Origin of the sequence: Acidovorax sp. K2F (genome assembly GCF_025246485.1) — a bacterium.
GTDB classification, from domain to species: Bacteria; Pseudomonadota; Gammaproteobacteria; order Burkholderiales; family Burkholderiaceae_C; genus Acidovorax; species Acidovorax delafieldii.
In genome coordinates this window covers 230,687-286,081 of the sequence record NZ_JAOBSQ010000026.1, presented here as the reverse complement: position 1 = coordinate 286,081, position 55,395 = coordinate 230,687, and the positions used below count along the sequence as shown (strand labels likewise).

Here is a 55,395-nt window from a genome sequence, read left to right as displayed (position 1 = left end):
TGCTCGGACGATGCGGCGGTGATCTCGCCGATCATGTCGGTCACGCGCTGCACCGACTGCACGATGTCGGTCATGGTGCTGCCCGCATCGGACACAAGGCGCGAGCCGGTCTCCACCTTCTCGACCGACGCGCTGATGAGCTGCTTGATCTCCTTGGCTGCCTCGGCACTGCGCTGGGCCAGGCTGCGCACCTCGCTGGCCACCACTGCAAAGCCCCGGCCTTGCTCGCCGGCACGCGCGGCCTCCACCGCCGCATTGAGCGCCAGGATGTTGGTCTGGAACGCAATGCCGTCGATCACGCCAATGATGTCTGCGATCTTCTTGCTGCTGTGGTTGATGTCCTCCATGGTGGCCACCACCTGGGTCACCACCTCGCCGCCCCGGCGCGCCACGCCGGTGGCACCCGCTGCCAGGCTGCTGGCCTGCTGGGCGCTGCCCGCGCTTTGCTGGATGGTGCTGGTGAACTCTTCCATCGCGGCGGCCGTCTCCTGCAGGTTGCTGGAGGTCTGCTCGGTGCGGGCCGACAGGTCCTGGTTGCCGGTCGCGATCTCTGCGCTGGCGATGGCAATGCTGTCCGTGCTTTGGCGCACCTGGTGCACCATGCGCCCCAGCGCATTGCTCATGGCATAGAGCGAGCGCAACAGATCGCCAAACTCGTCGCTGCGCGTTACAGACTCCTGCAGGCTCAGGTCGCCACCTGCAATGCGTTCGGCCAGTCCATTGGCCTGGGCCAAGGGCCGCTGGATGCTGCCAATCAGGTAATACGCCCCCACGATGATGGCCAGCAGCAGCAAGCCCACGGCCACCGCGGCGATCTTGACGGTGAGCATGCGTTCGGCCGCCATCGCCACCTGCGTCTCTGCGGCGTTCTTCTGCAGTTGGGCCACAAACTCGCGCAGAGCAGCGAGGTAGGCCGCCACGGAGGGGTTGTACTTCTGGTTGATCAGCGTCACGGCCTGATCTTGCTGACCGTCACTCTTGAGCTTGCGGGCCTCGCCACGCAGATCGATCATGGTCTTGCGGGCGGCCGCAATCTTGTTCATCTGGGCCTTGTCGGCGTCGGACAAGGCCATGGATTCGAGCGACTTCTGCACCTCGCTGATCTGCGCCGACGTGGCCGCAATGACGTCCTTGAACTCGGCTTCCACCGCTGGGTCGTTGCTCACGATCAGCGCCTGGGTGCGCGCTGCATTGGTTTCGGTCAACCCCGACCAGCGCAGGGCGGCCTGAACCCGCGCCTCCATGTCCTTGCTCACGGCATCGGCCTGGGCTTGCACTTTTGCAGAGCGGTAGGCCGCAAACCCCACCACGGCGACCAGCATGACCACGATCAGAATCACAGCCAGCCACAGCTTGTGGGCCATCCTCAATTGTTTAGGCATGGAGGTCTCCGGGAGTGTGTTTGTCACGAGATGTTGCTCGCTTTCCGACAATTGCACAAACCAGGAGCGGCCGCATGAGGGTCATCCCCAAGCACGATCGGAGGCGCCGCCAAACGCACCGGGTGCGGCAAACCCGTTTCGCGCACCCCGCTCCACTGGCAGCGGCGACGATTGAAGCGGCAAAAAAACGCAGCGATACGGCCCCGGCCGAGCGCTGCGCCGCAGGCAATGCTGCAGTTCGGGTGTGGCTGCAGGACGCGGCAACAGCGCCGGAGGCGTCGTGTGAGCTGTCCTTACTCGACGCGCGTCACTGTCGTGGGCTTGAAGCCCAGGTCTGCTGCCTTGCCCTTGCGGCCGCGCGCGGCACGGGCGTTGTTCAGGCTGCGGATCTCCAGCGTCTCATCACGCTGCTTGCCGCCCCGGCCCACGCCATCGAGGCGAATGCTGCGCGTGTAGGCCGCCGCGCCTGCGAGCTGGTCCTTGTCTTCCAGGTCGATCAGCATCAGCCCCCGGCCGCCATTGGCCATGGTTTTCAGCTGGGTGATCTCGAAGGTCAGGATGCGCCCGCCCGTGGACGCGCAGGCCACGTGCGTGGCCGGCAGCACCGGTTTGCTGCCCGTGGTGCCCGCAGCGTGTGATGGCACACACACGGTTTCGCCCTCGCCCAGGGTAAGGAAGGCCTTGCCGCCCTTTTGGCGCGAGACCATGTTTTCCACCGCCGCCAGAAAGCCGTAGCCGCCCGAGTTGGACAACAGCAGCGTGGCGTTGGCTGGCCCCGCAAAGTAGTGCAGCAGTTGCGTGCCCGATTCCAGCTCGATGAGCGTGGTCACCGGCTGGCCGTCGCCACGCGCACCGGGCAGCAGCGACACGGCCACCGAGTAAACGCGGCCATTGCTGCCAAACGCCAGCAGGGTATCCACCGTGCGGCACTCGAACGTGCCGTACAGCCCGTCACCTGCCTTGAAGGCAAAGCTGGCGGCCTCGTGGCCATGGCCGGTGCGGGCGCGCACCCAGCCTTTTTGCGAGACGACCACGGTCACAGGCTCGTCCACCACCTTCACCTCGGCCACGGCCTTTTTCTCGGCCTGGATGAGGGTGCGGCGTGCGTCGGCAAAGGTCTTCGCGTCCGCCTCGATCTCCTTGACCATGGTGCGGCGCAGCGAGCCGGGGTTGTTCAGGATGTCTTCGAGCTTGCCCTGGCTTTCGCGCAGTTCTTTCAGCTCTTGTTCGATCTTGATGGCTTCGAGCCGTGCGAGTTGGCGCAGGCGGATTTCGAGGATGTCCTCGGCCTGCCGGTCGCTCAGGTTGAAGCGCGCGATGAGCGCGGCCTTGGGCTCCTCGGCCGCACGGATGATCGCGATCACCTCGTCGATGTTGAGCAGCACGGTCTGCCGCCCTTCGAGGATGTGGATGCGGTCCAGCACCTTGTCCAGCCGGTGCTGGCTTCGGCGGGTGATGGTGGTCTGGCGGAAGGCAATCCACTCTTCCAGCATCACACGCAGCGACTTCTGCACGGGCTTGCCATCGAGCCCCACCATGGTGAGGTTGATGGGGGCCGAGGTTTCCAGGCTGGTGTGAGCCAACAGGGCGGTGATCAGCTCCTGCTGCGGGGTCTTGCCCGTCTTGGGCTCGAACACCAGGCGCACGGGCGCGTCTTTGCTCGATTCGTCGCGCACCACATCCAGCACAGCCAGCATGCTGGCCTTGAGCTGGGTCTGGTCTTGCGAGAGCGCCTTTTTGCCGGCCTTGACCTTGGGGTTGGTGATTTCCTCGATCTCTTCGAGCACCTTTTGCGTGCTCACGCCGGGCGGCAACTCGTTCACCACCAGCTGCCACTGCCCACGCGCCATGTCTTCGATCTTCCAGCGCGCGCGCACCTTGAGGCTGCCACGGCCGGTGCGGTAGGCATCGGCAATGTCGCCCGCGCTGCTGATGATCTGGCCGCCGCCGGGGTAGTCCGGGCCGGGCACCAGAGCGAGCAGGTCTTCCTGGCTCAGCGAGGGCGTCTTGATGAGCGCAATGCAGGCATCTGCAATCTCGCGCAGGTTGTGGCTGGGAATTTCGGTGGCCAGGCCTACGGCAATGCCGCTGGCGCCGTTGAGCAACGCGAACGGCAAGCGCGCGGGCAACTGGCGCGGCTCCTCCGTGCTGCCGTCGTAGTTGGGCATGAAATCGACCGTGCCTTCGTCGATCTCATCCAGCAGCAGGCTAGTGATGCGCGACAGGCGGGCCTCGGTGTAGCGCATGGCCGCAGCGCCGTCGCCGTCGCGGCTGCCGAAGTTGCCCTGGCCGTCGATCAGCGGGTAGCGCTGGGCAAAGTCCTGCGCCATGCGCACGAGCGCGTCGTAGGCCGACTGATCGCCATGCGGGTGGAAGCGGCCCAGCACATCGCCCACCACGCGGGCGCTCTTGACCGGCTTGGCCGCCGTGTTGCGCGTGGGGCCGCTGTAGCCCAGGCCCATGCGGTCCATCGAATACAGAATGCGCCGCTGCACGGGCTTGAGGCCGTCGCACACGTCGGGCAGCGCGCGGCCCTTGACGACCGACAGTGCGTACTCCAGGTAGGCACGCTGGGCATAGCCCGCCAGGCCCAGGGAGTCGCCCCCGTCATCGCCTGCGGTGGTGAAATCGAGAGTGGGTTGGTCGCTCATTCGTTGGGTACAGTTTCTGGATTCACGTTCTGGGGAGCGGTGGGTGTCTGCGCCACGCGGGTGGGCGGCAGGTTGCCCCGGTTCTGCGCGCCGCCCGACAGCTCCATGCGCACGCGGCCGGGCAGCGCACGCTGGGCCAGCACCGGCGCCGGGGGCTTGAGCTGGGCATACAAGCCCAGCACGGTGCGCACGTAGTTCTGGGTTTCCCTGAAGGCCGGTATCTGGTTGCCCGCCTTTTGCACCGCGCCTTCGCCGGCGTTGTAGGCGGCCACGGCCAGGTCCATGCGGCCAGGGAACAGGTCCAGCAGGTAGCGCAGGTAACGGGTGCCGGTGGGCACGTTCACGGCGGGGTCGGCGAGCTTTTGCTCGACCGAGCGCTTCTTGTCCGCATTCACACCAAAACGGCTGGCCGTGGCGGGCATGACCTGCATCAGGCCCACGGCGCCTTTGGGCGACACGGCGGCGGCGTCAAAGCCGGATTCGGTGGCGATCACGGCCTGCAGCAGCTCGTAGTCCACACCATGTTGGCTGGACGCAGCGCGCAGGTGGTGCTTGACGCGCTTGTAGTCAGGCGCAATGTCAAAAAACGCCAGCAGGCGCGCACCCGCTGCGGGAAGCGCATAGGGCATGGGCGATGCATTGGCCGGTGCATCGCGGGTGGAGTCGAAGTCGTTGCCCCGAAAAAACAGCTGGTAGCGCGCATCGACCTGCTCGGACGCAAAGTGCGTCACGCCGCGCTCATCCACATGCGCCCACAGGTCTGCATGGGCCGTTTGCTGCAAAAAACAGAGCAAACAACCCAATAAGCACCAGCGCACGACGCCATTCTTGTTTGGATTTCTCATGGCAGACCTGTCGGACAGCCCTCGGTCAGATATCGATCTCGACCGCATCGCCATGCAGTTCCATCAGCTCGCGGCGCGCAGCGGCTTCGCCCTTGCCCATGAGCTTGGTGATGAGGCCTTCGGTGGCGGCAAAGTCCACGTCTCCCAGCTGTACGGGCAGCAAGCGGCGGGTGTCGGGGTTGAGCGTGGTTTCCCACAGCTGCTCGGCGTTCATCTCGCCCAGGCCCTTGAAGCGGCTGATCTGGCACTTCTCGCGTGCCACACCATCCTTGGCGCATTTGTCGAGGATGGCCGTCAGCTCCCCATCGTCCAGCGCATACATCTTGGCCGCAGGCTTCTTGCCGCGCGCAGGCACATCCACGCGAAACAGCGGTGGGCGCGCCACGTAGATATGGCCGGTCTCGATGAGCTTGGGGAAGTGGCGGAAGAACAGCGTGAGCAGCAGCACCTGGATGTGCGATCCGTCCACGTCGGCATCTGACAGGATGCAGATCTTGCCGTAGCGCAGACCGCTCAGGTCCGGCGTGTCGTTGGGGCCATGCGGGTCCACGCCAATCGCTACCGAGATGTCGTGGATTTCGTTGTTGGCAAACAGGCGGTCGCGCTCCACCTCCCAGGTGTTGAGCACCTTGCCGCGCAGCGGCAGGATGGCCTGGCTTTCCTTGTCGCGGCCCATCTTGGCGCTGCCACCGGCCGAATCCCCCTCCACCAGGAAGACCTCGTTGTGGGCGATGTCCCTGCTTTCGCAGTCGGTGAGCTTGCCCGGCAGCACAGCCACGCCCGAGCCCTTGCGCTTTTCAACCTTCTGCCCGGCCTTCTGGCGCGTCTGCGCGGCCTTGATGGCCAGCTCGGCCAGCTTCTTGCCGTAATCAACGTGCTGGTTCAGCCACAGCTCCAGCGCCGGGCGTACGAAGCCGCTGACCAGGCGCACCGCGTCGCGCGAGTTCAGGCGCTCCTTGATCTGGCCCTGGAACTGCGGGTCGAGCACCTTGGCCGAGAGCACATAGCTGGCGCGCGCAAACACGTCCTCGGGCAGCAGCTTCACGCCCTTGGGCAACAGGCTGTGCAGCTCGATAAAGCTCTTGACCGCGTTGAACAGGCCGTCGCGCAGGCCACTTTCGTGGGTGCCGCCCGCGCTGGTGGGGATCAGGTTGACGTAGCTCTCGCGCATGGGCTGGCCGTCTTCGGTAAAGGCCACCGCCCAGGCCGCCCCTTCGCCCTCGGCAAAGCTCTCGTTGCCGCTGTCGGCAAAACCCTCGCCTTCAAACAGCGGGATGACCGGGTCGCCGGTGAGCGTCTGCATCAGGTAGTCCCGCAGGCCGCCCTTGTACTGCCAGGTCTGCGTGTCGCGGGTTTTTTCGTTCACCAGCTGCACCGTCACGCCGGGCATGAGCACGGCCTTGCTGCGCAGCAGATGGGTCAACTCACCCATGGGCAGGGCACTGGATTCGAAATACTTGGCGTCGGGCCACACGCGCACCGAGGTGCCCTGCTTGCGCTCGCCCGCCTCCAGCGGGCGGGCGACCAAAGGCTCGATCACGTCGCCAGCGGAGAACACCAGGCGCGCCGCCTTGCCTTCGCGGTAGCTGGTGGCCTCCAGCCGGGTGGCCAGCGCATTCGTCACCGACACGCCCACGCCGTGCAGGCCGCCCGAGAAGCTGTAGGCACCGCCCTTGCCCTTGTCGAACTTGCCACCCGCATGCAGGCGGGTGAAGACCAGCTCGATCACCGGTGCGTTTTCTTCCGGGTGCAGGCCAAACGGGATGCCCCGGCCGTCGTCCTCCACACTGACCGAGCCATCGGCATGCAGCGTGACGCGGATCTTCTTGCCGTGGCCGGCGAGGGCCTCATCGGCGGCGTTGTCCAGCACCTCCTGGATGATGTGCAGGGGGTTGTCGGTGCGGGTGTACATGCCCGGGCGCTGCTTGACGGGCTCCAGGCCCTTGAGCACGCGGATTGAGCCTTCGGAGTATTCGCTCGCGGAAACAGAAGAGGGTTTGGCTGCCATGGGGCGGATTGTAGTGCGGCACCGCAGCAATAGCTGGATAAATAACCAGCCCTTCAAACCGCTGCGCCAAGCGCTGCATTTTCTGCCGCCCCCACCGCCAACTGTATTGGTCGCGGGTGTATCAGCGCGTTTCGCGCAATCTGGCTACATTCCTGCGCATGCATATGAATCCTCCCAAACTATCCATGTTCCAGGTGCTGGCGTGCGGCGCGGCCATCGTGACCCTGTCCATGGGCACCCGCCACGGGTTCGGGCTGTGGCTTCTCCCCATCACCCAGGAAATGGGCTGGACGCGCCAGTCGTTCGCCCTGGCTATCGCCATCCAGAACCTGTCCTGGGGCGTGATCGGGATTTTTGCGGGCATGGCGGCCGACCGGTTTGGGGCCTTCCGCGTGCTGCTCGGCGGTGCAGCCCTGTATGCCCTGGGCCTGGCGGGCATGGCGCTGTCGCCCACGCCCATGCTGTTTGCGCTGACGTCCGGTGTGCTGATTGGCGCGGCGCAGGCGGGCACCACGTATGCGGTGATCTATGGTGTGCTGGGGCGGCAGATTGCGCCCGAAAAACGCTCCTGGGCCATGGGCGTGGCAGCGGCGGCGGGTTCGTTCGGGCAGTTCCTGATGGTGCCGGTCGAAGGCTGGCTGATTGCAGGCCTGGGCTGGCAGCAGGCCTTGCTGGTGCTGTCGATGGCGGTGCTGCTGATCGTGCCGCTGGCCTTTGGCCTGCGGGAGCCGGGCTTCAAGGGTGCGGCCCCGGTCAAGCGCGAGCAGACCATTGCGCAGGCGCTGGGCGAGGCCTTCCGCTACCCCAGCTTCAACCTGCTGATGGCCGGTTACTTTGTGTGCGGCTTTCAGGTGGTGTTCATTGGCGTGCACATGCCCAGCTACCTCAAGGACCATGGCCTGTCGCCCCAGGTGGCCAGCTATGCGCTGGCGCTGATCGGACTGTTCAATGTGTTTGGCACCTACATCGCGGGCACGCTGGGCCAGCGCATGCCCAAGCGCCACATCCTCGCTTTCATCTACTTTGCCCGCGCGGTGGCGATCAGCATCTTTTTGCTGGTACCGCTGTCGCCGCTGTCGGTGTACGTGTTCTCGGCGGTGATGGGCGCGCTGTGGCTGTCCACCGTGCCGCCCACCAACGCCACCATTGCACAAATCTTCGGGGTGCAGCACCTGTCCATGCTGGGCGGCTTTGTGTTCTTCAGCCACCAGATCGGCAGCTTCCTGGGCGTCTGGCTGGGCGGCTATCTGTATGACGCCACCGGCAGCTACGATATCGTGTGGTACATCGCGATCGGCCTGGGCATTTTTGCCGGGCTGGTGAACCTGCCAGTCAAGGAAAGCCCGATCGCGCGCCACGCCCCACAACCCGCCTGACCTGTTTGTCCCCCCCTGCATGAGCCACACCACCCCGCCCCGCAAACCCGCGCCGCGTGCCCTGCGCTGGCTGGGCGGTGCCGTGGCCGTGCTGCTGTGCCTGGTGGTGTTTGGCTTGTACACCGTGCCCGAATTCATGGTGCTGCTGGCCGACCAGATGTGGGCGTGTTTTTGACACCCTTGGCGGGATTTTCAAGCGTTTTTGGCCGCAAGCGCTAGTGGATCATGCGCAGGCAGCTATCATTTTTATAGTTCATGCACGGTATGCACGGTACAGAAGCCCCTTCGGAATGGGTGTGGCGCTGGAGCCACCTGATCGCCCCCCACAGCACCGTGCTGGACGTAGCCTGCGGCGCAGGGCGCCACCTGCGCCATCTGCGGAAACTGGGGCACACCGTGGTCGGCGTGGACCGGTCCGCCGAGGCGCTGGCCGCCTGCGAAGGGCTGGGCGAGCTGGTGCAGGCTGACATCGAAAACGGCCCCTGGCCTTTTGCAGGCCGCCAGTTTGGTGGCGTGATCGTCACCAACTACCTGTGGCGCCCCTTGTTGTCCACCATCGTGGCCAGCGTCGCGCCGGGCGGGGTGCTGGTCTATGAAACCTTTGCCCAAGGCAACGAAACAGTAGGGCGCCCGGCGCGGGCGGAGTTCCTGCTCGCGCACGGCGAACTGCTGCAGGCATGCCAGGACCTGCGCGTGGTGGCTTATGAGGACGGCTTCATCGACGAACCAGCGCGTTTCGTGCAACGCATCACGGCCGTACGGGAACTCCCGCAGGCGGGCGGACCCTCACGACATCTTTTGCCCATCGGGGCTAGTTAGAATGCCCTTTTACCGTTTACCACTGCGGACATGACTTCTTCTTCCGTGCCACTCACCGGCAGCATCGTCGCCCTCGTCACTCCCATGCACGAGGACGGTAGCGTGGACTACCCCACCTTGCGCAAACTGATCGACTGGCACATCGCCGAAGGCACCGATTGCATCGGCGTGGTGGGCACCACGGGCGAGTCCCCCACGGTGAACGTGGAAGAACACTGCGAAATCATCCGCGTGGCCGTGGAACAGTCTGCCAAGCGCGTGCCCATCATGGCCGGCTGCGGCGCCAACTCCACCGCCGAAGCCATTGAGCTGGCCAAGTTCGCGCGCGGCGTGGGTGCCGACAGCCAGCTGCAGGTCGTGCCCTACTACAACAAGCCCACCCAAGAGGGCCAGTACCAGCATTTCAAGGCGATTGCAGAAGCCACTGGCGACCTGCCCATCGTGCTGTACAACGTGCCCGGCCGCTCGGTGGCCGATATGCAGCACGACACCGTGCTGCGCCTGGCCCAGGTGCCCGGCGTGATCGGCATCAAGGAAGCCACCGGCAACATCGAGCGTGCCCAGTGGCTCATCCGTGACGTGCCCAAGGGCTTTGGCGTGTACTCGGGCGACGACCCGACCGCCGTCGCCCTGATGCTGTGCGGCGGCCACGGCAACATCAGCGTGACGGCCAACGTGGCCCCGCGCCTGATGCACGAGCTGTGCGTGGCGGCACTGGCCGGCAACGTGCAACGCGCCATGCAGATCCAGTTTCAGCTGATGCCGGTGCACAAGCACCTGTTTGTCGAAGCCAACCCCATCCCGGTCAAGTGGGCCATGTCCCGCATGGGCCTGTGTGGTGGCACCATGCGCCTGCCCATGACGCCCCTGGCCAGCAGCAACGAGGCTGTGGTCGAGTCGGCACTGCGCACCAGCGGCCTGATCTAATCCGGGCGTTGCGCCCGCTCTCAGAGACACTTCCCAAGGATTTCCGCGTGAAAGCTGCTACCACCCCCCTGAGCCTGCTGGCTCTTGTCATGGCCCTGTCCGCCTGCTCCACCAGCATTCTGGAGGGCGACAAGATCGACTACAAGAGCGCCGCCAAGGGCTCGTCACTGGAAGTCCCCCCGGACCTTACCCAGCTGTCACGCGACTCGCGCTACGCCATGCCGGGTGGCTCGGTGTCTGCCGCTGCCATGCAGGCAGGCCAGGCCGCACAGCCGTCGGGCAACGCCAACGCGGCGGCCCTGTCGCTGGGCGACGTGCGGATCGAACGAGACGGCAGCCAGCGCTGGCTGGTGGTCAACCGCCCCGCCGACAAGCTGTGGGAGCCCGTGCGCGACTTCTGGCTGGAAAGCGGCTTCACGCTGGCCCAGTCCGAGGCCAACGTTGGCATCATGGAAACCGACTGGGCAGAGAACCGCGCCAAACTGCCCCAGGATTTCATCCGATCCACCATCGGCAAGCTGATGGAGTCCCTGTACTCGACCGGCGAACGGGACAAGTTCCGCACCCGGCTGGAACGCAATGCCAATGGCAGTACCGAGATCTACATCACCCACCGCGGGATGGTCGAGGTCTATGGCAACGTCACCAAGGACAGCACCGTCTGGCAGCCCCGTCCATCCGACCCGGAACTCGAAACCGAATTCCTGCGCCGCCTGATGGTCAAGCTGGGCGTCAGTCAGGAGCAATCCAAGGCAGTGGCCGCAGCACCCGCGGCGCGTGCCCAGGCCGCCCGCATGGCCACGGTCAACAATGTGCCGGTGGTCCAGCTGGACGAGGGCTTTGACCGGTCCTGGCGCCGGGTGGGCCTGGCCCTGGACCGCACTGGCTTCACCGTGGAAGACCGCAACCGCAATGAGGGCACGTACTTCGTGCGCTACGTGGCTCCGGACACCGTGAAGAAAGAGCCTGGCTTCTTCAGCAAGCTGTTCAGCTCCACCTCCGCAACACCTCCGCTCAAGTACCGCATCGTGGTGCGCAGCCAGGGTGAGTCGACCACCGTGTCGGTGCTCAATGAGGCTGGTGCCCCCGAGTCCTCGGCCAATGCCGAGCGCATCGTGCGCGTGATTGCTGACGATCTGAAATAAGAGCCGGCCGCAGGCCGCCACCCACACCTCTGGAGCCCCCTCCGCCTTCTGGTGGACGGTGGCTCTGGTTTTTTGGGCCGCCACAAACCCACCCTTTCGCTCCGCCATGCTTCGATTCAAGAACCTGGGCAGCGGCAGCACTGGCAATGCCACGGTCGTCGAAGGCCGCAGTGGCAGCCAGGTTCGCCGCCTCCTGATCGACTGCGGGCTCGGCATCCGGCAGCTGCAAGCCCGTCTGGCGCAAGCGCAGTTGCAGGTGGAAGACCTGGACGCCCTCTTCATCACCCACGAACACTCGGACCACATCGGCTGTGCCCAGACCGTGGCGCTGCGTTTTCGCATTCCCGTGTGGATGAGCGAGGGCACGTACGCGGCCCTCGGTGCGCCAGACTTGGACGGCTTGCTGCGGGTGGCGCACGACATGGAAGCGATTGACATGGGCGCGTTCGAAGCCCGCCCCTTCACCGTGCCCCACGATGCCCGGGAGCCGCTGCAGCTGCGGTGCTCCGACGGCGCCGCACACCTGGGCGTGCTGACCGACCTGGGCCACGCCAGTCCCCATGTGCTGCAGCAGCTACAGGGATGCCACGCCCTGTTGATCGAGGCCAATCACGACCCCGACATGCTGGCCGCGTCCCGCTACCCGCCCTTCCTGAAACGCCGCGTAGGCGGGCTGTACGGCCACCTGGCCAACCCGGCGACGGCGGAGATTCTGCGTGCGGTGCAGCACGACAGCCTGCGGTGCGTAGTGGCAGCGCACCTGAGTGCGCAAAACAACCTCCCCGCACTCGCCCGCCAATCGCTCGCCGCCGCGCTGGGTTGGGCGGACGAGGAGATCCAGGTCGCCAGCCCCACCGAAGGCACTGATTGGCTCGACGTCAACCCTTGATGGCCCGGACCGGGCGTCCATAAATGTCTCACCCTGGCGAAGGGCATAAAAAAAGCCCCGGACCTTGCGGTGCGGGGCCGTGGCACAGGCCGACCTTGGGGTCAGCCCAGAGCCTGCAGCAATTTACTTGGCTGCGGAAGCGCCGGTAGCGGCGGTGGCAGCAGCGTCAGCAGCAGCCTTGGCAGCGTCAGCGGCAGGAGCAGAAGCGTCAGCAGCAGGCGCAGCGGCGGCAGGAGCAGCAGCGTCGGAAGCGGCAGGAGCTGCTGGCTCGGCGGCGGGAGCAGGTGCTGCGGCAGGAGCTTCCACAGGAGCGGGTGCTGGAGCGGGTTCTTCCTTCTTGCCACAAGCGGCGAGTGCAGCAGCAGCGATCAGGGCGGCCAGAACGAGAGAGTTCTTCATTTCGATTTTCCTATTTGGACAGACAGAATCTTGAAAAGCCACGGCGTCAGGCTTCCTGAGCCCATGCACGCATTGGCACAATGCACTTGGTTGCACCTTTTTGGGCACAGCCGCAGATTATATTGGTATTTAGTCAATACTGACTAACACTGACGAAAGCTTTACGCCAGCTTGACTTTGCGCAGTATCCCCTCGGGCGCGACTGCCGCGTGGCGCCACGCCAACGGGCGCTCCCCAAAGTGGGGCACAAGCTACAGGCCCAGTGTGGTGGAGGGAAAGCCGGGTGCGCTCTTGCTGCGCACCCATTCGTTGAGTGTCTCGTGCAGCAGCACCCGGCGATCGGCCTCGCTGCCGGTCACCCCCACGCAGCGCTCGGGATCGAGCCGGTGCAGCACCCATTGCGGCGACCACAGCGCGCTGGGCAGGTCCAGCGGGTCGGCGGTCGGGCTGCGGCGGCAGGTGATGATGTGGTCCCAGGTACCGCGCCAGCGCACAAAGCGGGCATGGCGGCGGATCACGTCGTCGTAGCTGCAGGCCAGCATGGTGAAGCGCCTGCCGCTGCGGGCCCAGTCCTGCAAGGCCTCGACCACCGCACGCTCGCCCAAGGGCCAGTCATGAAAGTGGGCATCGCTGATGAAAATCTCTTGCCAGCCGTCCCGCGCCGCCGTTGCAATGGCGTCGCGCACCAGTTGCTGAAACGCCTCACGCCCGCTGAATCGCCCACTGGGCAAGTCACGCAAAGGCTCGGCGGAGGGGGTTGCTGTGTCGGTCATCACTGGCTCCTGGTCAGTCTCAGCCGGCCCAGGCATGGGCCCAGCCCGCATCGCACCACGACGAAAGCAGCTCCAGCGCGTCGTCGCTGGCCCGTGCCAGATCGCGTGCCGACAGTTGGCGCTCATCGGCCAGGCGCCGCATCAGCGTGGCGTCGCGCCCCGCTGCGCGGTAGCTTTCGCCGTTGATGAAGATGTGCTGTGTGTCGTACATCATGCGGCTCTTGCGGTCCAGCCGCACCCCTTCCAGCATCACCTTGGGGTCGCCAGGCTCAAACCACACGCTGGGCTTGGGCTCGGTCAGGTACTCGCCCAGCGCGCGTTCCAGCACCAGGGGCTGGGCCAGCGCGCGCGACAGCGCCTCACGCGCAAAGTCCTGCAGCCCGGCAGGAATGTGCGCCGGCTGCGCCACCGCGTCCTGTCCGGCATCGCGGTACAGCAACGGGTGGTCGTCCTCCCCGGCATCTTCCGCCAGACGCACCAGCAGCTCTTGCGCCAGCTCGGCGCGGGCCGGCGCGCGAAAACCGATGGAGTAGGTCATGCACTCGCCTTCGGCAATCCCGTCGTGGGCATAACGCGGGGGCAGGTACAGCATGTCACCCGGCTCCAGCACAAACTCCTCCTCAGGCTCGAACTGGGCCAGCACCTTCAAGGGAATGCCGTCGCGCAGCGACAGATCCTTTTGGCGCCCGATGCGCCAGCGCCGCTTGCCGTGCGCCTGCAGCAAAAAGACGTCATAACTGTCGAAATGGGGCCCTACGCCACCGCCATTGCTGGCGTAGCTGATCATGAGGTCGTCCAGCCGCGCCTCGGGCACAAAACGGAACTGCTGCATCAGCGCATGCACCGCGTCGTTGTGCAGATCGACGCCCTGTACGAGCAGCGTCCAGTCGGGCTGCTGCAACGCAGGCAGTGCACGGCGGTTGAAGGGCCCGTGGCGCAGCTTCCAGGCACCTTTGATCTGTTGCACCAGGCGGGACTCCACACCCTCCTGCCCGGCCAGCGCAAACAGCTCGGCCCGCAGCACCGGCGGCGCAAACTGCGGGATGGCCTGGCGCACCAGCAAGGGCTTCTTCTGCCAGTGGCGGCGCATGAATTGCGCGGGAGTGAGGCCGCCGAGCAGGGCCAAGGGTCGCTGAATGTCCATGGGGAAAGTGTTGCCCTTTTGCGGGGCCGTTGGTCAAACTGCGACAATTCTCCTATGGAAATTACCCAACAATGTGTGGTCGCACTGACCTGGACCCTGAAAGACACCCTGGGCGAAGAACTCGACGTACTCGACGAACCCGTGGAGTTTCTGGTGGGCGGTGATGATCTCCTGCCCCGTATCGAAGAGGCCCTGCAAGGCCACGGCCCTGGTGCCACGCTTGCACTGCACCTCGAACCCGAGGACGCTTTCGGTGACTTCAATGACCAATTGCTGTTTCTGGAACCCCGCGCCCTCTTCCCCGCCGAGATCGAAGAAGGGATGACGTTTGACGGCATGGCCCTGCCCGAGGGCTGCAACCCCGATGCCCCCCGCACGGCCCTCTACACCGTGGCCGAGATCTATCCCGAACATATCGTGCTCGACGGCAACCACCCTCTGGCGGGCATCGCGCTGCGCCTGCAACTGACGGTGCAGGCCGTGCGCGAAGCCACCGAAGAAGAAATCGGACGTGGCACGGCCGGAACCGGCTTCTTCCGCGTCCAGCCCCAGGCGCCAGGCAGCTCGTTGCTGCACTAAGTCCCACCAAAAGCAAAACGGGCGCCCCGAGGAAACTCGGAGCGCCCGTTTGTCAGGGCAGTGCGTCAGGTCACATGCGCGAAATCTGACCGTTGTACAGACGCACGCGATCGCCGATGCGCAGGTCACCCGGGCTGCTCACGTCGTACACGCGATACCCCCCCTGGTCGAGCTGCACGGACAACCGGTATCCCTGCACATATTCCTGGTTGTTGCGCCCTTCGATGGCGTTGCCAGCCACCGCGCCACCCAACACGCCTACAGCGGTGGCTGCAGCACGACCCGTGCCCTTGCCCACCTGGTTGCCCAGAACGCCGCCCACCACCGCGCCCAGAACGGCACCAGTGCCGGTGGTCTGGCCTTGGCTGCGGCCCTGCAGGACTTCGATGTTGGACACGCGACCATATTCGGTGCCTGCCTGATTCTGCGGATAGGCAGGAGCCGTCTGGTAGCCACTCGAATAACCGCCGGAGTATTGCGGAGCAGGTGCCGGGCGGCTGTGGCCGCAAGCAGCCAGCGAAGCAGCCAGAACCACGGTGCCCACGAGGGCGAGGGGACGGGTGAATTGCATGTTCAATCTCCAGAAGTTGTTGGGGCAGGCACTGAAAAATCTCCGACGACCCAGAGCTCAATGCCCATGTACCGATTGGAACAACGCCTGAAGATGCCGCGGCGTAGACAAGGGGCCATCGCCATGTCGGTAACAGACCCATCGAAACGTAAGCGGGGTCTTACAACCCGGCCACTCACCCGTCACGCGCTTGGAGCCCCGAGCGGTCCACCTCAGGACTTGCCTGTGGATCCGTAGCCCCCCTCACCCCGCTGCGTGGCCGCAAACTCGGTGACGACGTTGAACTGGGCCTGCACCACCGGAACAATCACCAATTGGGCCAGCCGCTCCATGGGCTCCAGGGTAAACGCCACATTGCTGCGGTTCCATGCGCTCACCATGAGCTGCCCTTGGTAGTCACTGTCGATCAACCCCACCAGATTGCCAAGCACGATGCCATGTTTATGCCCCAGGCCCGAGCGCGGCAAGATCAGTGCGGCATAGCCCGGGTCTTGCAGGTAGATCGCAATGCCGGTAGGCACCAGTTGCCAGGCGTTGGGCTGCAGGGTCAGCGGCGCATCCAGGCAGGCACGCAGGTCCAGCCCAGCGCTACCGGGTGTGGCGTAGGTGGGCAATTGGTCCGCCATGCGCGGATCGAGAATCTTCACATCTATCTTCACGGTTTTTTCTTTCCTGTTGCTATTCCTGTGCCACTGCGCTGCTGCGCCATTTGTCGCAGGCGATCCTGCAACGACTCCCCCCCTGCACGCCCACCCGGGGCCTGCGCGCCCCCAGCCTGTGCGGCCGATTGCATCAGCCAACCCAGTCCCCACCACACCGCGCCCATTACCACCAAGCCTGGCAGCGAGCCCTGACCAAGCAGGAACAGCGCAATGCCATGCAACACCATCACTACCAGCAACACCGATCGCACCGTGCGCAGTACGCCCGCCAGCGGCTGCATCAGCTGCAGCACATCGGGCGGCAGGACCTGAGGCAGGGAGGTCGCTGGCGCACTGGCCTTGGATAACTGAACGGCACCGTTGGTAGCGGCAGCACTTGCCTGTGCCGCTCGGGCCTTTTGCAAAGGCGCCTGGGCTGTCAGCCGCTCCACATAAGCAGCAAAGTCGCCATCGGGTGGCGTGTCCCAATCAGGCTTGGTGGCACCAGTTGTCATCACACCTCCCCACGGTGGTGGTCGTCAAGAACGCAAAGGTGACAAACGCGCGGCGATCTCAGCGATAAGCTGCTGCGCCAACACACGCTTGGACGCGCGGGGTAACTCGCGGTGGCCCTGCGCGTCCACCAGCAGCAGGGCGTTGTCGTCCTGCCCAAAGGTAGCGGGGCCAATATTGCCCACCAGCAAGGGGACGCCCTTGCGCGTCCTTTTGGCGGTGGCATGGGCCAGCAGGTCATGGCTTTCGGCGGCAAAACCCACGCAGAAAAGATCCCCTTCCAGCGCATGCGGCGACCGGGCTACGGTGGCCAGAATGTCGGGGTTCTCGACGAACTCCAGCGACGGGGACTGGCCCGAGCCGTCTTTCTTGATCTTTTGGTCGGACTGGTGGGCAGGGCGCCAGTCGGCCACTGCGGCTGTGGCAACAAACACCGAGGCGGCCTGGACATGCCGCTCCACGGCCGCCAGCATCTCCTGGGCGGACTGCACATTGACACGCCGCACGCCGCGTGGCGTGGGCAAATGCACCGGCCCTGCGACCAGGGTGACGTCGGCACCCGCCTCGCGCGCCGCCCTGGCCACGGCAAAGCCCATCTTTCCGCTCGACAGGTTGGTGATGCCACGCACCGGGTCAATGGCTTCAAACGTGGGCCCCGCCGTGACGAGTACCGACCGGCCCACAAGGGTCTTGGGCGTGAAAAAAGCGATCAGCTCGTCCAGCAGCTCCAGCGGCTCCAGCATACGGCCGTCACCCGTCTCACCACAGGCCTGGTCACCATTGCCCACGCCCAGTACCACTGCACCGTCCTGCGCCACCTGGGCCAGATTGCGCTGCGTGGCCGGGTGCGCCCACATTTCGCGGTTCATCGCAGGGGCCAGCAAAAGGGGCACGCGCTGGGCGGGACGCGCCAGGCACAACAGGCTGAGCAACTCGTCCGCCCTGCCCTGCACCAGGCGCGCAATGAAGTCCGCACTGCAAGGCGCGATCAGGATGGCATCGGCCTCGCGGCTCAGGTTGATGTGGGGCATGTTGTTGGGCTCGCGCGCATCCCATTGCGAGCCGTACACCGAGCGGCCAGACAGCGCCTGCATGGTGACCGGGGTGATGAACTGCTCTGCCGCCTCGGTCATCACCACCTGCACGGTGGCGCCCTCCTTGATGAGCTGGCGGCACAGATCGGCCGCCTTGTAGCAAGCCACGCCCCCACTCAGACCCAGAACAATGTGTTTGCCAGCAAGCTCATTCATGGCGCGAATTTAGCAGACGGGGGTGACCCTGCCCCCGGGGGTGTCGCCGGGGTGCCATCTATAATCCCAATTTCCCACCACCAAAAAAGACATGACCAAATTTGTCTTCGTCACCGGCGGTGTGGTGTCTTCCCTCGGTAAGGGAATCGCCTCAGCCTCCCTTGCCGCGATCCTCGAATCGCGGGGACTCAAAGTCACCCTCATCAAGCTTGACCCCTACATCAACGTAGACCCGGGCACCATGTCGCCGTTCCAGCACGGCGAGGTGTTCGTGACCGATGACGGCGCAGAAACCGACCTGGATCTGGGCCACTACGAGCGTTTCATCGAAACGCGCATGAAGAAAACCAATAACTTCACCACGGGCAAGATTTACCAGTCCGTGCTGGAGAAGGAACGCCGTGGCGACTACCTGGGCAAGACCGTGCAGGTCATTCCCCATGTCACCAACGAAATCCAGGAATTCATCAAGCGCGGCGCCGGCATTGGCACGCCGGATGCCGTGGATGTGGCCATTGTCGAAATCGGCGGTACCGTGGGTGACATCGAATCGCTGCCGTTCCTGGAAGCCGTGCGCCAGATGAGCCTGCGCATGGGCCCGAACAACGCAGCCTTCGTGCACCTGACCTACCTGCCCTGGATCGCTGCAGCGGGGGAGCTGAAAACCAAGCCCACCCAGCACACCGTGCAAAAGCTGCGCGAGATCGGCATCCAGGCCGACGCCCTGCTGTGCCGCGCCGACCGCCGTATTCCTGAGGAAGAGCGCGCCAAGATCTCGCTGTTCACCAACGTGCCCGAATGGGGCGTGATCAGCATGTGGGACGTGGACACCATCTACAAGGTGCCGCGCATGCTGCACGAGCAGGGCCTCGATGGCCTGATCTGCGACAAGCTGCGCCTGAACACCCCGCCCACCAGCCTCAAGCGCTGGGACGATCTGGTGCATGAGACCGAACACCCCCAAGGCGAAGTCACCATCGCCATGGTCGGCAAGTATGTGGACCTGTCGGACAGCTACAAGTCGGTCAACGAGGCCCTGCGCCACGCCGGCATGCGCAACCATGTGCGCGTGAAGATCGACCATGTCGATTCCGAGACCATCGACAGCGCCGATGCAGCCGCCAAGCTCGCCAAATACGACGCCATCCTGGTGCCCGGCGGCTTCGGCCAGCGTGGTGTGGAAGGCAAGATCGCCACGGCCCAGTTTGCCCGCGAGCGCAAGGTGCCCTACCTGGGCATCTGCCTGGGGATGCAGGTGGCCACCATCGAATACGCGCGCCACGTGGCAGGCCTCGCCCACGCCAACAGCACCGAGTTCGACCCCACCACGCCCCACCCCGTGATCGCCCTGATCACCGAGTGGAAGGACGCGGACGGCACCATCAAGAAACGCGACGAAAACTCCGATCTGGGCGGCACCATGCGCCTGGGCGCGCAAAGCTCGGACGTGGCCAAGGACACACTGGCCCACAGCATCTACGGCGATGTGGTGACCGAGCGCCACCGCCACCGCTACGAAGCCAACGTGAACTACCTGGACCAGTTGCGCAAGGCGGGCCTGGTGATCTCGGCGCTGACCCAGCGTGAAGAACTCACCGAAATCGTGGAGCTGCCGCAAACCGTGCACCCCTGGTTCATCGGCGTGCAGTTCCACCCCGAGTTCAAGTCCACGCCCTGGAACGGCCACCCGCTGTTCAATGCCTTCATCAAGGCGGCCGTGGAACACCAGCAAGCCGCGAAAAAAGCCTAAGGGGACCTCACCATGCAGCTGTGCGGATTCAACGTCGGCCTTCAACATCGCTTTTTTCTGATCGCAGGCACCTGTTCCATTGAAGGCCTGGAGATGTCGCTCGATGTCGCAGGCCAGCTCAAGGAAGCCTGCGCGCCACTGGGCATTCCGCTGATCTACAAAGGCTCGTTCGACAAGGCCAACCGCTCGTCGGGCACCAGCAAGCGTGGTGTGGGGCTGGAGGCCGGCCTGAAGATCCTCGATGAAGTGCGCCGCCAGCTGCAGCTGCCCATCCTGACCGATGTGCACGACGCCTCGCATGTGGCCGAAGTGGCCAGCGTGGTGGACGTGCTGCAAACACCCGCGTTCCTGTGCCGCCAGACGGATTTCATCCGCGCGGTGGCGCAAAGCGGCAAGCCGGTGAACATCAAGAAGGGCCAGTTCCTGGCGCCCTGGGACATGAAGAACGTCATCGACAAGGCCCGGTCTGCAGCGGCCGAAGTCGGCCTGTCGGAAGACCGCTTCCTGGCCTGCGAGCGCGGCGTGAGCTTTGGCTACAACAACCTCGTTGCTGACATGACCAGCCTGGCCGAGATGCGCAACTCCGGCGCACCCGTGGTGTTTGACGTGACCCACTCGGTGCAAAAGCCCGGCGGCCTTGGCGCCGTGAGCGGTGGTGCGCGCGACATGGTGCCCGTGCTGGCGCGTGCCGGCGTGGCTGTGGGCGTGGCGGGCCTGTTCATGGAAACCCACCCCCGCCCCGCCGAGGCCTGGTCGGACGGCCCCAACGCCGTGCCGCTCAAGCACATGAAGGCGCTGCTGGAGACCTTGGTGGCCCTGGACGATGTCACCAAGAAAAACGGATTCCTCGAAAACAACTTTGGAGCTTGAGACATGAGCAGTGGTTACGTCATCGCATCCGTCACCGTCACCAACCCCACGCAGTATGACGAGTACCGCAAGTGGAGCACCCTGGCCATGCAAGCCCACGGCGCTGAAGTCTGCGTGCGTGGCGGCAAGGTCGAAGTGCTGGAGGGCGACTGGAACCCCGGTCGTACCGTGATCCTCAAGTTCCCTAGCTTTGAAGCCGCTCGCGCCTTCTACGACACGCCCGAGTACCAGAAAGCCAAGGCCGCCCGCGAAGGCGCTGCCGTCATGCGCATGGTGTGTGTCGAAGGCGTCTGAGCGCACACACCCAAATCGCTCACCAATTAATAGCTGCTAGCGCTTATACAGAAGGCGCTAGAGACTGATTTGATTTAAAACTTCTGCAAAAGGAAAACCATGAGTGCCATCGTTGACATCGTCGGTCGCGAGATTCTGGACAGCCGCGGCAACCCCACCGTCGAATGCGACGTGTTGCTCGAATCGGGCGTGATGGGCCGGGCCGCCGTGCCGTCGGGCGCCTCCACCGGCAGCCGTGAAGCCATTGAAATGCGCGACGGCGACAAGGGCCGCTACCTGGGCAAGGGCGTGCTCAAGGCCGTGGAATACATCAACACCGAGATCAGCGAAGCCGTGCTGGGCCTGGATGCCTCCGAGCAGGCCTTCCTGGACAAGACCCTGATCGACCTCGATGGCACCGAGAACAAGAGCCGCCTGGGCGCCAACGCCATGCTGGCCGTGTCCATGGCCGTGGCCCGCGCCGCCGCCGAAGAGTCTGGCCTGCCCCTGTACCGCTACCTGGGCGGCATGGGCAGCGTGCAACTGCCTGTGCCCATGATGAACGTGATCAACGGCGGCGCACACGCTAACAACAGCCTGGACCTGCAGGAGTTCATGATCATCCCGGTGGGTGCGCCCACGTTCCGCGAAGCCGTGCGCTGGGGCGCCGAAGTGTTCCACGCGCTCAAGAAGATCCTGCACGACAAGGGCATCAGCACCGCGGTGGGCGACGAAGGCGGCTTTGCCCCCAGCGTTGAAAACCACGAAGCAGCCATCCGCCTGATCCTGCAAGCCATTGAAGCTGCGGGCTACACGGCGGGCGATCAGATCGCCCTGGGCCTGGACTGCGCTGCGAGCGAGTTCTACAAGGACGGCCACTATGTGCTGGAAGGCGAAGGCGGCCTCAAGCTCACCGCCCAGCAGTGGACGGACATGCTGGCGGCCTGGGTGGACAAGTACCCCATCATCAGCATCGAAGACGGCATGCACGAAGGCGACTGGGACGGCTGGAAGCATCTGACCGAACGCCTGGGCGACAAGGTGCAGCTGGTGGGTGACGACCTGTTCGTGACCAACACCAAGATCCTGAAGGAAGGCATCGACAAGCGCATTGCCAACTCAATCCTGATCAAGATCAACCAGATCGGTACGCTGACCGAGACCTTCGCTGCGATCGAGATGGCCAAGCGCGCTGGCTACACCGCCGTGATCTCGCACCGCTCGGGCGAGACCGAGGACAGCACCATTGCCGACATCGCGGTGGGCACGAATGCGGGCCAGATCAAGACCGGCTCGCTGTCGCGCTCGGACCGCATCGCCAAGTACAACCAGCTGCTGCGCATTGAGGAAGATCTGGGCGAGATCGCGCAGTACCCTGGCCGCGCTGCGTTCTACAACCTGCGCTGAGCCCCTGGCAGCCCTCGCCTGAGCGAGCCCTCCATTGGTCTCCCGCATCGTCCCCGTCATCCTGCTGGCCTTGCTGGCAGCGCTGCACGCCCAGCTCTGGCTGGGGCGGGGCAGCGTGCCGCGCGTCAATGCGATGCAGCGGCAGATTGATGTGCAGAAGGCGGCCAACGAACAGGCCCGCCAGGCGAATGCGCGGCTGACCTCGGAGGTGCACGACCTCAAGGAAGGCCTCGATATGGTGGAAGAAAAGGCGCGCAGCGAGCTGGGCATGGTCAAGCCCAACGAGGTGTACGTGCAGTTCACACCCCGCTGACCTGCCGTGTGGGGTCACTCAGCCGCCTGGGACCACCCCGCACCGTCCACACCCACAACGCAGCCCTTGACCAAGGCCTGCGCTTCATTCAAGCCCGTGCGGCAGTCCTCTCCCCCCACTCCCTTGATTGCCCTGCTGGGCGCGCCCTACACGGGCGTGGAGGCGTTGGCACAGGCGCTGCAGCAGCAGATCACTCCCGGCACGGCACATATCGCCCTGCACCACCCGCACCTGGCCCACACCCCGCCCACGCCGCAGGCAGAATCCGGCGCGGTGGCATTGACCCTGCTGATGGGTCTCGACCAGCCCTGCCCTGCCGAGGAACGGACTGCGCAGGAGGCCTGCGATACCCGGCTGCGTGCGGCCCTGGCGGCTGCGGCGATACCCTACCGCGTGGTGTACGGAACGGGCGAGCAGCGCACTCGCAACGCGCTCATTGCTATACAAAATATAGCACCCAAGGCATATTCCACTAGCGCAAGGGCCGCATGGGACACTGAAAACACGCCCAGGGCGGCCCGGCTGCGCGCCTGGAACTGCGAAAAGTGCAGCGACCCGGCTTGTGAGCATCGGCTGTTCACAGCGCTCATGGAGCAGCGGGATACGACACCGCCGCAAGCCATCACGCCAGACCGCGCTTGATTTCCTTGAGAAGCAACACCACCTGGCTGGAGCCATAGCGGTAACCACCGTTGAGCACCTGCACAGCCCGGTCCCATTCGCCCTGCTGGGCCAGTTCCACCAGGGTGGCGGCCTGCTCATGAAAGTATTGGTAGCGCGCCACCAGCAGCGGATAGGCCGGCTGGTCGCCCAGCAGCTCGCCGCCTACGCCGTGCAACCAGCGGCCCAGCGCACTGTGGTCAGCGCGGCGCACCAGCGCCGGGTCCAGCCCGGCGGAGGTGCGGCCCTCCAGGTAGTCCATCAGGCGGTCTTTCCAGCGCTCGTGGGCATTGATGGCGGCGTCGATGTCCAGCGCGGCGAGCAGGGTATCGGCACGCCGCGAGTCGGGTGCCGCCGCGCTGTCGTACAGCGCCAGCGGAGGCGTAGCCGGGCTGGCCCGGTGGCCCCCCAGAACACGGCGAAGAAACTGCATGACACCCCTCGTTCATTTCCTGCGCGACCGGATGTGATCGCTTGAACGCACACAGGCCTTGCGATCGGACCTTGTGCGCCGCCCCCTCGCAGCGGCAGGCGCTGTTGCGGAGTGACCCAGGAATCTTAGGCGGGGATGGCGGGGGCGATTGTCAACGATGGTCAGCCGACCACCGCGCCCGATGGAGGCTGCAGACGGCTACTGGATGCCTGTGGGCCCCGGGGGCTGAGCCGCGGCGGGCGAGACAAAAATCTGCGCGGCATCCACCGCATCAAACCGGTACTGCTGGCCGCAGAACTCGCAACCCACCTCGATGTCGTCGCGCTCGGCGAGGATGCTCTCGGCCTCTTCAGCGCCCAGGTTGCGCAGCATGTTGCTCACGCGCTCGCGGCTGCAGGTGCAGGCAAAACGCGGGCCGCTGGCGCCCTGCTGGGGTTCAAAGCGCAGCAACTTTTCTTCCCAGAACAGGCGGCGCAGGATGGTGTCCACGTCCAGCGTCAGCAGTTCTTCGCGGGTCAGGCTGGCAGCCAGGTGGGCGATGCGGTTGTAGTCCTCGTTGTGGCCGATCTGGTCTTCGTTCTCGCGGTGCGAGAGGCCCGCGGCCAGGTTGCCCTCGCCCTTGATGGGCATGCGCTGGATCAAGAGGCCTGCCGCCACCTGGTCGTTGGCACCCAGCACCAGAATGGTGTCGAGCTGCTCGGACTGCAGCATGTAATGCTGCAGCACGTCCGACAGATGCTCCAGCTTTTCGTGGTGGTCGCCGTGCAGTGGCACCACGCCCTGGTAGGGCTGCTGACCGGGGTGGCGGTCCTTGGGGTCCAGGGTGATGGCGCAACGGCCACCGCCGCCCACATTGACCATCTGGCTCAGCTTCGCGTCCGGCAGCACCTCGCCATTCACGGTGGCTGTCGCGCGCAGGCTCAGGTCCGACTGCACCTCGGCCACGGCCAATTTGACGGGGCCATCACCAAACACCTGCAGCACCAGCGCGCCGTTGAACTTGATGTTGGACTGCATCAGCACGCCGGCGGCCGCCATCTCGCCCAGCAGCTCGCTCACGGGGGCGGGATAGGCACCGGTGGCGGTGTTGCCCGCCCGGCGCTTCAGGATCTCGGTCCAGGCATCGGTGAGGCGCACGATCATGCCGCGCACGGGCAGACCATCGAAAAGAAACTTGTGGAGTTCAGACACGCAGGGATTCCAGGAGAAAAATAGCAGCAGAGAGCGCCAGTGGGCGGCGTTCAGCCGATCTTGTGCAGGCCGTGTTGGAAGCGGCGCGCATTGTCGATGTAGTGCTGGGCGCTCTGGCGCAGGCCTTCGATCTGCTCAGGGGTGAGTTCACGCACGGCCTTGGCCGGGCTGCCGATGATCATGGAGCCATCGGGAAACTCCTTGCCCTCGGTGACCAGCGCACCCGCACCCACCAGGCAGTTCTTGCCGATCTTGGCGCCGTTGAGCACCACAGCGCCAATGCCGATCAGCGATTCGTCGCCGATGGTGCAGCCGTGCAGCATGACCTGGTGCCCCACCGTCACCCGCTCGCCCACCACCAGGGGCTTGCCGATGTCGGCGTGCAGCACGCTCGCGTCCTGGATGTTGGAGCCTGCGCCGATGGTGATGCTCTCGGTGTCGCCGCGCACCACGGTGCCAAACCACACGCTGGCGTCTTCACCCAGCACCACATTGCCCATCACCTGCGCGCTGTCGGCCACCCAGGCGGACGCCGCCACTTGGGGAGCCACACCGTCGAGTTCGTAAATTGCCATGCACCCACTCCGCTGAAACAAAAGAAGCGGCACGCCATGGCGCGCCCTGAGAGGTCGCCAATCGTTACAAAGCGCAAGCCTTGGTGCCGATGGCAAGGCCTAGAATTGTAAGGATGGAGCTTCGCCACCGTGCACTGCAGGTCTTGTGCCTGGCAGACCCCGAACAAAAAGCGGCTGCAGCGCTAGACCTGTATGCCCAATCAGCTACGCTTTCGATAGCAGATACTGCCCCTTCGGCCCCCACCGACCCGGACGCCCTGCCCGGCCGTCCCGAGCGCCCCGAACTGCTGCGCCACACCCAGGTGGCCCGCCGGTCGCCCGCCACCCCCGAGGGCCGGGCCATTCTCATCCACGCCATCGCCCACATCGAGTTCAACGCCATCAACCTGGCGCTGGACGCCGTGTGGCGCTTTGACGGTATGCCCCACACCTACTACCAGGATTGGATGCGCGTGGCGGCCGAAGAGGCCAAGCACTTCAGGCTGCTGCGCAACCACCTGCGCAGCCAGGGCCACGACTATGGGGACTTCCCGGCCCACCAGGGGCTGTGGACCATGTGCGAGAAAACCCGGCACGACGTGCTGGCCCGCATGGCCCTGGTGCCTCGCACGCTGGAAGCCCGGGGGCTCGACGCCACACCGCAGATCCAGGCCAAGCTGCGCCAAGTGGGCACGCCCGACGCCCTGGCCGCCGTTGCCATCCTGGACGTGATCCTGCATGACGAGGTGGGGCATGTCGCCATCGGCAACCACTGGTACCGCTGGCTGTGCGAGCGCGCGGGCCAGGACCCGGAATCCCTCTACGGCACGCTGGTGCAGCGGTACGAAGCCCCCCGACTGAAGCCACCGTTCAATGAGTCGGCGCGACGCAGCGCCGGTTTCAGCGACGCCGAGCTGCGCTGGCTGCAGCAGGCCTAATCACCAAGCCATGTGTTGACGATCTGAGGGGAATACGATGGCTCCTACAATTCTTGGCGATGCCCCCAGCGGGCCAGCGCACCCTCTTTCAAGAACACCAAGCCCACGCCCATGACCCAAGCCTTCACCCCTGGCACACCGCCCGCGCCACCGTCGGGCAACCAATCGTCGGTCGCCATGATTGCGCGCCAAGCCATCGTGAACGCGCAACAGGTGGTGGTGGGCTACGAGCTGTTCAACCGCTCGCGCAGCGGCGCCGCCCACACGGCCGCCACCGACGTGATCCTGGTGTTCACCGCCCTGTCGCACGCCGGCACCGAGGAGCTGGTGGGCAAGAAGCTGATCTTCGTCAACTGCACCCATGAAAGCCTGTCGGGCGGCCACCTGGAGCTGGTGGACCCCGACAAGGTGGTGCTGGAGATTCCGCCCCTGGGCCATGCGGCCGCCGAAGAGGTCGCCACGCGCCTGCCCATCCTGACCGAGCTGCGCGACCGGGGCTTTCACCTGGCCTTCAACCACACGGTGCTGCAGTCGGCGTATGCGCCGTGGCTGCCCCTGGCGGACTACATCAAGCTGGACCTGTCGGTGCTGGCGCCCGACCAGCTCGCGGTGCTGATCAGCTACGCGGGCCGCCACTGCAAGGCCGAACTGATCGCCGAGAAGGTGGAGACGGCCCAGCAGTACGACATGGTGTCCAGCCAGGGAGTGCAGCTGTTCCAGGGTTACTGGTTTGCCCGCCCAGCCCTGGTCGAGACCAAGCTGCTCACGCCGTCGCAGGCCAGCATCATCGAGCTGATCAACCAGGTGCGCAAACAGGCCAGCACCGACGAGATCGAAGAGGTGCTCAAGAAGGATGCGGGCCTGGCCTTCAACCTGATGCGCCTCATCAACTCCGCCGGCTTTGGCCTGTCGCGCGAGATCACCTCCTTCCGCCAGGCCGTGATGCTCATGGGCCTGAAAAAGCTGTTCCGCTGGGCGGCGCTTCTGCTGACCGCGTCGCGCAACAACGGCACGCCGTCGTCGGTGGGCCACACCGCCGTGGTGCGCGGGCGCCTGATGGAGCTGCTGGCACTGGAGACACTGCCCCCCGAGGAAGCCGACCAGGCCTTTGTGGTGGGCATCTTCTCGTTGCTGGATGTGATGCTCTCCATGCCCATGGAGTCGGCCATTGGCCTGCTCAACGTGCCCGAACCCGTGGCGGCCGCGCTGCTGCGGCGCGAAGGCTTCCTGGGTGACCTGCTGACCCTGGCCGAGGCCTGTGAGTCCAGCGACGACGCCGTGTTTGACCGCGCTGCCGGCCTGCTGCACCTGACCAGCCAGCAGATCAACTTTGCCCACCTGCAGGCGCTGGCCTGGGCAGACCACATCAGCGACTGACGGGTACCGCCGCCACGCTGGCGGCCCCTGGTCAGACTTTGGTTCTCTGCCAACGCCCGGCGGTCTAGAATGATCGTCAGCCCTTCATTTCAGTGGACCCCATGTCGAGCACACCCGAACAAGACACCCCGGACGCCGCAGCGCCTGTGGTCGATCCCGTGGACGAGAACCTTGCCATCATTGCGCGCCAGGCCATCGTGGACGAAAGCCGCGCGGTCTATGGCTACGAGCTGTTCGACCGCTCCACCGCGTCCGACTCACACACCGCCGCCAGCGATGCAGCCCTGCTGTTCAATGCCCTGTCCTACGCGGGCACCGAGGCCCTGGTCGGCAAGAAGACGGTGTTCATCAACTGCACGCATGACAGCCTCTCGGGCGGCCACCTGGAGCTGATCCACCCCGAAAAGGTGGTGCTGGAGGTGCCACCGCTGCCCGACAGCGCCACCCCCGAAGAAATCGAAGGCCGCGTTCCCACGCTGGAGGCGTTGCGCACACGTGGCTTTCGCCTCGCGTTTGACCAGCAGGCCCTCAAGCGCGCCTACACCAGCTGGCTGCCGATGGCGGCGTTCATCAAGCTGGACATGCAGGCCTTCAAGCCCGAGCTGGCGGCCCCCCTGGTCAAATTTGCCACCACCCACAGCAAGGCCACGCTGGTGGCCGAAAAGGTCGAAACGGCTGCGCAATACGAGCTGATGCGCGATCTGGGCGTCAAGCTGTTCCAGGGCTACTGGTTTGCGCATCCCTCGCTGGTCAAGGCCACCACCATCCGCCCCTCGCAGGCCACCATCATCCAGCTCATCAACCTCGTGCGCAAACAGGCCAGCACGGCGGAGATCGAAGACCTGCTCAAGAAAGACCCCACCCTGTCTTTCAACCTGCTGCGTTTCATCAACTCGTCGGGTTTTGGCCTGTCGTGCGAGATCACCTCGTTCCGCCACGCGGTGATGATCCTGGGGCTGAAAAAGCTGTTCCGCTGGGCGGCCCTCTTGATGACCACCTCGCGTGCGGGTGGAGCGCCACCGGCCGTGGGCCAGACTGCCGTGGTGCGCGGCCGCCTGATGGAGCTGCTAGCCGCCGAGCTGCTGCCGCCCGAAGAATGCGACAACGCCTTCGTCGTGGGCGTGTTCTCGCTGCTGGACACCATGCTGGGCGTGCCGCTCGAAAAGGCGCTGGAGTCCGTGGCCCTGCCCGAACCCGTGATGGACGCCCTGCTGCGCGGCACCGGTGTGTTTGCCCCGTTCCTGGAACTGACCAAGGCCTGCGAAAGCGGCGATGAAGTGGCCTTTGCCAAGAACGCCGATGCGCTGCACCTGTCCAACCGCCAGGTGAACTGGGCCCACCTGCAGGCACTGACCTGGGCCGAGAGCCTGAACGAAGAATAGCCCCGCTCTTCCCCCCCAAAAAGCCCGCAGGCCCTGCTTTGACAGGGCCTGTGGCGTTTCGGGGGCTTCAACCCCTGCACACGATCAGTTGCCCTGGATGCCCGCCGCGCGGATGATGCGCGCGTTGTTCTCGGACTCCAGCGCGATCTGGCGCGCGAACTCGGCCGTGGTGCCACCCGTGGGCACGTTGTCGGTGGCATCGAGCTTGGCGCGGATGTCCGGCAGCGCCAGCGCCTTGTTCACCTCAGTATTGATGCGCGTGATGACCGTCTTGGGCGTCTGCGCCGGGGCATAGAGGCCGAACAGGGACGAGAGATTAGCCGCTGGCTGCCCCAGCTCGGCCAGCGTGGGCACCTGGGGCAGCGAATCCAGCCGCGCCGGGGCCCCCACCGCCAGCGGCTTGAGCTTGCCCGCCTGAATGTGCTGCAGCACCGCCGGGCCGGCGTTGGTCGATAACACCTCAAACTGCCCGCCCAGCGCGTCGTTCATCTGCTGGCCGCCGCCCTTGTAGGGGATGTGCGTGATCTGCACCTGGGCCACCGACTGGATCTGCTCCAGCATGATGTGCCCCAGCGACGCCTGCCCCGACGTGGCCCATCGCACCGTGCCGGGCTGGGCCCGCGCACGCGCGATCAGGTCCTTGAAGTCGGTCGCACGGCTCGCCGGCGTGCCCAGCAGCAGCACGGGCGAATACATCACGCTGACCACGGGCGCAATGTCCTTCTGCGGATCGAAAGGGGACTTGCCCAGGTGCGGATTGAGCGCCAGGGGGCTGACCGCCGCAAAGCCCAGCGTGTAGCCATCGGGCGCCGCCTTGGCCACCGCGTCCACGCCCAGGCTGCCACTGGCGCCTGCCTTGTTTTCAATGACCACGGGGGTGCCCAGCTGAATGGCCAGCTTGTCGGCCAGCGCGCGGGCGATGTTGTCGCTCACGCCCCCCGCCGGGTAGGCCACGATGATGCGGATGGGTTTGGCGGGCCACGCCTGGGCCGAAGCCACGACGGGCGAGACCGCCAACGCGACCGCAGCGGCAGCCACCAACCGGCGGCGAGAAAAATGCAGATTCATGGTGAGAGCCAATGGAGAAGAGTTCGATGGGCGGCCGTCCGGTCCACCCGTCAATCCAGTTCGAGCTTGCGCTCGCGGATCAGCTTGGCCCACTTGTCGTTCTCGCCCTTCACAAAGCTGAAGAATTCCGTGGGCCCGAGAGAATGTACCTCCGAACCTGTGGACGCAAACTTGGCCTTCACCTCCGCCTGTGCCAGCACCTTGGCCAGTTCGGCGGCCAGCTTGTCCACCACCTCCTTGGGCATGCCTGCGGGGCCTACCAGCCCCTGGAAACCGACGGATTCCATGCCGCCGAGCCCAAGTTCAGCGACCGTTGGCACGTCGGGCAACTGCGGGTCGCGGCGCGGGCCCGTCACTGCCAGCGCCTTCAGCTTGCCGCCCTTGACCTGCGGCAGCAGCACCGGCCCTGCATCGATCAGCAACTGCGTCTGTCCGCCGATCAAGTCCTGCACAGCCGGGGCGCTGCCTTTGTAGGGCACATGCGTCACGTCCAGCCCGGTCGCCTGGTTCATCAGCTCGCCATTCAGGTGGGTGGAGGTGCCCGCACCGCCCGATGCGAAGTTCACCTTGCCAGCGTTGGCCTTGGCCCATGCCACCCATTCCTTGAGGTCCTTGGCAGGGTGGTCCGGCCGGGTGACCGCGATGTAGCTGCCCTGGCTGATCTGGCCGATGTAGCTGAACTGCTTGAGCGGGTCGTACGGCATCTTGCGCTGCAAGTACGGTGCGATAGCGAACGGGCCGGTATTGGCCAGCAGCAACGTGTAGCCATCGGGCGCGGCCCGGGTCAGCTCGGTCGCCGCCAGCATGCCGCCGGCACCGGGCTTGTAGTCCACCACGATCTGCTGCTTGAGAAGCTCCTGCAGCGGCACCTGCACGGTGCGCGCGGCAAAGTCGATGCCGCCGCCCGGCGGGTACCCCACGATGAGGCGGATGGGCTTGGCCGTAGGCCAGGCCTGCGCCATGGCCAGGGTGGCAGCCCCCAGCAGCAGTGCGCTGGTGATGAGTTTTTTCATGCAATGTCTCCTGGTTGTGGTGTGGGAAAACCGGTCTGGCGCGCCGCTCAGCCCACGCCAGTGTGGTGTTGCACGCTATCCACGGGGGTGATGCTGCGCGTGCAGGGACTTGAGCCGCTCGCGCGCCACGTGGGTGTAGATGGTGGTGGTGGAGATATCCGCATGGCCCAGCAGCAGCTGCACCACGCGCAGGTCGGCGCCGTGGTTGAGCAGGTGCGTGGCAAACGCGTGGCGCAGCGTGTGGGGCGACAACGGCACCGTGATGCCCGCCACCTGCGCCCACTTCTTCACAATGACCCAGAACATCACGCGCGTCATGCCGCTGCCGCGCTGGGTGACGAACAGGTCGTCGGTCTGCTGCCCGCCCAGGATGGCGCTGCGGGCCTCGTTCAGATAGCGCTGCAGCCAGGCACGGGCCTCTTCGCCAAACGGCACCAGGCGCTCCTTGCTGCCCTTGCCCATCACGCGCAGCACGCCTTCGTTCAGGCCGACCTGGTAGGTCTTGAGCGTGACCAGCTCGGTCACGCGCAGGCCGCTGGCGTACATCAGCTCCAGCATGGTGCGGTCGCGCAGGCCCAGGGGATTGCCCAGGTCGGGCGCGTTCAGCAGCGTCTCCACCTGCGCCTGCGACAGGGTCTTGGGCACACGCAGCGGCTGGCGCGCAGCCTGCAGCCGCACCGTGGGGTCGGCGGTGATGCGCCGCTCGCGCAGCGCCCAGTGAAAGTAGCGGCGCAACACCGTGAGGCGCCGGTTGGCCGAAGTGGCACGGGTCTGCGCATGGCGGGCGGCAAAGTAGGCCTGCAGGTGGTGTTCGGCCGTGTCGTCCAGCGCCAGGGCGGGCTGCTGGTCGGCCAGCCACTGCGCATACAGCGTCAGGTCGCGCCGGTAGGCGGCCAGCGTGTTGCGCGACAGGCCGTCTTCCAGCCACAGGGCGTCCACAAAGGTGTCGATGGCGTTCAGACTGGGAGCAAGCATCCAAAAACCATAGCATGCATCGCGGGCATTCGACTCCACGGGCGCAAAAAAGCCGCCCGAAGGCGGCTGGGAACGGAGGCGGTGGCTTTTATTCCAGCGTCAGCTTCTGCTTGACGACCACATCCTTGTAGACCGCGAACTCGGCCTTGATCTGCTCGGCAAACTGCTCGGGCGTGTTGCCGATCACGAGCGAGCCCGTGTCTTCGATGCGCTTCTTCACGGCCGGGTCTTCCAGGGCCTTGCGCACACCGGCGTTGATCTTGTCCACCACATCCTTGGGCAGGCCCTTGGGGCCCACGATGCCGTAGTAGGCCATGCGGTTCACCGGCTCCAGGCCCAGTTCCTTGAAGGTGGGCACATTGGGCAGGGCCGCTACGCGCTGGGGCGCTGCAACGACGATGGGCACTAGGCGGTTTTCCTTGATGAAGGGCAGCGCCGAGGGCAGGTTGTCAAAAATCATGGGCACCTGGCCGGCCACGGTGTCGTTCAGGGCCGGGCCCGCGCCGCGGTAGGGGATGTGGGTCACAAAGGTGCCCGAGAGGTTCTTGTACAGCTCCATCTGCAGGTGGCCGATGCCGCCCGTGCCGGACGACGAGTACGAATACTTGCCAGGCGACTTCTTGAGTTCCGCCACAAACGCCTTGTAGTCCTTGGCCGGGAAGCTGGGGTTCACCGCAATGATGTTGGGGGTGGCCGCAATGTTGATGATGGGCGAGAAGTCCGTCAGCGGGTTGTACGGCGTCTTGGGGTTGATGGCGGGATTGGCTGCGGTGGTGGACACGGTGGCCACGCCCAGCGTGTAGCCGTCGGCCGTGGCACGGGCGAGTTCGGCCGCACCCACAATGCCGCCGCCACCGGCCTTGTTGTCCACGATCACGCTTTGGCCAAGCACGCGGCCCAGGGGCTCGGCGATCACGCGCGCAATGATGTCGGTGGTGCCACCGGGTGCAAAGGGCACAACCAGCCGGATCACCTTGTTGGGGTAGCCTTGTGCGGCAGCCGATCCAGCTGCGGCAGCCAGTACGGTCAGCGCAAGCCATTGACGACGATGCATGGAAATCTCCTTCGTGCGGGGTAACAACAAACAGCGCAGATGGTATGCCCAACGCACGCCAAACCGCCCTGCGGATTCCACATAAGGGCTAACCCTAGAAACAAAGTGGGGGTGGGCAGTCCCCCTGCCCCATTCAGCCTGCCGGGAGCCCCCGGGTAGCTTGCCATGCATCAAGTATTCTCGGTGTGTGAACTACGCCCAACTCCTGCTCCCCGACTTTTCACTCATCTTCCTGGGCTACCTGATCTGCCAGTACACCGCCCTGAACCGCTCGGTCTGGCAGCCGGTGGAGAGCCTGGTGTACTACCTGCTGTTCCCGGTGCTGCTGTTCCAGTCCATCGTCAAAAGCCCGATGGATATTGGCGCCGCGTCGGGGCTGATCGGGGCGGGCATGCTGTCGGGCGTGATCGGCATCGCTCTGGCCTACAGCCTGCCGCACTGGCCCTGGGTGGGCAAGCACATTGATGTGCGCGACCATGCGGCCAGCGCGCAGGTGGCGTTCCGCTTCAACTCCTTCATTGGCCTGGCGATTGCCGAGCGGCTGGCAGGCACTCAGGGCCTGCTGATGATCGCGGTGCTGATCGGCGTGTGTGTGCCGCTGTTCAATGTGGCTGCGGTGTGGCCCATGGCCCGGCACGGGCAGCACAGCTTTGCGCGCGAGCTGTTGCGCAACCCGCTGATCATCGCCACCGCCTCGGGGCTGGCGGCCAATCTGCTGGGCTTTCAGATCCCCGAATGGGCAGTGCCCACGGTCAGCCGCATCAGCTCCGCGTCGCTCGCGCTGGGCCTGATGGCGGCCGGCGCGGGGCTGCAGTTTGGTCTGCTCACGCGGGGCAAGACACTGAGTGTGTCGGTACTGGCCATCCGCCACCTGGTGCAGCCGCTGGTGGCGTTTGGCATGGCCCGCATGTTCGGGCTCGATGCCGTGCAGACCACCGTGCTGCTGGCGTTTGCAGCCTTGCCCACGGCATCGACCTGCTATGTGCTGGCGGCGCGCATGGGCTACAACGGGCCGTATGTGGCGGGGCTGGTCACGCTGTCCACCTTGCTGGGCATTGTGAGCCTGCCGTTTGCGCTGGGGGTGCTGCGATGAGCCGGGGCCTGAACCGCAGGCGGCTGCTGGGCGCCAGCCTGGCCACCGCGTTCGGCCTGGTCGCCTGCGGCCGCAAACCTGCGCGTGCCCAGGCCGTCCCGGCAGGCGCCACGGTCCTGGCGCTGGGCGACTCGCTCACGTCGGGCGTGGGAGCCTCGGCCGACACCGCCTACCCCGCCGAACTGGCGCGCCTGACGGGCTGGAAGGTGGTCAACGGCGGTGTGTCGGGCGACACCTCGGCCCAGGCGCTTGCGCGCCTGCCGGGCCTGCTGCAACAGCACCAGCCCGCGCTGGTCATCGTGGGCATTGGTGGTAATGACTTTTTGCGGCGCCAGAGTGCTGCCACCGCGCGCACCAACATCCTGCGCATCTGCACCGAGGCACGGGCCAGCGGCGCCCAGGTGCTGCTGGTGGCTGTGCCGGAGCTGTCGCTCATGGCCGCTGCCGGCCGCCTGAGCGACCACCCGCTGTACGAAGAGATTGCCGAAGAGCTGAAGATCCCGCTGCATGCCAAAGGCTGGTCGAGCGTGCTGGCGCAAGAGCGGTTGCGGTCGGACCAGATCCACGCCAATGCTGCCGGATATGCGGAGTTCGCCCAGGGGCTGGTGGGCACCTTGCGGCAGACGGGGCTGCTGGTGCAGTGAGGACCCGGAGCAACGGCGATCACTCCTATTTTGATAGCTACCAAGGCATATTGCACTAGCGCTACCAGGTAATTTCTTCCAGAAACGCCCTCAAGCAGCGTCCAGAGCCCAGGCCACATGCTCCCGCACCAGCGCGCTGGCATCCTCGGCCCGCGACTGCAGCGCAGCGCGCAAGGCCCCATCGCCCGTGGCACGCAGCGCATTGCCCAGTGCCACGGCCACATTGCGCAGCCAGCGCTCATGGCCGATGCGGCGGATGGGGCCGCCCTCGGTCATGCGCAAAAAGGTGGCTTCGTCCCACGCAAACAGGTGCACCAGCTGCTGGCCCGACAGGCCCTTGCGCTCGTCAAAATCCGGCAGGCGGCTGACCTGCGCAAACTTGTTCCAGGGGCAAATCAGCTGGCAGTCGTCGCAGCCATAGATGCGGTTGCCCATCAGCGGGCGTAGCTCCACAGGGACGGGCCCGGCGTGTTCGATGGTGAGGTACGAGATGCAGCGCCGCGCGTCAACGCGGTGCGGCGCAACGATGGCCTGCGTGGGGCAGATGTCGATGCACGCGCTGCAGCTGCCGCAGTGCGGAGTGACGGGCTCGCTCTGGGGCAGCGCCATGTCCACATAAATCTCGCCCAGAAAGAACATGGACCCCGCCTCGCGGTTGAGTACCAGCGTGTGCTTGCCGCGCCAACCTTGGCCGCTGCGCGCGGCCAGTTCGGCCTCCAGCACCGGCGCAGAGTCGGTAAACACGCGGTGGCCAAACGGGCCGATGGCCTCGGCAATGCGGTCGCTGAGCTTTTGCAGGCGGGCGCGCAGCACCTTGTGGTAATCCCGGCCCCGGGCATAGACGGAGACGATGCCCTCGTGCGGGCGCTGCAGGCGTGAGAGTTCGGCCGCCTGCCAGCCCCCGGGCGCATCCCTGGCGGTATCGCGCGGCAAATAATCCATGCGCGCCGTGATCACACTCACAGTGCCGGGTACCAGCTCGGCCGGGCGCGCGCGCTTCATGCCGTGGGATGCCATGTAATGCATGTCACCATGGAACCCCTGCGCCAGCCAGGCCGCAAGACCCGGCTCGGCCGCAGACAAGTCCACCCCCGCCACGCCGATTTGGGAAAATCCCAGCTCGCGGGCCCACTCCTGCATTTGAGGAACGAGTTGACTGTTGCACCACATACCGGCCAGATTGTAGAAAGCGGCACTGATGCTGCGGCCAAAGCCACGCGCCATTTCACCTGGCACAGCGAGGAAGACACCGCCGCCTTTGCCCAGCGCCTGGCCGCCCAGCCCCTGCTGGCCAACGCCTTTATGACCCTGCACGGCGACCTGGGCGCGGGCAAGACCACCCTGGTGCGCCACCTGCTGCGCGCGCTGGGCGTGCAGGGCCGCATCAAGAGCCCCACCTACGCGGTGGTGGAGCCCCACGAGGCGCCGGGTCTCTCGATCTGGCACTTCGACTTCTACCGTTTTGACGATCCGCGCGAGTGGGAAGACGCCGGTTTCAGGGACATTTTTGCCAACCCCGGTCTCAAGGTGGCAGAATGGCCGGAAAAGGCCGCAGCGCTTACCCCGCTTGCAGACCTTGCTATCCACATTGAAGCAATGGATGACACCGAAAGGAAGGTCACGCTGCATGCCCCCACCGCCACGGGGCGCAGCCTGCTGCAAGCTCTCTGAGACACCGTGAACGAACCCACCCTGCCCGACCGCCACGCCGCTTCCCAGCCATCGCGCCGTGCCGTGCTGCGCGCCAGCAGCCTGGTGCTGCTGCTGGGCGCACAGCAGATTGCACGCGGCGCCACCATCGTGGCCGTGCGCGTCTGGCCCGCACCCGAATACTCGCGGGTGACCATCGAGTCCGATGGCGCGCTGGTGGCCAAGCAGTTCTTCGTGACCTCACCGCCGCGCCTGGCGGTGGACATCGAGGGCATTGACCTGAGCCCCGAGCTGCGCGAACTGGTGGCCAAGGTCAAACCCGACGACCCCAACATCGCGGGCATCCGCGTGGGCCAGAACGCACCGGGTGTAGTGCGCCTAGTGGTGGACCTCAAGCAGCCCGCCATGCCGCAGGTGTTCACCCTGCCACCCGTCGCCGCCTACCGCCACCGGCTGGTGTTTGACCTGTACCCCGCAGCGCCTGTGGACCCGCTGGAGGCACTGATTGCCGAGCGCCTGCGCGATGCCAGCGGCCCGGCCGCCGCGCCTGCGCCGTCGCCCGCACCGGCCGCAGCCCGCGCCGCAGAGCACGACCCGCTGGGCGACCTGATCGCGCAACGCGCCAATGGCCCCGCGCAGTCCGGCACCACAGCCCAGCCGCCCGTGGTGGCCGCAGCACCCGCGCCCAGCGCCGCCCCTGCCGCGCCCTCACGACCTGGCAACCGTCCCACAGCCACCGAGACCGACCGCATCATCATCGTGGCACTCGACCCTGGCCACGGGGGCGAAGACCCCGGCGCCATCGGCCCCTCCGGCACCCGCGAAAAAGACGTGGTGCTGCGCGTGGCCCACCTGCTGCGCGACCGCATCAACGCCACCACCGTGGGCGGCAACCCCATGCGCGCCTACCTCACACGCGATGGCGATTACTTTGTGCCCCTGGGCACCCGCGTGCAAAAGGCCCGGCGCGTGCAGGCCGACCTGTTCGTCTCCATCCATGCCGATGCCTTCACCACGCCCGAGGCGCGCGGCGCCAGCGTGTTTGCGCTGAGCCAGGGCGGGGCCTCCAGCACCGCCGCCCGCTGGCTGGCCAACAAGGAGAACCAGGCCGACCTGGTGGGCGGCATCAACGTGCAGTCCAAGGACCAGCATGTGCAGCGCGCGCTGCTGGACATGAGCACCACCGCGCAGATCAACGACAGCCTCAAGCTCGGCACCGTGCTGCTGGGGGAGATCGGCAACGTGGGCAAGCTGCACAAGCCGCGCGTGGAGCAGGCAGGCTTTGCCGTGCTCAAGGCGCCTGACATCCCGAGCGTGCTGGTCGAAACCGCCTTCATCAGCAACCCCGAAGAAGAAAAGCGCCTGCGCAGCAGCGCCTACCAGGAGCAGCTGGCCGACGCGCTGATGCGCGGCATCACGCGCTACTTCGCCAAGAACCCGCCACTGGCGCGCAGCCGGTCGGTGTAGGCAGGCAGGGACATCGCGCGCGGGACGGCCAGCCCACCTTGCGCGCACTGCCAACTGCAGGCACAGTAGCCTGCATCGGCCGGGCGCGCACCGCGCCTTGGCCAGCAAGGAGAACTGCCATGGCCCTGCCCCACGCCCAATCTGGTCAGATCGTCAGCGTGCGTCCCCTGGGAGCACGACTGGCCGACACCGTTACCACCGCCGTCCTCAAAGCCGGCCAGCTCGAAGTCATGCGGGTGGTCCTGCCCGTGGGCAAATCCATGAAAGAACACCAGACGCCCGGCGAGGCCACCGTGCAGTGCATCGAGGGCGTGGTGGAGTTTGCGAGCGAGCTGGGCGTGCAGCAATTGCATCCCGGCGACTTTGTGCACCTGGCACCGCGCGCGCTGCATTCGCTCAAAGCGGTAGAACCTGCCTCACTGCTGGTGACGATGTGCCTCAAGCCTGCGGAGAAAACCTGAGGCCTCTTCGGCCTCTTGGCTTATTGGCTTCTTTGCACTCCGGGCCCCGAAGGCCTGAGGGGGTGAAGACCGTGCGATACTGAACGCGGTCAGCGCCCCAGCCGGAACACGCTCACGATCTCTGACAACCGCGCCGCCTGGTGCTTGAGGCTGTCGGCCGCCGCAGCGCTCTGCTCCACCAGGGCCGCATTCTGCTGGGTGACCTGGTCCAGCTGCATCACCGCCTCGCCCACCTGGCTGATGCCGATGGTCTGCTCGCCCGTGGCGCTGGAGATTTCGCCAATCAGGTCGCTCACCCGCTGCACCTGGGCGACGATGTCTTCCATGCTCTGCCCGGCGTTGCTCACCAGCTGGGTGCCGTTCTCCACCTTCTCCACACTGGCGCTGATCAGGGCCTTGATCTCCTTGGCCGCCTCGGCGCTGCGCTGGGCCAGGCTGCGCACCTCGCTGGCCACCACCGCAAACCCACGGCCCTGCTCGCCGGCACGGGCGGCCTCCACGGCCGCGTTCAGCGCCAGGATGTTGGTCTGGAACGCAATGCCATCGATCACGCTGATGATGTCGGTGATCTTTCGGGACGCGGCCGAAATGTCCTGCATGGTGGTCACCACCTGTCCCACCACCTCGCCGCCCTTGACCGCAGCCTGCGATGCCGAGCCGGCCAGCGTGGCCGCCTTGCGCGCGGTGTCGGCGTTGTTCTTCACGGTGCTGGTGATCTCTTCCATGGAGGCAGCCGTTTCCTCCAGGTTGCTGGCCTGTTCCTCGGTGCGCTGGCTCAGGTCGGCATTGCCCATCGCGATCTCGCTGGAGCCCGTGGCAATGCTGTCGCTGCTGTGCCGCACGTCGCCCACGATGCGCACCAGCGAGGTCTGCATGCCCTGCATGGCACGCATCATCTCGGCCACCTCGCCACGCCCTTGCACCTCGATGGGTTGGGACAGGTCACCCTCGCCAATGCGCTGCGCCACCGCGCTCACCGCCCCCAGCGAGCGGCGGATGCGCTGCACCACCACCCAAGACAGCACCACCAGCAGCGCCAGCCCCGCCACACCCGCCACCAGCACGGTCATGCGGTAGGACTGTATGAGCTCTGCCGCCTCGGCCGCCTGCTCGGCCGAGCGGCGCACCTGGTAATCCACCATCTTGTCGGCAACGGCGTTGTATTTGTCCAGCACTGGCGCAAACGTGCCCAGCGCATAGGCGCGCGCCTGGGCCATGTCACCCGCCTTTTTCAGCTCCAGCGACTTGTCGCGCGACTCCAGGTACGACTTGCGGATGGTGGCCAGTTCTTCCTGGATGCGCAGGCCCTCCGGGCTGTTTTCCAGCTCGGTATAGCGCTTTTGCACCTTGCTGGTGTCGGCGGTGGTGGCGGCCACTGCCTCCTTGAAATAGTTCTGGAGGTCATCGCCCTCGGTCTGGGCGATGGAGAACACACGCGTGGAATTGACGGCGATGTTGCTGCGCCAGCGCAGCGCCAATTGCAGCCGCTCCACCTGCTCGGTGGCCAGCTGATCCACCGTGGCCCCCAGGCGCTGCACACGCACCAGGCTCAGCGCTAGGACGACCACCAGCGCCAGCACCGCCACGCCCACAATCAACCCGATCTGCTGCGCCACCGTCAGCTGGGTGCCCACGCCGCCACGGCCGGCTTGCTGGATGTGCTGGGTCATCGCGTGTCCTTGTGTAAGTTTTGTATGACAAGGAAATGATCTGCCTGCGCAACCCGGTTGGCAACAGCGACAGGCGCAGGGAAACCCTTAGTTCCTCCTGTGCCGCCTGTCCTACACCCAGCACCCTTGCCTGCCTACAGCCACCGCGCGGCCGGGCAGCCACAGTAGAGGCACAGGTCGAGCTTCAGCCGCTACCGCGGATTGGGGACCCCGGCCTGACTCCACAACCATCAAGGAATCTCGCCATGAACATCCGTCACATTCTTCTTGCGACTACCTGCACTGCGGCCCTGGCACTGGGTGGTTGTGCATCCAACCCCACCAACGCCCAGGTCGGCACTGGCGTCGGCGCCGTGGTCGGTGGCGTTGCCGGTAACGCCATCTTCGGCGGCCCTGTGGGCACCATCGGCGGTGCCGCTGCCGGCGCCCTCATCGGCCATGAAGTGGGCGAAGACCGCGACCAACGCCGCCCTTACCGCCGTTAAGCCTCTGGGACGTGCCTCCCCGCCCAGAGCGTTGATCTGAGCATAAAAAGAGCGGCAGGCGCATGTAAATCATGCGCCTGCCGCTCTTTTATTTGTAGCAAATTCGCTGTCTGTCAGGCTGTGCGGGCCTGGCGCCCGGCGCGCCAGGCGCCAAAGATGGCGATCAGGCCCGGCACAAAAATCATCGCCCAGATGATCTTGTCCAGGTTCTCCTTGACCCACGCAAAGTTGCCGAAGAAGTACCCGGCCGTGGCAATGCCCAGCACCCACAGCAGCGCCCCGCCCACGTTGTAGGCGGTGAACTTGGCGCGATTCATTTCCGCCACGCCCGCCACGAAGGGCGCAAACGTGCGGATGAAGGGCATGAAACGCGCGATCACGATGGTGATGCCGCCGTAGCGCTCGTAAAACTCGTGCGCCTGGTTGAACGCCCGGCGGTTGAACCAGCGCGAATCCTCCCACTGGAACACCTTGGGGCCAAAGTAGCGGCCGATGGAGTAGTTGCACTGGTCGCCCAAGATGGCCGCCGCCAGCAGCACCGCGCACGCCAGCGGAAAGCTCATCATGCCGGCACCACACAGCGCGCCCACGATGAACAGCAGCGAGTCGCCCGGCAAAAAAGGCATCACCACCAGGCCTGTCTCGACAAACACAATGGCAAACAGCAGGGCGTACACCCACACGCCATAGGCCTGCACAAACGCCTCCAGATACTTGTCCACATGCAGGATGAAGTCGATGAGAAAAGTGACAAGTTCCATGAAAAGGCGGGCCTGGGCGCGGCGCGGAAAAAAGGTGGGCGCATTATCCCCATCACGCCCCACCTCAGCCCGATACCCCTGCGCAGCCCCCGCCCTAAAATCCGGTGGGTGAACGACACCACCCCCTTCCTCGCAGCGGCGCAGCCCGCCTCCAGCCCCCCCACCGCCACGCGCCGCCCCATCCGCGATCTGCCCGATGAACTCATCAGCCAGATTGCTGCGGGTGAGGTGGTGGAGCGCCCCGCTTCGGTGGTGCGCGAGCTGGTGGACAACGCGCTCGATGCGGGTGCCACGCAGATCACCGTGCGCCTGTCGGCCGGTGGCGTGCGGCTGATCACTGTGGAGGACGATGGCGGCGGCATCCCGCAAGAAGAGCTGCCCGTGGCCCTGCGCCGACACGCCACCAGCAAGATCACCAACCTGAACGACCTGGAGACCGTTGCCACCATGGGCTTTCGGGGCGAGGCACTGGCAGCGATTGCCTCGGTGTCGGAGATGGCCCTGCTCTCGCGCCCGGCCGCGCAGGCCAGCGCCTTCTTGCTGGACGCCCGCAGTGGCGAGCTGCGCCCCGCCGCGCGCAGCACCGGCACCACGGTGGAGGTGAAGGAACTGTTCTTCTCCACGCCCGCGCGCCGCAAGTTCTTAAAGACCGACGCCACCGAGCTGGCGCACTGCATTGAATCCGTGCGCCGCCACGCACTGGCACGGCCCGACGTGGGCTTTGCCATCTGGCACGAAGGCAAGCTGGTGGAGCAGTGGCGCGCGACCTTCGTGCCCGGCCAGGATGCCCATGACGCGCTGGCCCGCCGCCTGTCGGACGTGCTGGGCGAAGACTTCGTCACCCAGTCGGTCGCCGTGCAGCACCGCGTGGGCCCGGTCACCGTCACCGGCCGCGCAGGCCTGCCCGACGCGGCGCGCTCGCGGCCCGACCACCAGTATTGCTACGTCAACGGCCGCTTCGTGCGCGACAAGGTCCTCACGCACGCCGCCCGCAGCGCCTACGAGGACGTGCTGCACGGGCACAAGCAGCCCATTTATGCGCTGTATGTCGAGATCGACCCGGCGCGTGTGGACGTGAACGTGCACCCCACCAAGATCGAGGTGCGCTTTCGCGACAGCCGCGAGGTGCACCAGGCCGTGCGCCATGCGGTGGAAAACGCGCTGGCTGCGCCACGGGCTGCCGCATTGGCAGCGGCTGCGGCGGCACCCAACCCCTCCGCAGCCGGTGATGGGGAGCATTTCAAGCCCCAGACGCCCCAAGCGCCGGTGTGGAATGCCCAGGCCGCTATCAAATTTGAAGAACGTGGTCACCGTGTGGAAGACCTGCAGGCTCTGTGGGGGCCGCGCAGTGCGACGCCTGTCAGCCCCGTGGCAGACCCCGCATCGGGCGCGGCCGTGGGCGGTTTGTGGGCGCCCTCAGCCCAGGCAGATGCGCCCGCAGCATGGGCAACGCCTGCCGCATACCATGCATCTGCCACGCCCTGGGACGGTGCGCCGTCCGCACAGACGGCCGCTCCGGTTGCAGGCTCCCCCACCGAGCCCTCGGCCAGCAACCCACCCACGGCCTGGCCTGTGGGCCGCGATGGCAACGAAACCGCCTGGCCCCTGGGCAAGGCCGTGGCCCAGTTGCACGGCGTGTACATCCTGGCCGAAAACGCCCAGGGCATGGTGGTGGTGGACATGCATGCCGCCCACGAGCGCATCGTCTACGAACGCCTGAAGGCCCAGGTGGACAGTGGCGCGCGCATTGCCAGCCAGCCCTTGCTGATCCCTGCCACCTTCGCTGCCACGCCGCAGGAAGTCGCCACGGCCGAAGAGTCTGCCGACGTGCTGGCCACGCTGGGCCTGGAGGTGGTGCCCTTCTCGCCCAAGACGCTGGCCGTGCGCGCAGTGCCCATCACATTGGCGCAGGGCGACCCGGTGGAGCTGGCCCGCAGCGTGCTGGCCGAGCTGGCCGCCCACGACGCCACCACCGTGGTGCAACGCGCCCGCAATGAAATCCTGGGCACCATGGCCTGCCACGGTGCCGTGCGGGCCAACCGCAAGCTCACCATCGACGAGATGAACGCCCTGCTGCGCCAGATGGAAACCACCGACCGCTCCGACCAGTGCAACCACGGCCGCCCCACCTGGCGGCAGTTGAGCATGAAGGAGCTGGATGCGCTGTTCCTGCGCGGTCGGTAGCGGCGGGCACTTCCCCGCCCGCGACATAGCCAGAGCCCTTTCCTCCAGCCATTGCCCACCGCCCTCCATGACCCAGCACCGCTACCACCGTACCACCCACGCCACCGCATCGCGCATGCTGGCAGCCACTACCACCCTGTGCGTGGCCTGGTCCGCCCACGCCGGGCGCCCCCTGACCGTGGACGATGCGGGCGTGGACGAGGTGGGCCATGGTCACGTCGAAGTGTGGTGGGAGGGCCAGCGCGGCCAGCCCGGCACGGTGTACATGGCCCCTGCCTTCACCCCCATGGCCGGACTGGAGTTGGGCGCCGTGTTGGCACGTGACCGCAACGAGCGCCACACCTTGCAAGGCGTGCAGGCCAAGTGGCTGTGGAGCCCCGCGCAAGAACAAGGCTGCAATGCCGGCAGCAGCGCCGGCGTCGTGCACCGGCGCCAAGGTGCCGGGCAGAGCGCAGGCAGCGTGGTCGCGCTCAATCTCATCGGCACCTGCGCTGCGACCTGGGGCGTGGTCAATGCCAACCTGGGCAGCCAGCGCGAGCGCGGCCAGTCCTGGCGCGCCACCTGGGGCGCATCGGTGGAACGCAGCTGGGGTGCCATCACGCCTCACTTGGAGGCCTTTGGCACCCGGGGCAGCGCCCCCACGTTTCAAACGGGTGCACGGAGGGAGTGGGCGCCTGGCAAGCAGCTCGACGTTACCGTGGGCCGCCAGCAAGGTCGCACCTTGTTGAGCCTGGGGTTTGCGCTGGGGTTCTGACACAAGCGCAATGCATAAAAAAAGCCCGCGCATGCGGGCTTTTTTGTGGGCGTTCGGCACGCCGCACTGTCACGGCCGATGTCGCGGTCAGTTGTCCCGCGCAGCCTTGGCGGTGTCGGCAAAGTCGCTGAACACGCCGTCCACACCCAGGTTGAAGAACAGCTTGTACTCGGCCTTGGGGTCGCCCTTGAAGTCCGAGGCCAGGCGCTTGGCTTCGTTGCGGAAGGTGTAAGCGTGCACGAACAGGCCTTCGGCGTGGGCGTTCTTCACCACGTCGGTGGGCGCCATCATCACGCGGTCGCGCTCGTCGATCTTGCCGTCGCCGTTCAGGTCGTCGGCCTTGCCGTCCTTGTTGGCATCCACTTGCTTGGAGGGGATCAGGTACGGCTTCCAGGGGCCAATGCCGTCGGCATAGGTCTTGACTTCCTTGAGGCCTGCGGGGGTCAGCAGGCTGGCGAAGGTGCGCGAGTCACCGGCCACGGCAAAGTCATAGGGCTTGTCGTACGGGGCCACCAGCGACATGGTGCCATCGGGGTTCACATCGTCCGCGTCCACCAGCTGCACCAGGCGCACCTGGGTCTTGGTGCGCAGGTACTTGAGGTTGGAAACCTCGAACGACTGGATGATGACGGGCGAGCTCTTGGAGGTGTAGCCGTACTTGGCCAGGATGGCCAGCAGGCGGTCTTCCAGCGGCAAGCCTTGCTTGACGTGGTAGGTGGGGTGCTTGGTTTCGGGGTACACGCCAACGGTGCGGCCGGCCTTGGCGCCTTCGGTCTTAGCCAGGTCCAGCACTTCTTCAAAGGTGGGGATCTGGAACTTGCCGTTGTACGACTGGTCGCGGTCCGACAGAGGCTGGATGGCGCGCAGGGTCTTGAGTTCGGCCAGGGTGAAGTCGGTGACAAACCAGCCTTCCTCCTCTACGCCATCGACCACTTTCTTGGTCTTGCGGCCCGCAAACTCGGCGCGGGTGGAGACATCCGTGGTGCCCGTGATGTTGGGCTCATGGCGGGCAACCAGCACACCGTCCTTGGTGGCGACCAGGTCGGGCTCGATGAAGTCGGCGCCCATGTCGATGGCCAGCTTGTAGCCCTCCAGCGTGTGGTCGGGCCGGTAGCCCGCCGTGCCCCGGTGGCCGATCACCAGGGGCTTGTCGCCGTTCAGGGTGGGGTACGGATAGTTGTCGCTGCCGCCGCAGGCTGCCAGCGTGGCCACCATGGCCAGCGCTCCCCATTTCACACCAGTGATGTGCATGCTCTTCTCCTCGCTATGTTGTTGGTAGAACCGCCGAACTGTGGGGTCGGCATGTGACAAGACCATGACGTCCATTTTGCAAACGCATGACGGCCGCACCACATGCCAACCGCACCAATATGTGGCAAATATCTCGGCCACATTCCCCACCATTGTGCATAGGCATCGGCATGAACGTATAACTTTTGAACATAATTCGATGTTGCAGTGCGCCAAACCGGTGCGTTAGCGATCTTTGACGTTGTTGACCTTTTGATGCTGAAAGCCTTTTGAACCATGAAACACGCGACCGCCGAGAGCTTCCTTTCCCACGTGGCGCTCCGCAACCCCGGCCAGCCGGAATTCCTGCAAGCCGTCACCGAAGTGATGGAAAGCCTCTGGCCGTTCATCGCGCAGCACCCGCGCTATGCCGAGCATGGTCTGCTGGAGCGGCTGGTGGAGCCCGAGCGCATCGTGATGTTCCGCGTGTCCTGGGTGGACGACCATGGCGGCGTGCAGGTCAACCGGGGCTACCGCATCCAGCACAGCATGGCGATCGGCCCGTACAAAGGCGGCCTGCGTTTTCATCCGTCAGTCAACCTGTCGGTGCTCAAGTTCCTGGCGTTTGAGCAGACCTTCAAGAACGCACTGACCACGCTGCCCATGGGTGGTGGCAAGGGCGGTTCCGATTTCGACCCCAAGGGCAAGAGCCCTGGCGAAGTCATGCGCTTTTGCCAGGCGTTCGTGACCGAGCTGTACCGCCATGTGGGCCCCGACACCGATGTGCCCGCCGGCGACATCGGCGTGGGCGGCCGCGAGGTGGGCTTCATGGCGGGCATGTACAAAAAGCTGGCCAACAACGCGGCCAGCGTGTTCACCGGCAAGGGTTTGTCGTTCGGCGGCTCGCTGATCCGCCCTGAAGCCACAGGCTACGGCACGGTGTACTTTGCGCAGGAAATGCTCAAAACCCGAGGCCGTTCGTTCGACGGCCTGCGCGTGTCGGTGTCCGGCTCGGGCAACGTGGCGCAATACGCCGTGCAAAAGGCGATGGAGCTGGGCGCCAAGGTGGTGACGGTGTCGGACTCCAGCGGCACCGTGGTGGACGAGGATGGCTTCACTCCCGAAAAGCTCGCCATCCTGATGGATGTGAAGAACCACCTCTACGGCCGCGTGAGCGACTACGCCGCCCGCACGGGTGTGAAGTTTGAAGCGGGTGTCCGCCCCTGGCATGTGAAGGTGGACGTGGCCCTGCCCTGCGCCACGCAAAACGAGCTGGACGAGAACGACGCGAAAACGCTGATCCAGAACGGCGTGCTCTGCGTGGCCGAGGGCGCCAACATGCCCTCGACCATCGAGGCCGCCAAGGCCTTTGAGGCCGCAGGCGTGCTGTACGCCCCCGGCAAGGCCAGCAACGCAGGCGGCGTGGCCACATCCGGCCTGGAGATGAGCCAGAACGCCGCCCGCCTGTCCTGGCCCCGCGAGGAGGTGGACGCCCGACTGCTGCAGATCATGCAGGGCATCCACGCAGCCTGCCTGCACTACGGCAAGCGCGCTGATGGCAGCGTGAGCTACATCGACGGCGCCAACATCGCTGGCTTTGTGAAGGTGGCCGACGCCATGCTGGCGCAGGGCGTGGTGTAAGGGGAAGGGCCGGGCCTTGGAACGTGTTTGCGTTCCAAGCGCCTGTTCATACAGCAAATCACTGGGGCTTCGGCCCCTTTGTTTTTGGCGCGCAGCGCAGTGCAGGCTATGCTGCACTTGAAAACCAATACGCACACTTTCGGGAGTCCGCCGTGGAAATCTTCAGCTTCTTGAACGTCATGGTCGAAAAGGGAGGCTCGGACCTCTTTTTCAGTGTCGGTGCGCCGGTCAATCTCAAGATCGAAGGGGTCACGCACCCGTTGAAGATGCCCGCCTTGCTGCCCGGCCAGGTCAAGCAGCTGGCCTACGCGGTGATGAACGAAAAGCAGATCGGCGAGTTCGAGGCCAAGCAGGAGATGAACCTGTCGATCTCGGCCGAGAACCTGGGGCGCTTTCGGGTCAACGTGTTCGTGCAGCGCGGCGAAACCGGCATGGTGGTGCGCTACATCAAGAACAAGATCCCGCCGCTGGCCGCGCTGGGCCTGCCCCCGGTGCTGGAAAAGCTGGTGCTGCGCAAGCGCGGCCTGGTGCTGGTGACCGGGGCCACGGGCTCGGGCAAATCGACCACGCTGGCATCGATGATCAACTACCGTAACGAGAACGTCACGGGCCACATCCTCACCATCGAAGACCCGCTGGAGTTTTTGCACGCGCACAAGCGCTCGGTGGTGGACCAGCGCGAGGTGGGCATCGACACGCAGTCGTACGAAGAGGCCCTGAAGAACGCGCTGCGCGAGGCGCCGGACGTGATCATGATCGGCGAGATCCGCGACCGCAACACCATGAAGCAGGCCATTGCCTATGCCGAGACCGGCCACCTGTGCCTGTCCACGCTGCACGCCAACAACGCCAACCAGGCCATGGAGCGGGTCATCAATTTCTTCCCCGAAGACGCCCACCACCAGCTGCTGATGGACCTGAGCTTGAACCTGGCCGGCGTGATCTCGCAGCGCCTGATCCCCGGCCTGCACGAAAAGCTGGTGCCTGCGGTGGAGGTGATGCTCAACTCGCCCTACATCGCCGACCTGATCGCCAAGGGTGAGTTCTCGGGCATCAAGGAGGCCATGGGCCACAGCACCGAGATCGGCATGTGCACCTTTGACCAGGCGCTGTACCAGCTCTACACCGACAGCCGCATCTCGCTGGACGAGGCCCTGCACAACGCAGACTCGCGCACCGACCTGGCGCTGCGCGTGCGCCTGGCGGCCGGCGTGACCACGCAGGATGCAGGAGAGCTTTCCATCGATACCTCCTCGCCCATGCAGTCGGCCTCGCGGCTGTCGTGAACGGCGTGCTGGCGCCAGCGCCGGGACGGCGCCAGGGATATCGTCTGCTCCACCACTGCAAGCCACCGGCTCCCGTGCTTGATCCTCACCGAACTTTTGTACCTGCGCCAGAATCAGTCGGACGATGAAACGAATCCCTCTTCTTGCATCCCTGGGGCTGGTGGTGGCCGTGAGCGTGGGTTGCGCCACCCTTGACGCCAAGCAGCGCGAATGGATCTTCCAGCCCAGCGACCGCAGCTGGGGCGGCGCGCCGTCCACCGAAGGCATGCAGGACGTCTGGATCGAGTTCGCCTCCGACGCCAGCGGCAAGGCCGAGCGACTGCACGGGCTGTGGCTGCCCCACACCCAGGCCGGCGCGCCGGTGCTGCTGTACCTGCACGGCGCGCGCTGGAACGTGGCGGGCTCGTCAGGCCGTATCCGGCGCATGCAGGAGCTGGGCTTTTCGGTGCTGGCCATCGACTACCGGGGCTTTGGGCGCAGCAGCGCAGGCCTGCCGTCCGAGGCCACCGCCGCCGAGGACGCCCGCGCCGCCTGGAACTGGCTGGCCGAGCAGCACCCGGACAAGCCGCGCTACATCTTCGGCCACTCGCTGGGCGGCGCCATTGCGATCGATCTGGCGCGCCAGGTGCCGGATGAAAAGGGCACCATCGTCGAAGGCACCTTCACCAGCATCCCCGACGTGGTCAGCACCTTCAAGTGGGGCTGGCTGCCGGTGTCGCCGCTCATCACGCAGCGGTTCGAATCCATCCGCAAGGTGGCCGAGATCGGCTCGCCGCTGCTGGTGGTGCATGGCAGCGACGACAGCCTGATCCGCCCCACGCTCGGCCGCCAGCTGTACGAGGCAGCGCGGGAGCCCAAGCAGTTTGTGCTGGTAGAGGGCGGCTCGCACCACAACACCAACTCTGTGGGCCAACGGCAGTACCGCGAGGCCGTGGCCTCGCTGTTCCACCTGAAGTAAGCGCAGCGGCTCGCCGCGACGAGTCAGCCGCGCTGTCTCAGCGGCGCACCGCCTGCGCCAGCGCTGCCCAGGCCTTGAGGGTGAGCGGGTGGGTAAAGCCTGCCCCCGCCACAGGGTGGGACGACAGCTTGACCACCACCATCTCGGCAGCCGGGTTCACGTGGATGAACTGGCCGTGGATGCCCGCAGCCTCGTAGGCGCCGTCGGCGTTGTGCAGCACCCACCACTGGTTGCGGTAGCTGTAGCCGGGCCGAAAGGCCATGCCACCCATCTTGAACTTCTCGCGGTCGCCGCCCTTGGCGGTGTCTTCGATCACGGCCTTGTCAAAAATCTTCTGGCCGTTGAAGCTGCCTCCCAGGCGCAGCATTTCGCCAAACCGCGCCAGGTCGCGTGCCGTGGCGTTGAGGCCTGCGCCCTGCAGCGGCGTGCCCACGCTGTCCACCATCACATGGGCGTCTTCCTCGGTGCCCAGCTTTTGCCAGATGTTGTCGCTCATGAGCTCGGCCCAGTGTTTGCCGGTAGCGCGCGACACGATCCAGCCCAGCACCTCCGAATGCACGGTGCGGTACACAAAACCGGCGCCGTGTTCGCCTTCCTTCTTGAGCGTCTTGAGGAAGTCGTAGACATTGGTCGGCCCCTGGTAACCGGGCGGACGTGGCAGCAGGCCGCTGGACCAGCTGTAGCCAAAAATCTCGGTGGTGGGGTCGGTGTAGACCTCGCGGAAACGCACGGCGCCCGTCATGTCCATCACATCGCGCACCTTCATGTCGCCCCAGGCAGACTCCGCCAGCTCGGGTACGTATTTGGTCACCAGTGCCTCGGGGTCGATCTTGCCCTCGTGCGCCAGCTGCGCCGCCATGAGCCCGGTGAACGACTTGGTGACCGAGAAGAGCAGATGCGGCGAGTAGGGCTTCATCTGGTTGTCGTAGCGCTCGTACACCACGCGGCCCTTGTGCATCACCACCAGCGCATCGGTGTAGGTACGGGTGAACCATTGGTCCACCGTGATGGGCTGGCCCTTGTCGTCATCGAATGCCACTGCGCCCAGTGGTCGCGGGTCGGCCTGCAACGCAGATGGTGCCGCCGCGCCCCGGCGGATATTGCGCGTGGGCTGCAGCTCGCGCAGGTGCTGCACGGCCCAGCGCAGCTGCGGGTATTTGTACGAGTTGCTCAGGTCCACACGCTGCGCCCCTTCGGGTGGGAAGGTGCTCATGTAGCCCAGCTTGTCCAGCGTCACGGTCTCGGGCGCCGGTAGCGCCGGGGCCTGCGCCTGGGCTGGGGCCGCAAAGGCCACACCCAGTGCCGCCGCAGCGCAGGCTGCCCGCCACAGCGCGGCGGGGAATGCGCAAGAACGCCGGGGCTGCGCAGGATGCAAAGGGTGAGTGGTTTGCGCCGCAGAGGCGCTGGGAGTCTTGTCCATGGCTTGTCTCCTTGTGGTGTTGTGTTGTGTTGTGTTGCTTGGTGCAGCATCCGGGCGAAGCGTCCCTCAGAACAGCGTCCAAGGCATGACGGGCTGCCAGCCACCGCCCCACCATGGTGCTGCGCCCCGCGCAAGGCAGGATGTCACCCGCGCGACCTTTGTCATACATAAATTTGCGCAAGTTCTCACCGCCTGGGTCCACCGCCCTGCCTGCAGCGCGCCCACCCCTTCTGGTACGCTCAGACAGATATGTCTGCCCCCTCCGCCACCGCAGCGTCTGCGGCCGCCCCTGTCTCTGTCCAACCCGGCCTGGCCATTCTGGTACTGGCCCTGTTGCTGTCCATCCAGCCCGTCACCACCGACCTGTACTTGCCCGCGCTGCCCGCGCTCACCCGCAGCCTGGGCGCGCCCATGGCGGCGGCGCAGCTCACGCTCAGCGGGCTGCTGCTGGCGTTTGGTTGTTCTCAGATGGTGTGGGGCCCTCTGTCTGACCGCTTTGGCCGCCGCCCCATCCTGCTGGCGGGCCTGACCATCTACACCGTGGCCTCGCTGGGCAGCGCCTTTGCGCCGACCATGGGCCTGCTGATTCTGTGGCGCATCGCCCAGGGTGCTGCCATGGGTGCCGTGGTGATGTGCGCGCGCGCCATCGTGCGCGACCTGTATACGCCGCTGGAGGGCGCCCGCGCCATGTCCAAGGCGCTCACGGGGCTCGGCATCGTGGCCTGCATCTGCGCGCCCATGGGTGGCCTGCTGAGCGAATGGCTGGGCTGGCGCGCTGCGCTGCTGGCTCTCACGGTGTATGCCGTGGTCACGCTGGCGCTGGTGGCCTTGCGCTTGCCCGAGACCCTGACCCACCGCAACCCCCAAGCGCTGCAGCCCCGTGCGCTGATGGGCACCTGGCAACAGGTGTTGCGCAGCCCCACCTTCTGGGCGTTTTCGCTGCAGACCACGGCCACCTATGGTGGGCTGTTCACCTTTCTGGCGTCGTCCTCGTTCGTCTACATCGACGTGCTGGGCCTCACGCGCACCATGTATGGCTGGGTCATGGCGTCTGCCTGCGTGGCCTACTTCGCAGGTACCTTCGTGTGCCGCGCTCTGCTGGCACGGTTTGGCCTGCAGCGCACGGTGGCCATTGCCGGGGCCTTGAGCGCCAGCGGCGGCACGCTGATGGCGCTGGTGGCCTGGATGGGCTGGCACCACCCCTGGGCACTGACGCTACCGTTTTACCTGTTCATGGTGGCGCACGGCATCCACCAGCCCTGCGGGCAAAGCGGCGCGGTGGGGCCCTTCCCCAAGGCGGCGGGCGTCGCATCGGCCCTGAACGGTTTCATGATGATGCTGGCGGCCTTTGCCATTGGCGGCTGGCTGGGGCTGCGGCTCGATGGCACGGTGTGGCCGCTGGTCAACGGCATCTGGTTCTGGTCGGTGGTGCTGGCCGTGATCTCGTGGACGCTGGTGCAAAAGTTTGGAGCGCCCCGTGAGCACGCCTGACACTCTACCTACCATCGCCCTGGCGGGCCCCACGGCGTCGGGCAAGACCGCCGGCGCACTGGCGCTGGCCGCCGTGCTGGGCAAACAGGGCCGGCCGGTCGAGATCATCAGCGTGGACTCGGCCCTGGTGTACCGGGGCATGGACATTGGCACCGCCAAGCCCACGCCCGACGAGCGCGCCGCCGTGCCGCACCACCTCATCGACATCCGCGATCCGCTGCAGGCCTACAGCGCCGCCGAGTTTGTGCAGGACGCCACCCGGCTCATCGCCGAGATCCGCGCGCGCGGCGCACTGCCATTGCTGGTGGGCGGCACCATGCTGTACTTCAAGGCCCTGTTTGATGGCATTGACGACATGCCCGCCGCCGACCCCGAGGTGCGCGCCAAGATCGAAGCCCAGGCGGCCGAGCAGGGCTGGCCTGCCCTGCATGCCGAGCTGGCGCGTGTGGACCCAGTGACGGCCGCGCGCCTGGCCCCCGGCGACAGCCAGCGCATTCAACGTGCGCTGGAGGTGTGGCATCTCTCGGGCCAGCCGTTGTCGAGCTTTCACACTATTAAAAAGGTAGCAGACAACACAAACAACACCGGCGCAAGCGCGCTTTTTTCCTTGGAACCCGACAACCGGGCCTGGCTGCACGAGCGCATCGCCCAGCGTTTCGACACCATGCTGGCCGGAGGATTCATTGATGAGGTGGCGGCCCTGCGCGCACACGGTGACCTGCATCCCGACCTGCCCTCCATGCGCTGCGTAGGCTACCGGCAGGTGTGGGAAGAACTCGACTTCCAGGCCAGCCGTCCTTCAGGCACCCCGTTGAACACGGCCTTCCTGCGCGAACGCGGCATTGCCGCCACACGGCAACTGGCCAAGCGCCAGATCACCTGGCTGCGCAGCATGCCGCAGCGCCACGCCATCGCCTGCGACCAGCCCCATGCCGTGGCCACGCTGGTGCAGGCCGTGCTGCAGCGCCTGGAGCAGCCCACGCCATGACGCTGCTGCGTGTGGAGAACCTGGGCAAGCACTACGGCAGCACGCCGGTGTTCGCCAACGTGCAGTTCGCCGTGGCACCCGGCGAGTTTGTGGCAATCGTGGGCGATTCGGGCGTGGGCAAGTCCACCCTGCTCAACTGCCTGGCGGGGCTGGATACCTGGGACACCGGCAGCGTCACCCACGGCTCCACCGACCTGGGCCAGCTCGACGACACCGCCCGTGCGCTGTGGCGCCGTGCGCATGTGGGCTTTGTGTTCCAGGCCTTCCACGTGCTGCCGCACCTGGACGTGGCACAGAACGTGGCCCTGCCGCTGATGCTGCTGGGCCAAACCGACGCGGCCCGGGTGCAGCACATGCTGGCCGCTGTGGGCCTGGAGGCCTTCAGCGCACGGCTGCCTCAGCAGCTCAGCGGCGGGCAGCTGCAGCGTGTGGCCATCGCCCGCGCGCTGGTGCACCGCCCCGCCCTGCTGCTGGCCGACGAGCCCACCGGCAACCTCGACCCCACCACCGCCACGCGCGTGATGGACCTGCTGCTGGCGCAGACACGCGAGCACGGCGCATCGCTGGTGCTGGTCACCCATTCCGACGCTGCTGCGGCGCGGGCCGACCGGGTGCTGCGCCTCACTGCCAGCGGCATCGCCGCCTAGGCAAACCCGAACTTCAGCGAAGGCGTAGAGCGGATCACACTGCCCAGCGCAGCGGTTCTGGCCAAGCGCAGCAACGACGCCAGAAGGGTTGTGTGAGCCACGCTCACTCGATGTTCAGCCGCTGCGCCGCCTTGTTCACCTTCTTGGGCAGGTTCAGCGTCAGCACGCCGTTGTCGTACTTGGCCTTGGCCTGCGCGGCGTCCACATCGGCGGGCAACTGGAAGCTGCGGGCCACAGCGCCAAAGTAGCGCTCGCTGCGCAGCACCTTTTCGCCCTCACGCTTTTCATCGTGCTGGCGCACCTCGGCGCGCAGGCTCACCACATTGCCTTCGAGCGAGACATGGATGTCCTCCTTGGCCACGCCGGGCACCTCAGCCTGCACCGTGTAGCCACCTTCGGTTTCCTTCACATCCACCTTGATCTGGCTGGGCGAAGGCAGGTTGTCGCCATGCAGCGGGCGCACGTAAAAGCCGGGGGCAATGTCCTTGAAAAAGTCGTCAAACAGACTGCCACGGGTCACAAGAGAGTTCATGGTTTGGGCTCCTGAAAAGGGGTTCAAACAGACAACTGAGCCAGCGCAGGAGAGCGGGCCCTGACTCCAAGATAGGCCTGCGGCATCGCGGCTTCAAGGAGGTTGAAATGCAAGGTTGATGTGCGTCAAAAACCCAGGCTCCCAACGCCTGCGGCCACAATGCAGGCCATGCTCGCCCTGCTCCGCACCTTCTCCTGGCAAGACCTGCGCCACCACCCCTGGCGCAGCGCCGCAGCGGTGGCGGCCGTGATGCTGGGTGTGGCGCTGGCGTTTGCGGTGCATGTGATCAATGCGTCGGCGCTGGACGAGTTCTCGCAGGCTGTGCGCGCCGTCAACGGTCAGCCCGACCTGGAGCTGCGCGCCATGCAAGGCAGCCTGCCCGAGGCGCTGTACGAACGCCTCGCCACCGACCCGCAAGTGGCCCGCGCCAGCCCGCTGCTGGAGCTGTCGGCCGTAGCGCAGGCAGCTACAACAGCGGGCGCCAAAGACCAGTCCCTTCGCACTCCCATCCGTGTGCTGGGCGCCGATGCACTGCTGCTGCCCACCATGGCCCCGGCGCTGGTGCCACGCCCCTGGGACAGCGCCGACCGGTTTGCCCTCTTCGCACCCGCCACGGTGTTCCTCAACACGGCCGCGCTGCAGGTGCTGGGGCTTTCTGCCGCCGCTCCAGCACCATCGTCGCCCCTGCCCCGCCTTACGCTGCAGGTGGGTTTGCAACAGGCGCTCACGGTGCAGGTGGCAGGCACCGTGACCGCCGGCGGCGCGCCGCTGGCCGTGATGGACATTGGCGCTGCGCAAGATCTGTTTGGCCGTGCGGGCGCACTCACCCGCATCGACCTGCAACTGCAGCCCGGCACCGACCG

Annotated in this window: 55 protein-coding genes (2 of these 55 only partly in view); 31 read left to right on the top strand and 24 right to left on the bottom strand. The window is 65.8% G+C overall.

What is annotated here, in order from left to right; all coding sequences use genetic code 11:
* From N4G42_RS08590 to N4G42_RS08575, 4 genes are all read right to left on the bottom strand, one after another.
* Positions 1-1,382 carry the 5' portion of a methyl-accepting chemotaxis protein gene (locus tag N4G42_RS08590; protein ID WP_260666860.1) on the bottom strand. Its footprint begins 409 nt before the window's first position, so the window shows 1,382 of its 1,791 coding nt (coding positions 1-1,382); it begins with the start codon at positions 1,380-1,382; its stop codon lies beyond the left edge, outside the window.
* A gap of 293 nt (positions 1,383-1,675) precedes the next feature.
* Positions 1,676-4,033 carry a DNA topoisomerase IV subunit A gene (gene parC / locus N4G42_RS08585; protein ID WP_260666859.1) on the bottom strand — a complete coding sequence of 786 codons (2,358 nt, stop codon included), beginning with the start codon at positions 4,031-4,033 and terminating at the stop codon, positions 1,676-1,678.
* Positions 4,030-4,878 (bottom strand): lytic transglycosylase domain-containing protein, encoded by an 849-nt coding sequence (locus N4G42_RS08580; protein WP_260666858.1) that lies wholly within the window; start codon positions 4,876-4,878, stop codon positions 4,030-4,032. The genes parC and N4G42_RS08580 overlap by 4 nt, the downstream gene beginning before the upstream one ends.
* Before the next feature lie 25 nt (positions 4,879-4,903).
* Positions 4,904-6,886 (bottom strand): DNA topoisomerase IV subunit B, encoded by a 1,983-nt coding sequence (locus tag N4G42_RS08575; RefSeq protein ID WP_056061737.1) that lies wholly within the window; start codon positions 6,884-6,886, stop codon positions 4,904-4,906.
* 158 nt (positions 6,887-7,044) lie between these two features.
* On the opposite strand from N4G42_RS08575, the gene N4G42_RS08570 reads away from it, so the two are divergent.
* From N4G42_RS08570 to N4G42_RS08545, 6 genes are all read left to right on the top strand, one after another.
* Complete coding sequence (locus tag N4G42_RS08570; protein WP_260666857.1) at positions 7,045-8,262, top strand: MFS transporter; 1,218 nt, start codon at positions 7,045-7,047, stop codon at positions 8,260-8,262.
* Between the two features lie 19 nt (positions 8,263-8,281).
* Positions 8,282-8,437: a hypothetical protein gene (locus N4G42_RS08565; protein WP_199170798.1), complete on the top strand. Its 156-nt coding sequence runs from the start codon at positions 8,282-8,284 to the stop codon at positions 8,435-8,437.
* Positions 8,438-8,526: 89 nt separating this feature from the next.
* Complete coding sequence (locus tag N4G42_RS08560) at positions 8,527-9,081, top strand: bifunctional 2-polyprenyl-6-hydroxyphenol methylase/3-demethylubiquinol 3-O-methyltransferase UbiG (protein WP_260666873.1); 555 nt, start codon at positions 8,527-8,529, stop codon at positions 9,079-9,081.
* 30 nt (positions 9,082-9,111) lie between these two features.
* Positions 9,112-10,008, top strand: coding sequence for a 4-hydroxy-tetrahydrodipicolinate synthase (dapA, locus tag N4G42_RS08555; protein ID WP_056061726.1), 897 nt, complete (start codon positions 9,112-9,114; stop codon positions 10,006-10,008).
* Between the two features lie 47 nt (positions 10,009-10,055).
* The gene (gene bamC, locus N4G42_RS08550; RefSeq protein WP_409557812.1) at positions 10,056-11,153 is read left to right on the top strand and encodes an outer membrane protein assembly factor BamC; all 1,098 of its coding nucleotides are present in this window, start codon (positions 10,056-10,058) and stop codon (positions 11,151-11,153) included.
* A 106-nt stretch (positions 11,154-11,259) separates the two neighbouring features.
* Positions 11,260-12,042 carry an MBL fold metallo-hydrolase gene (locus N4G42_RS08545; protein WP_099732049.1) on the top strand — a complete coding sequence of 261 codons (783 nt, stop codon included), beginning with the start codon at positions 11,260-11,262 and terminating at the stop codon, positions 12,040-12,042.
* Positions 12,043-12,165: 123 nt separating this feature from the next.
* Here N4G42_RS08545 and N4G42_RS08540 read toward each other — a convergent pair whose 3' ends face one another.
* From N4G42_RS08540 to N4G42_RS08530, 3 genes are all read right to left on the bottom strand, one after another.
* Entirely contained in the window at positions 12,166-12,441 is a 276-nt protein-coding gene (locus tag N4G42_RS08540) for a hypothetical protein (protein WP_082522412.1), read from the bottom strand.
* Positions 12,442-12,692: 251 nt separating this feature from the next.
* Positions 12,693-13,214: a hypothetical protein gene (locus tag N4G42_RS08535; RefSeq protein WP_108498377.1), complete on the bottom strand. Its 522-nt coding sequence runs from the start codon at positions 13,212-13,214 to the stop codon at positions 12,693-12,695.
* Positions 13,215-13,233: 19 nt separating this feature from the next.
* Entirely contained in the window at positions 13,234-14,358 is a 1,125-nt protein-coding gene (locus N4G42_RS08530; protein ID WP_056061717.1) for a cupin domain-containing protein, read from the bottom strand.
* 54 nt (positions 14,359-14,412) lie between these two features.
* Between N4G42_RS08530 and N4G42_RS08525 the strand changes: the two genes are divergently transcribed.
* The gene (locus N4G42_RS08525) at positions 14,413-14,937 is read left to right on the top strand and encodes a peptidylprolyl isomerase (RefSeq protein WP_056061714.1); all 525 of its coding nucleotides are present in this window, start codon (positions 14,413-14,415) and stop codon (positions 14,935-14,937) included.
* Positions 14,938-15,007: 70 nt separating this feature from the next.
* Here the strand turns inward: N4G42_RS08525 and N4G42_RS08520 are convergent, their stop codons facing one another.
* The 4 genes from N4G42_RS08520 to coaBC all read right to left on the bottom strand — a co-directional run bounded on the left by N4G42_RS08520 (position 15,008) and on the right by coaBC (position 17,912).
* Positions 15,008-15,508: a glycine zipper 2TM domain-containing protein gene (locus N4G42_RS08520; RefSeq protein ID WP_056061711.1), complete on the bottom strand. Its 501-nt coding sequence runs from the start codon at positions 15,506-15,508 to the stop codon at positions 15,008-15,010.
* A gap of 212 nt (positions 15,509-15,720) precedes the next feature.
* Positions 15,721-16,167 carry a dUTP diphosphatase gene (gene dut / locus N4G42_RS08515; protein WP_015013334.1) on the bottom strand — a complete coding sequence of 149 codons (447 nt, stop codon included), beginning with the start codon at positions 16,165-16,167 and terminating at the stop codon, positions 15,721-15,723.
* On the bottom strand, positions 16,164-16,664 hold the full coding sequence (locus N4G42_RS08510) for a hypothetical protein (RefSeq protein WP_260666856.1): 501 nt from the start codon (positions 16,662-16,664) through the stop codon (positions 16,164-16,166). Before N4G42_RS08510 ends, dut begins: the two co-directional genes overlap by 4 nt.
* A gap of 24 nt (positions 16,665-16,688) precedes the next feature.
* On the bottom strand, positions 16,689-17,912 hold the full coding sequence (gene coaBC, locus N4G42_RS08505; protein ID WP_260666855.1) for a bifunctional phosphopantothenoylcysteine decarboxylase/phosphopantothenate--cysteine ligase CoaBC: 1,224 nt from the start codon (positions 17,910-17,912) through the stop codon (positions 16,689-16,691).
* Between the two features lie 91 nt (positions 17,913-18,003).
* Here coaBC and N4G42_RS08500 point away from each other — a divergent pair, with 91 nt between their 5' ends.
* From N4G42_RS08500 to N4G42_RS08475, 6 genes are all read left to right on the top strand, one after another.
* Positions 18,004-19,662, top strand: coding sequence for a CTP synthase (locus N4G42_RS08500; RefSeq protein WP_056743420.1), 1,659 nt, complete (start codon positions 18,004-18,006; stop codon positions 19,660-19,662).
* Between the two features lie 12 nt (positions 19,663-19,674).
* Positions 19,675-20,532: a 3-deoxy-8-phosphooctulonate synthase gene (gene kdsA, locus N4G42_RS08495; protein WP_260666854.1), complete on the top strand. Its 858-nt coding sequence runs from the start codon at positions 19,675-19,677 to the stop codon at positions 20,530-20,532.
* A 3-nt stretch (positions 20,533-20,535) separates the two neighbouring features.
* The gene (locus tag N4G42_RS08490; protein WP_056061699.1) at positions 20,536-20,826 is read left to right on the top strand and encodes a DUF1330 domain-containing protein; all 291 of its coding nucleotides are present in this window, start codon (positions 20,536-20,538) and stop codon (positions 20,824-20,826) included.
* Between the two features lie 99 nt (positions 20,827-20,925).
* Positions 20,926-22,212 (top strand): phosphopyruvate hydratase, encoded by a 1,287-nt coding sequence (gene eno, locus N4G42_RS08485; protein WP_056061696.1) that lies wholly within the window; start codon positions 20,926-20,928, stop codon positions 22,210-22,212.
* 34 nt (positions 22,213-22,246) lie between these two features.
* The gene (locus N4G42_RS08480; RefSeq protein WP_056061693.1) at positions 22,247-22,525 is read left to right on the top strand and encodes a septum formation initiator family protein; all 279 of its coding nucleotides are present in this window, start codon (positions 22,247-22,249) and stop codon (positions 22,523-22,525) included.
* A 6-nt stretch (positions 22,526-22,531) separates the two neighbouring features.
* On the top strand, positions 22,532-23,167 hold the full coding sequence (locus N4G42_RS08475) for a hypothetical protein (protein ID WP_260666853.1): 636 nt from the start codon (positions 22,532-22,534) through the stop codon (positions 23,165-23,167).
* Here N4G42_RS08475 and N4G42_RS08470 read toward each other — a convergent pair.
* The 3 genes from N4G42_RS08470 to N4G42_RS08460 all read right to left on the bottom strand — a co-directional run bounded on the left by N4G42_RS08470 (position 23,148) and on the right by N4G42_RS08460 (position 25,384).
* The gene (locus N4G42_RS08470) at positions 23,148-23,618 is read right to left on the bottom strand and encodes a CZB domain-containing protein (RefSeq protein ID WP_260666851.1); all 471 of its coding nucleotides are present in this window, start codon (positions 23,616-23,618) and stop codon (positions 23,148-23,150) included. The genes N4G42_RS08475 and N4G42_RS08470 overlap by 20 nt on opposite strands.
* A gap of 198 nt (positions 23,619-23,816) precedes the next feature.
* Complete coding sequence (locus tag N4G42_RS08465; RefSeq protein ID WP_260666850.1) at positions 23,817-24,809, bottom strand: Hsp33 family molecular chaperone HslO; 993 nt, start codon at positions 24,807-24,809, stop codon at positions 23,817-23,819.
* 50 nt (positions 24,810-24,859) lie between these two features.
* Positions 24,860-25,384, bottom strand: coding sequence for a gamma carbonic anhydrase family protein (locus tag N4G42_RS08460; RefSeq protein WP_056061680.1), 525 nt, complete (start codon positions 25,382-25,384; stop codon positions 24,860-24,862).
* Between the two features lie 113 nt (positions 25,385-25,497).
* Between N4G42_RS08460 and N4G42_RS08455 the strand changes: the two genes are divergently transcribed.
* From N4G42_RS08455 to N4G42_RS08445, 3 genes are all read left to right on the top strand, one after another.
* Complete coding sequence (locus N4G42_RS08455; RefSeq protein WP_260666849.1) at positions 25,498-26,301, top strand: ferritin-like domain-containing protein; 804 nt, start codon at positions 25,498-25,500, stop codon at positions 26,299-26,301.
* A gap of 111 nt (positions 26,302-26,412) precedes the next feature.
* Positions 26,413-27,678: an EAL and HDOD domain-containing protein gene (locus tag N4G42_RS08450; RefSeq protein WP_409557811.1), complete on the top strand. Its 1,266-nt coding sequence runs from the start codon at positions 26,413-26,415 to the stop codon at positions 27,676-27,678.
* A gap of 101 nt (positions 27,679-27,779) precedes the next feature.
* The gene (locus N4G42_RS08445; RefSeq protein ID WP_056061670.1) at positions 27,780-29,060 is read left to right on the top strand and encodes an EAL and HDOD domain-containing protein; all 1,281 of its coding nucleotides are present in this window, start codon (positions 27,780-27,782) and stop codon (positions 29,058-29,060) included.
* A gap of 84 nt (positions 29,061-29,144) precedes the next feature.
* On the opposite strand, the gene N4G42_RS08440 is transcribed toward N4G42_RS08445, so the two are convergent.
* The 4 genes from N4G42_RS08440 to N4G42_RS08425 form a co-directional block, all read right to left on the bottom strand.
* Positions 29,145-30,128: a Bug family tripartite tricarboxylate transporter substrate binding protein gene (locus N4G42_RS08440; RefSeq protein WP_260666847.1), complete on the bottom strand. Its 984-nt coding sequence runs from the start codon at positions 30,126-30,128 to the stop codon at positions 29,145-29,147.
* A 50-nt stretch (positions 30,129-30,178) separates the two neighbouring features.
* Entirely contained in the window at positions 30,179-31,141 is a 963-nt protein-coding gene (locus N4G42_RS08435; protein WP_260666846.1) for a Bug family tripartite tricarboxylate transporter substrate binding protein, read from the bottom strand.
* A gap of 75 nt (positions 31,142-31,216) precedes the next feature.
* A complete protein-coding gene (gene xerD / locus N4G42_RS08430; RefSeq protein WP_260666844.1) occupies positions 31,217-32,116 on the bottom strand; it encodes a site-specific tyrosine recombinase XerD in 900 nt (299 codons plus the stop codon).
* Positions 32,117-32,204: 88 nt separating this feature from the next.
* The gene (locus N4G42_RS08425) at positions 32,205-33,170 is read right to left on the bottom strand and encodes a tripartite tricarboxylate transporter substrate binding protein BugE (RefSeq protein ID WP_056061659.1); all 966 of its coding nucleotides are present in this window, start codon (positions 33,168-33,170) and stop codon (positions 32,205-32,207) included.
* Between the two features lie 187 nt (positions 33,171-33,357).
* Between N4G42_RS08425 and N4G42_RS08420 the strand changes: the two genes are divergently transcribed.
* On the top strand, positions 33,358-34,263 hold the full coding sequence (locus tag N4G42_RS08420) for an AEC family transporter (RefSeq protein ID WP_260666843.1): 906 nt from the start codon (positions 33,358-33,360) through the stop codon (positions 34,261-34,263).
* Positions 34,260-34,907, top strand: coding sequence for a GDSL-type esterase/lipase family protein (locus N4G42_RS08415; protein WP_056743441.1), 648 nt, complete (start codon positions 34,260-34,262; stop codon positions 34,905-34,907). The genes N4G42_RS08420 and N4G42_RS08415 overlap by 4 nt, the downstream gene beginning before the upstream one ends.
* Before the next feature lie 90 nt (positions 34,908-34,997).
* Here N4G42_RS08415 and queG read toward each other — a convergent pair whose 3' ends face one another.
* The gene (gene queG, locus N4G42_RS08410) at positions 34,998-36,047 is read right to left on the bottom strand and encodes a tRNA epoxyqueuosine(34) reductase QueG (RefSeq protein ID WP_260666842.1); all 1,050 of its coding nucleotides are present in this window, start codon (positions 36,045-36,047) and stop codon (positions 34,998-35,000) included.
* Between the two features lie 12 nt (positions 36,048-36,059).
* Here queG and tsaE point away from each other — a divergent pair, with 12 nt between their 5' ends.
* The 3 genes from tsaE to N4G42_RS08395 all read left to right on the top strand — a co-directional run bounded on the left by tsaE (position 36,060) and on the right by N4G42_RS08395 (position 38,485).
* Entirely contained in the window at positions 36,060-36,578 is a 519-nt protein-coding gene (gene tsaE / locus N4G42_RS08405; protein ID WP_260666841.1) for a tRNA (adenosine(37)-N6)-threonylcarbamoyltransferase complex ATPase subunit type 1 TsaE, read from the top strand.
* Between the two features lie 6 nt (positions 36,579-36,584).
* Positions 36,585-38,024 carry an N-acetylmuramoyl-L-alanine amidase gene (locus N4G42_RS08400; RefSeq protein ID WP_260666840.1) on the top strand — a complete coding sequence of 480 codons (1,440 nt, stop codon included), beginning with the start codon at positions 36,585-36,587 and terminating at the stop codon, positions 38,022-38,024.
* Positions 38,025-38,143: 119 nt separating this feature from the next.
* Positions 38,144-38,485 carry a cupin domain-containing protein gene (locus N4G42_RS08395; RefSeq protein WP_056061641.1) on the top strand — a complete coding sequence of 114 codons (342 nt, stop codon included), beginning with the start codon at positions 38,144-38,146 and terminating at the stop codon, positions 38,483-38,485.
* A gap of 89 nt (positions 38,486-38,574) precedes the next feature.
* On the opposite strand, the gene N4G42_RS08390 is transcribed toward N4G42_RS08395, so the two are convergent.
* The gene (locus N4G42_RS08390) at positions 38,575-40,155 is read right to left on the bottom strand and encodes a methyl-accepting chemotaxis protein (protein ID WP_056743451.1); all 1,581 of its coding nucleotides are present in this window, start codon (positions 40,153-40,155) and stop codon (positions 38,575-38,577) included.
* Positions 40,156-40,400: 245 nt separating this feature from the next.
* On the opposite strand from N4G42_RS08390, the gene N4G42_RS08385 reads away from it, so the two are divergent.
* Positions 40,401-40,640: a glycine zipper 2TM domain-containing protein gene (locus N4G42_RS08385; RefSeq protein ID WP_056061634.1), complete on the top strand. Its 240-nt coding sequence runs from the start codon at positions 40,401-40,403 to the stop codon at positions 40,638-40,640.
* 113 nt (positions 40,641-40,753) lie between these two features.
* Here the strand turns inward: N4G42_RS08385 and N4G42_RS08380 are convergent, their stop codons facing one another.
* Positions 40,754-41,401, bottom strand: coding sequence for a DedA family protein (locus N4G42_RS08380; RefSeq protein ID WP_260666839.1), 648 nt, complete (start codon positions 41,399-41,401; stop codon positions 40,754-40,756).
* Between the two features lie 108 nt (positions 41,402-41,509).
* On the opposite strand from N4G42_RS08380, the gene mutL reads away from it, so the two are divergent.
* Both mutL and N4G42_RS08370 read left to right on the top strand, forming a co-directional pair.
* A complete protein-coding gene (gene mutL / locus N4G42_RS08375) occupies positions 41,510-43,585 on the top strand; it encodes a DNA mismatch repair endonuclease MutL (protein WP_260666838.1) in 2,076 nt (691 codons plus the stop codon).
* A 67-nt stretch (positions 43,586-43,652) separates the two neighbouring features.
* A complete protein-coding gene (locus N4G42_RS08370; RefSeq protein WP_260666837.1) occupies positions 43,653-44,339 on the top strand; it encodes a hypothetical protein in 687 nt (228 codons plus the stop codon).
* An 87-nt stretch (positions 44,340-44,426) separates the two neighbouring features.
* On the opposite strand, the gene N4G42_RS08365 is transcribed toward N4G42_RS08370, so the two are convergent.
* Complete coding sequence (locus N4G42_RS08365) at positions 44,427-45,590, bottom strand: glycerophosphodiester phosphodiesterase (RefSeq protein WP_108499002.1); 1,164 nt, start codon at positions 45,588-45,590, stop codon at positions 44,427-44,429.
* 276 nt (positions 45,591-45,866) lie between these two features.
* On the opposite strand from N4G42_RS08365, the gene gdhA reads away from it, so the two are divergent.
* The 3 genes from gdhA (at position 45,867) to N4G42_RS08350 (ending at position 49,454) form a co-directional block, all read left to right on the top strand.
* Entirely contained in the window at positions 45,867-47,210 is a 1,344-nt protein-coding gene (gdhA, locus tag N4G42_RS08360; protein WP_108499001.1) for an NADP-specific glutamate dehydrogenase, read from the top strand.
* Between the two features lie 152 nt (positions 47,211-47,362).
* Positions 47,363-48,496, top strand: a complete 1,134-nt coding sequence (locus tag N4G42_RS08355; RefSeq protein WP_260666836.1) for a PilT/PilU family type 4a pilus ATPase — start codon at positions 47,363-47,365, stop codon at positions 48,494-48,496.
* Between the two features lie 124 nt (positions 48,497-48,620).
* On the top strand, positions 48,621-49,454 hold the full coding sequence (locus N4G42_RS08350) for an alpha/beta hydrolase (RefSeq protein WP_056743467.1): 834 nt from the start codon (positions 48,621-48,623) through the stop codon (positions 49,452-49,454).
* 37 nt (positions 49,455-49,491) lie between these two features.
* On the opposite strand, the gene N4G42_RS08345 is transcribed toward N4G42_RS08350, so the two are convergent.
* Positions 49,492-50,874: a serine hydrolase domain-containing protein gene (locus N4G42_RS08345; RefSeq protein ID WP_260666835.1), complete on the bottom strand. Its 1,383-nt coding sequence runs from the start codon at positions 50,872-50,874 to the stop codon at positions 49,492-49,494.
* 249 nt (positions 50,875-51,123) lie between these two features.
* On the opposite strand from N4G42_RS08345, the gene N4G42_RS08340 reads away from it, so the two are divergent.
* The 3 genes from N4G42_RS08340 to N4G42_RS08330 are packed head-to-tail and all read left to right on the top strand — an operon-like array spanning position 51,124 to position 54,000.
* Positions 51,124-52,365, top strand: coding sequence for a multidrug effflux MFS transporter (locus N4G42_RS08340; protein WP_260666834.1), 1,242 nt, complete (start codon positions 51,124-51,126; stop codon positions 52,363-52,365).
* Positions 52,352-53,353 carry a tRNA (adenosine(37)-N6)-dimethylallyltransferase MiaA gene (miaA, locus tag N4G42_RS08335; RefSeq protein ID WP_260666833.1) on the top strand — a complete coding sequence of 334 codons (1,002 nt, stop codon included), beginning with the start codon at positions 52,352-52,354 and terminating at the stop codon, positions 53,351-53,353. The genes N4G42_RS08340 and miaA overlap by 14 nt, the downstream gene beginning before the upstream one ends.
* A complete protein-coding gene (locus N4G42_RS08330) occupies positions 53,350-54,000 on the top strand; it encodes an ABC transporter ATP-binding protein (protein WP_260666832.1) in 651 nt (216 codons plus the stop codon). The genes miaA and N4G42_RS08330 overlap by 4 nt, the downstream gene beginning before the upstream one ends.
* A gap of 103 nt (positions 54,001-54,103) precedes the next feature.
* Here the strand turns inward: N4G42_RS08330 and N4G42_RS08325 are convergent, their stop codons facing one another.
* Positions 54,104-54,532: an Hsp20/alpha crystallin family protein gene (locus tag N4G42_RS08325; RefSeq protein ID WP_056743473.1), complete on the bottom strand. Its 429-nt coding sequence runs from the start codon at positions 54,530-54,532 to the stop codon at positions 54,104-54,106.
* A gap of 159 nt (positions 54,533-54,691) precedes the next feature.
* Between N4G42_RS08325 and N4G42_RS08320 the strand changes: the two genes are divergently transcribed.
* Positions 54,692-55,395: the start of an FtsX-like permease family protein gene (locus tag N4G42_RS08320; RefSeq protein ID WP_260666831.1), read on the top strand. The gene runs 1,972 nt beyond the window's last position; 704 of the gene's 2,676 nt are visible here — the first part of the coding sequence; its start codon is at positions 54,692-54,694; its stop codon lies off the right edge, out of view.

Bases quoted from the DNA above. Each gene is read 5' to 3' on its own strand.
- parC (WP_260666859.1), bottom strand. From the start codon at position 4,033: ATGAGCGACCAACCCACTCTCGATTTCACCACCGCAGGCGATGACGGG.
- N4G42_RS08580 (WP_260666858.1), bottom strand. From the start codon at position 4,878: ATGAGAAATCCAAACAAGAATGGCGTCGTGCGCTGGTGCTTATTGGGT.
- N4G42_RS08575 (WP_056061737.1), bottom strand. From the start codon at position 6,886: ATGGCAGCCAAACCCTCTTCTGTTTCCGCGAGCGAATACTCCGAAGGC.
- N4G42_RS08570 (WP_260666857.1), top strand. From the start codon at position 7,045: ATGCATATGAATCCTCCCAAACTATCCATGTTCCAGGTGCTGGCGTGC.
- N4G42_RS08565 (WP_199170798.1), top strand. From the start codon at position 8,282: ATGAGCCACACCACCCCGCCCCGCAAACCCGCGCCGCGTGCCCTGCGC.
- N4G42_RS08560 (WP_260666873.1), top strand. From the start codon at position 8,527: ATGCACGGTACAGAAGCCCCTTCGGAATGGGTGTGGCGCTGGAGCCAC.
- dapA (WP_056061726.1), top strand. From the start codon at position 9,112: ATGACTTCTTCTTCCGTGCCACTCACCGGCAGCATCGTCGCCCTCGTC.
- N4G42_RS08545 (WP_099732049.1), top strand. From the start codon at position 11,260: ATGCTTCGATTCAAGAACCTGGGCAGCGGCAGCACTGGCAATGCCACG.
- N4G42_RS08540 (WP_082522412.1), bottom strand. From the start codon at position 12,441: ATGAAGAACTCTCTCGTTCTGGCCGCCCTGATCGCTGCTGCTGCACTC.
- N4G42_RS08535 (WP_108498377.1), bottom strand. From the start codon at position 13,214: ATGACCGACACAGCAACCCCCTCCGCCGAGCCTTTGCGTGACTTGCCC.
- N4G42_RS08530 (WP_056061717.1), bottom strand. From the start codon at position 14,358: ATGGACATTCAGCGACCCTTGGCCCTGCTCGGCGGCCTCACTCCCGCG.
- N4G42_RS08525 (WP_056061714.1), top strand. From the start codon at position 14,413: ATGGAAATTACCCAACAATGTGTGGTCGCACTGACCTGGACCCTGAAA.
- N4G42_RS08520 (WP_056061711.1), bottom strand. From the start codon at position 15,508: ATGCAATTCACCCGTCCCCTCGCCCTCGTGGGCACCGTGGTTCTGGCT.
- N4G42_RS08510 (WP_260666856.1), bottom strand. From the start codon at position 16,664: ATGACAACTGGTGCCACCAAGCCTGATTGGGACACGCCACCCGATGGC.
- coaBC (WP_260666855.1), bottom strand. From the start codon at position 17,912: ATGAATGAGCTTGCTGGCAAACACATTGTTCTGGGTCTGAGTGGGGGC.
- N4G42_RS08500 (WP_056743420.1), top strand. From the start codon at position 18,004: ATGACCAAATTTGTCTTCGTCACCGGCGGTGTGGTGTCTTCCCTCGGT.
- kdsA (WP_260666854.1), top strand. From the start codon at position 19,675: ATGCAGCTGTGCGGATTCAACGTCGGCCTTCAACATCGCTTTTTTCTG.
- N4G42_RS08490 (WP_056061699.1), top strand. From the start codon at position 20,536: ATGAGCAGTGGTTACGTCATCGCATCCGTCACCGTCACCAACCCCACG.
- eno (WP_056061696.1), top strand. From the start codon at position 20,926: ATGAGTGCCATCGTTGACATCGTCGGTCGCGAGATTCTGGACAGCCGC.
- N4G42_RS08470 (WP_260666851.1), bottom strand. From the start codon at position 23,618: ATGCAGTTTCTTCGCCGTGTTCTGGGGGGCCACCGGGCCAGCCCGGCT.
- N4G42_RS08460 (WP_056061680.1), bottom strand. From the start codon at position 25,384: ATGGCAATTTACGAACTCGACGGTGTGGCTCCCCAAGTGGCGGCGTCC.
- N4G42_RS08455 (WP_260666849.1), top strand. From the start codon at position 25,498: ATGGAGCTTCGCCACCGTGCACTGCAGGTCTTGTGCCTGGCAGACCCC.
- N4G42_RS08450 (WP_409557811.1), top strand. From the start codon at position 26,413: ATGACCCAAGCCTTCACCCCTGGCACACCGCCCGCGCCACCGTCGGGC.
- N4G42_RS08445 (WP_056061670.1), top strand. From the start codon at position 27,780: ATGTCGAGCACACCCGAACAAGACACCCCGGACGCCGCAGCGCCTGTG.
- N4G42_RS08440 (WP_260666847.1), bottom strand. From the start codon at position 30,128: ATGAATCTGCATTTTTCTCGCCGCCGGTTGGTGGCTGCCGCTGCGGTC.
- N4G42_RS08435 (WP_260666846.1), bottom strand. From the start codon at position 31,141: ATGAAAAAACTCATCACCAGCGCACTGCTGCTGGGGGCTGCCACCCTG.
- xerD (WP_260666844.1), bottom strand. From the start codon at position 32,116: ATGCTTGCTCCCAGTCTGAACGCCATCGACACCTTTGTGGACGCCCTG.
- N4G42_RS08425 (WP_056061659.1), bottom strand. From the start codon at position 33,170: ATGCATCGTCGTCAATGGCTTGCGCTGACCGTACTGGCTGCCGCAGCT.
- N4G42_RS08415 (WP_056743441.1), top strand. From the start codon at position 34,260: ATGAGCCGGGGCCTGAACCGCAGGCGGCTGCTGGGCGCCAGCCTGGCC.
- queG (WP_260666842.1), bottom strand. From the start codon at position 36,047: ATGCAGGAGTGGGCCCGCGAGCTGGGATTTTCCCAAATCGGCGTGGCG.
- N4G42_RS08395 (WP_056061641.1), top strand. From the start codon at position 38,144: ATGGCCCTGCCCCACGCCCAATCTGGTCAGATCGTCAGCGTGCGTCCC.
- N4G42_RS08390 (WP_056743451.1), bottom strand. From the start codon at position 40,155: ATGACCCAGCACATCCAGCAAGCCGGCCGTGGCGGCGTGGGCACCCAG.
- N4G42_RS08385 (WP_056061634.1), top strand. From the start codon at position 40,401: ATGAACATCCGTCACATTCTTCTTGCGACTACCTGCACTGCGGCCCTG.
- N4G42_RS08380 (WP_260666839.1), bottom strand. From the start codon at position 41,401: ATGGAACTTGTCACTTTTCTCATCGACTTCATCCTGCATGTGGACAAG.
- N4G42_RS08370 (WP_260666837.1), top strand. From the start codon at position 43,653: ATGACCCAGCACCGCTACCACCGTACCACCCACGCCACCGCATCGCGC.
- N4G42_RS08365 (WP_108499002.1), bottom strand. From the start codon at position 45,590: ATGCACATCACTGGTGTGAAATGGGGAGCGCTGGCCATGGTGGCCACG.
- gdhA (WP_108499001.1), top strand. From the start codon at position 45,867: ATGAAACACGCGACCGCCGAGAGCTTCCTTTCCCACGTGGCGCTCCGC.
- N4G42_RS08350 (WP_056743467.1), top strand. From the start codon at position 48,621: ATGAAACGAATCCCTCTTCTTGCATCCCTGGGGCTGGTGGTGGCCGTG.
- N4G42_RS08345 (WP_260666835.1), bottom strand. From the start codon at position 50,874: ATGGACAAGACTCCCAGCGCCTCTGCGGCGCAAACCACTCACCCTTTG.
- N4G42_RS08340 (WP_260666834.1), top strand. From the start codon at position 51,124: ATGTCTGCCCCCTCCGCCACCGCAGCGTCTGCGGCCGCCCCTGTCTCT.
- N4G42_RS08330 (WP_260666832.1), top strand. From the start codon at position 53,350: ATGACGCTGCTGCGTGTGGAGAACCTGGGCAAGCACTACGGCAGCACG.
- N4G42_RS08325 (WP_056743473.1), bottom strand. From the start codon at position 54,532: ATGAACTCTCTTGTGACCCGTGGCAGTCTGTTTGACGACTTTTTCAAG.